This window comes from Ammoniphilus sp. YIM 78166, assembly GCF_004522215.1.
Lineage (GTDB): Bacteria > Bacillota > Bacilli > Aneurinibacillales > RAOX-1 > YIM-78166.
Map to the genome: position 1 here is coordinate 1 of NZ_SDLR01000006.1, position 56402 is coordinate 56402.

Below are 56402 nucleotides of genomic sequence, written 5' to 3' on the forward strand. Positions count from 1 at the left end.
CCTAGAGGGCATCAAACAGACGCTTTGGTTCCCTGATCCCAGCCCCAGCAGGCCTAGCGGGCATCAAACGCAGGCTTTGGTGCCCTGATCCGAGCCTCAGCAGGCCTAGAGGGCATCAAACGGACGCTTTGATGCCCAGATCCGAGCCCCAGCACGCTTAGCGGGCATCAAACAGCCCCTTTAATTCCCTGATCCCGGTCTCCGCAGACCTCACCCGTCATACCCCTGACACTATCCAATCCCCAGATCGCATGTTTCTCACCAGAACAGCGCACCCTATGTTCGGATAAAATCTTTTCCAATTTGTGAAGAACCTCACAGCCCTTTGCATTCTCATCTGGTATTTTATATAATGTAAAGAGATAATATAACGCATTTAGTACGAAATCGTTTACAATCGTCATATAAAATCAATTCATAGAAAGGTGGACTTACCATGAAGACCATGACAACAGCCTTCGAGGCAAGCCAATTTGCGGTACAGGTTGAGGAGAGTTATCCGTTTGCAGAACATATCGTCCATGTGGAGCACAGTACGACAGCCCCGTGCAGCTTAGTTACGTGGCAGTTCCCCAATCACCAATTTGTGCAGCTTCTCTTCTATACTCCCAATTATGCCGAAATCTTTACGGCTTCTCCGGCCCTTGTCTTGCCCGACGAAGGCGATGATGGGTGCTTCTATACCCAAGGAGAGATCCAACTGTATCTATCTCGAATTAAAAGCCACGAAAGCTAGACCTTCGTGGCTTTCTTCATGAGATCGGCTAGGCGTTGCGCCATTTCTTTTTTCTGAAAAATCGCTTGCGTAAAGGTTCCTTTGCCCACGACATTCCACTCGGTTTCCGCTGTGACTTCGCAGACCACTCGTTTCTCTGTCACTTCGGTGCAAATCGCTTGAAAACGTACCTCCTGCCCCACAACCGCTGGGCCTACATGTTTAATATCCAAGCCATAGCCAGCCCCTTCTTCACTCTCATCCAGATAGGGAAGAATGACCTCACGCCCGGCCTTTTCCATGTAATACACCATCGTTACGGTAGACAGCACGTCATGAACCACTTGGCCGTCAAACGACGGCCGCATGGATTCATCCACTACGATCTTAAACTCGACTTGAACGCCCGGTTTTAACCCGTCCTTCATCGGCTAAACCCTCTCGATAATCGTAGCAATTCCTTGCCCCACACCAATACACATGGTCGCTAAGCCATAGCGAACCTGTCTTCGCTCCATTTCATGAAGAAGCGTCGTGAGAATGCGCGCTCCGCTGCAGCCCAGAGGATGCCCTAAGGCAATAGCTCCGCCATTAACATTGACGCGCTCCTGGTCAATCTTCAATTCTTTCATACTCGCAAGGGCCTGAGCGGCAAACGCCTCATTGACCTCGAATAAATCGATATCGTCCACGGTGAGCCCCGCCATTTGCAATGCCTTACGCGTCGCTGGAACCGGACCAATCCCCATAATCGAAGGGTCTACCCCGGCTACAGCCGATGCTACCACTCTAGCTTTGGGCTTGTAGCCGAACTGGCGAGCGGTCTCTTCTTCCATCAGAAGTAAGGCTGCTGCCCCATCATTCAATCCGGACGCGTTTCCGGCCGTGACCGAGCCTCCCTGACGAAACGCTGGCTTTAGTTTCACCAATTGCTCTAGGGTGGTTTCCGGGCGCGGGTGCTCATCTTGAGCAAAGACCGTCACATCCCCTTTGCGTCCTGGAATCTCCACGGGAACGATCTCCGCCCCGAATTTTCCTTCCGCTAAGGCTTTTCCGTACTTTTGCTGGCTCGAGAGGGCAAACGCATCCTGCTCTTCCCGGCTGATGCCAAATTGCTCCGCCACGTTTTCCGCCGTTTCCCCTAAAGAAATAGTCGGATACATCTCATCCATCTTCGGGTTTACCAAGCGCCAGCCCAAAGTCGTATCATGCATCTGGACATTGCCTCGCTGATAAGCCGTTCCTGGCTTCATCATCACTAAAGGTGAACGAGTCATGCTCTCGGTTCCCCCTGCAATATACACGTTGCCACGTCCGGCCAAAATCGCGTTGGCCGATTGATTCACCGCCTCCAAGCCCGAGCCGCACAAGCGGTTTACCGTGACACCAGGTACCGTAACCGGCAACCCAGCCAATAGCAAGCTCATTCGCGCCACGTCTCGATTATCTTCTCCCGCTTGATTGGCGCAGCCAAAAATGACGTCTTCCACTACCGCGGGATCGAGCGAGTTGCGTTCTACTAATTTACGGATGACCAAGGCGCCTAGATCATCGGGTCGAACGTCTTTTAAAGCTCCCCCGAGCCGCCCGATCGGTGTCCGCACAGCATCAATAATGACCGGTGTTTTCACTGGCTCTCTCCTCCTATCTTTTCCTATAGTGATTCCACTAACGTAGCCAATCCCTGCCCTCCGCCAATGCATAAGGAAGCCACACCATAACGCTTCCCGCGTCGACGCAATTCGTACAGAACCGCACTCACTAAACGCGCTCCACTCATGCCCAGCGGATGACCAAAGGCTATCGCGCCTCCGTTCACATTCGTCCGATCCATCGGCAATCCCAATTCACGAATACAAGCGAGTGATTGAGAGGCAAAAGCTTCATTCACTTCAAACAAATCAATATCATCCACCGTCATCCCGACCTCTGCCAATAGCTTACGGATCGCAACGACCGGACCGATTCCCATAATCTTCGGATCCACTCCTCCGCAGGCAAAGTGCACGATGCGTCCGAGCGGTTGGGCACCAGACTCCTTGAGCTTCTCTTCGCTCATTAGAATCATAGCCGCTGCTCCATCATTAATTCCGGAGGAGTTTCCAGCCGTCACCGTTCCTCCCTTGCGGAATGCCGGTCTTAGCTTCGCCAACGCCTCGAGCGTTGCGTCTCGACGTGGAAATTCATCGGTATCAAAAAAGAGGGTCTCCCCTTTTTTCGCCGGAATCTCAACCGGAACAATCTCTTCTTTCAACAGTCCTTGATCAATCGCGGCAATCGCGCGACGTTGACTTTCTAGTGCGAAGGCATCCTGGTCTTCGCGACTGATTTCAAATTTTTCCGCTACATTCTCGGCCGTATCTCCCATCGTCAAATCTCCATACATGGAAACGGGAGCGGAACGAGGTCCGCCAAACGATTCGATGAGCGTTTGAGATCCACGCTGGTAGGGCTGAGAGAATTTCTCCATAATATAGGGAGAACGCGTGAGGTTCTCGACGCCTCCCGCCAGCATCACATGAGCATGACCGGCTTGGATGGATTGAGCTGCTAAATTCACCGCTTCAAGTCCAGACGCGCACACCCGATTCACCGTCACCCCTGGGAGCGACTCCGGAAGACCAGCTTTCAGCAAGCCGACTCGCGCAATATTAATGAAGGGACTCGCGGAAATCACGTTCCCCATGATCACGCCATCGATCTCCTCGGGTGCAACCGAAGCACGCTTGACCGCTTCCTTCATGACGATGGCGCTTAAGTCATCCATCGGCACATCCTTTAAGCTGCCTCCCAGCTTCCCGATGGGCGTTCTCGCACTGGCCACAATATAAACAGGGTTTTGATTTGGTTTCATCATAATCCGACCTCTTCACCTTTATAAATGTAGAAGCCTTGACCGGCTCGTTGTCCTACTCTTCCCGCCAGCACCATCTTGCGCAACAGCGAGGCAGGTCGATAGCGTTCTTCTCCTAAATCACGGTGCAAGCCGCGAACAATCGCAAATACCTCGTCTAAGCCGATGCGATCGGCCCATTCTAAAGGACCGTAAGGATAATTCGTCCCTTTCTTCATGGCGATATCAATATCTCCAGGTGTCGCAGTTCCTTCCATCACCGTAAACACCGCTTCATTAATAATGAGAGAAAGGATCCGCGGGAAAACCAACCCGACTTCATCCTCTACCACTTCGGTTTCTTTTCCACAAGCTTCGATCCATCCTTGCACCTTTTGGAGCGTCACGTCTGACGTCTGTAAAGCCGGAGCCAACTCTATCAGCTCGCGCTCCGCCAACGGCACCAACGTTCCGAATCCGCACACGCGCTCTGGCAGCGAAGTCCAAGACGCCACTTCCGTTGCGGTTACCGCCAACGAAGTCGTCAGAATCGGAACCTGTGGAGCGAGCCCTGCATCCAATTGACGGATCGTATCTTTTTTCAGCTCTAAATCCAGGTTCGTCACTTCGATCGCAAGGTCGATGTTTGCTTGACCCCCGAGCTCTTCCAACCCAACCACCTTGACCCCTTGACTCTCCATCCAGGCCTTCAGCTCAGCATAGAGAGGGCTGTTACCGGCTAGCAATACGGTTTTATTCGTTGTAGTCATAAAAACCCTCCCCTGTCTTTCTCCCCAACTGACCCGCCTGGACCATCCGCTGCTGGATGCGGCTGGGCTTGAATCGGCCTTCATGGAAGAAGTTCGAGTACACCGATTCCGTCGTCGCAAAGTTGATATCAATGCCGATCATATCTTGTAATTCAAAAGGCCCCATCTTAAAGCCGCCGGCTTTTTTCATGATCCGATCCATTTGCTCTACGGTCGCCACATGGTCGCCTAAAATACGCAAACCTTCATTATAATAGGGACGAGCCACGCGATTCACGATAAAGCCAGGGGTATCGGCAGCCAGTACCGGTACCTTGCCCAGATCCTTGGCAAACTGATACGTCTTCTCTACGTTTTCCTTACTCGACTTCTTCCCGTGGATCACTTCGATTAGCGGCATCACCGGAGCAGGGTTGAAGAAATGAAAGCCCAAAATACGTTCGGGATGCTTCAGTCCACCAGCAATCTCGGTAATCGAAATGGAAGACGTATTGGATAAAAGAAGAGCGTCCGGCGAACAGATGTCTACCAGCGATGAAAAGATCGACTTCTTTAACTCCAATCGTTCCGGCACCGCCTCGATCACGACGTCACAAGCAGCCAACTCCTTCATGTCGGAAACCGGAATCACCAATTGATAGGTTTCTTCTTTTTGCTGCTCCGTGATCTTTCCCTTCGCTACATCTTTAGCTAGGGTGGACTGCAGGTATGCTTGCGCTTTTTCTAATACAGCCGCATTCGCATCCAACAGCCACGTGCGATACCCTTTTCGAGCACAAACCAGCGCGATTCCTGCTCCCATCGTTCCGGCTCCAATCACTCCTACTTGATAAGCCTTCATGGTTTCCTCCTATTTCCCTTTGAAAACGGGTGGTCTCTTTTCAAAGAAAGCCTGCACGCCTTCTTTATGATCTTCTGTTGCCCCCGCAATTTCTTGGGCGTAAGCCTCATATTCTAGCGTCTCTTCTAAATTCATCGTGAGTCCCTTGATCATGGTGCGCTTGATCAGACCAATCCCTTTGGTCGGAAGCTGCGCTAAGCGATCCGCATACGCCATCACTTGCTCCTCGAAACCTTCCAACGGCAGCACCTTGTTTGCCAGTCCGATGCGGTACGCTTCCTCGGCTGTGACTTTATCTCCCGTCATGGCCAACTCCAACGCTTTGCCCAAACCTACCAGACGAGGCAGGAAATAACAGCCACCCGAATCCGGAACCAACCCGATATTGACGAACACATCGGTAAACGAGGCTTTTTCCGAAACCAATCGGATATCACATGCCAGCGCTAAGCTCATGCCAGCTCCAGCCGCAATGCCATTCACCGCCGCAATGATCGGCTTTTCCGTTTTCTGCATTTGCATAATCAAAGGGTTGTAGCGCTTGCGCAAGAACTCTCCGAAGTCGATATCGACGCCCTGCACTTCGCCTAAATCCTGTCCGGCATTAAACGCCTTCCCAGCCCCTGTCAGAACAATGGCGCGTACTTCTGAATTTTTATCCGATTTCTTGAGGGCATCCATCAATTCCTTATGCATAAGCTCTGTAAACGAGTTGAATTTATCTGGGCGGTTCATCGTAATCTTGGCGACACGGCCTGCCAATTCATAAAGAATCGTTTCGTACATCGATTTAGCCCTACTTTCCTGTGAATTTGGGACGGCGCTTCTCTACGAAAGCCTTCATCCCTTCTTCTCGATCTTCACTAGCAAATAATAAATAGAAGCAATTGCGTTCATATTCCATTCCATCGAGCAGAGAGCTGTCCATCGCCTTTAAAACGGATTTCTTGATCATCCGAGCAGCCACGGGAGGCTGAGCGGCAATCTGCTGGGCCAGCTTCATCGCTTCCTGGAAATACACTTCCACCGGAACAACTCGATTGACAAGTCCGTATCTCAACGCTTCTTCCGCCGAAATTGGCTCCCCGGTCAACAACATTTCCATCGCCTTGACCTTCCCGACCGCTTTCGTTAAGCGTTGGGTTCCGCCTGCACCCGGCATGACACCGAGCTTGATTTCCGGTTGGCCAATTTTCGTCGTTTCCGAGGCAATGACCATGTCGCAGCTCATCATCAACTCACACCCGCCGCCAAGCACAAATCCGCTCACCGCTGCAATCAAAGGCGTGTTGACCTTACTCAAGCGGTCCCAGGCCTTAAACTGATCTTTCAAGAGAATGGAAACGACCGCTTCATCGGCCATTTCATCAATATCCGCCCCAGCAGCGAACGCCTTGTCATTCCCCGTGAGAATCACGACGCGGATGGAGGGATCGTGATCGATCCGCTCCAACTCCTTGACGATCTCATCCACAATCTTGAGATTGAGCGCATTCAAGACCTGCGGGCGGTTCAAGGTGATGATCCCTACGGAACCCTCCGTCGACACTTTAATAAACTCATAGGACATCGAGCGTTCCTCCTAAGCTAGCACCTTATTGCGATTATCGACAATTCGCACCGCTTTTCCTTCGCTGCGCGGAAGGGCATTCGGCTTGTGGAGACGAAGGACGACCGACACCCCGAGGGCATTCTTCATATCATGGCCAATCGCTTTTAACAGCTTGCCGACTTCCGGACTTGCACTTAAATCTTCAGCTTGGTTCATGAACTCTTCGGTCACTTCGCAGTGAACTTCAAAGCGATCTAGCGCACCATCGCGTTCAATCACCACTTGATAGTTAGGAGCCAGCTGCTTAAAGCTTAATAAAACGGATTCAATTTCCGTTGGGAACACGTTCACACCACGGATGATCAACATGTCATCGACGCGTCCTTTAATTCGAGACATCCGCAAGGACGTACGTCCGCACTTACATGGTTCTGGATTCAAGGATGCGATGTCACCTGTACGGTAACGAACCACAGGGAAGGCTTCCTTCGTTAAAGAGGTAAAGACCAACTCTCCTTCTTGGCCATAAGGCAGGACTTCTCCGGTATTCGGATCAATGATTTCCGCTAAAAAATGATCCTCGGCAATGTGCAAGCCATCTTGCGCGTCATAGCACTCAATGGATACCCCTGGCCCCATCACTTCACTTAAACCATAGATATCGATGGCTTTAATATCCAACTCTTCTTCTAACTGCGCTCTCATTTCTTCGGACCATGGCTCCGCTCCAAAGATTCCGTATTTCAAGCTGGTTTCACGCGGATTCTTGCCCAAGCGCTTCATTTCCTCCACGATGTTGAGCGTATAGGACGGCGTCGCCGCAATCCCGCGGGGCTCGAAATCTTCGATTAGCGTAATTTGACGCGGGGTATTGCCACCGGAAATCGGAACCGCAACCGCTCCCATACGCTCGATTCCGTAATGCAATCCGAGTCCGCCCGTAAACAAGCCATAACCGTAAGCATTGTGAAAAATATCTCCTGGCACTCCGCCCGCACAACACAGCGCACGCGCTACGATTTCCGACCAGTTTTCAATATCCTTCTTCGTATAGCCTACAACCGTTGGCTTTCCTTTCGTTCCGGATGACCCATGAATCCGTACCACTTCCGACATTTCTACTGCAAATAACTTAAATGGATAGTTTTCGCGGAGATCCGTTTTCTTCATGAAAGGAACCTTTTGCAGGTCCTCTAGGGATTGGATATCCTCTAGCTTGACACCCGCTTTGTCAAAGTTTTCTTTATGGAAAGGAACGTTTTCATAGACGCGCTGAAGCGTTTCCTTTAACCTTTCGAATTGAAGCTTTTGCATATCCTCTCGGGCCATCGTTTCCATCTCAAGATTGAATATCATTTTGTCTCCTCCTCAGCTCTCAACTTTTTTATCTGAATTTATAGTCAATTAAATTTATTCCCCTTGGAAAACCGGTTTTCTCTTTTCCCGGAATGCCTCTAGCGCTTCTACTCGATCTTTCGTCGGAATAATGACTTCATAAGCCTTGGATTCCAAATCCAAGCCTGTCTGCATATCCACACTGCTGCCTTTGTCAATTGCATACTTCGCCTGATACACCGCTAAAGGTGCATTGGCCAGAATCTCGTTAGCGAGGCAATGCGTCAGTTCGGTGAGCTGTTCCTGGTTTTCGGCTACTCCATTCAAGAAACCGAACTCCATGGCTGCGCTTGCCGAGATTTTGCGTGCGGTCAAGATCAGCTCCTTCGCTTTCGATGGCCCGATGAGTCGAGATAAACGCTGCGTTCCACCCGCGCCTGGAATGATTCCCAAGCTCACTTCGGTCAGTCCCATCATCGCTTCCTGTACAGCATATCGAAAATCGCAAGCCAGCGCCAACTCAAATCCTCCGCCAAAAGCGTATCCATTGATGGCCGCAATCGTGGGCTGGGGAAGTCGTTCAATGGCTGTGAACACATCTCGAATCTTTCGGACATTGCGCCGAACCTGCTGCTCGTTCAATGTACGCCTTTCCTTTAAATCCGCACCTGCACAAAAGGCTCGACCTTCTGCCGCCACAATGACCACACGGCTTTGTTTGGATTCGAACTGAAGCTGATCCACGATCTCGCCTAACCGGACAAGGGTCTCATAGTTCAGGGCATTTAATTCTTCCGGCCGATTTAGCCTGATGGTGGCGATATGGCCGTTTTGTTCTAACACTACAGGTTCTTGATTCATCGCTTTTTTCCCCTTTATTTCACTCGAGCGTAAGTACCTAAGGCAATGGCCACCAGCGTACCGTCATCCGTCGTTACCTGCGCTTCCATAATAATCAGCTTGCCGCCGCTTTTGATGATTCTCGACCGAGCCTTCAAGTATTCTCCTCGCGCGGGCGCCAAGTAGTTGATCTTGCTTTCAACCGTCACACATTTCTGAACGCCATCCACATGTGGAGCTGCCCCATGTCCCATCGCGACATCCGCCAGGGTGCTGGTCACACCGCCATGAACGACGCCTTCGATGCTATTGTAAAGCTCAGGCCTAATCTTCAATAGAGCCGTGCAGCCTTCGTCATCAATGCTCTCGATCTGAATTCCCAGATAGTGATTAAACTTATTTTTCGTTTCGTAGCTCACCCACTCACCCCTCTCTTGAAGGGGGCCGCCTCTTCGGCAGCCCCTCTTTCCTGTTTAAGCTTCCTCGACCGGTATGAAGTAATCGCTTTTCCGATAAACCAACGCATCCAAAATCGCGACGGTTTCTTTCTCGCTCTCGACTCGAATCCGGTACCAAGCCGTTCGAGACGTCCGATTCTCTTCCACTGCCGTCGCTCTCAAGCGCGTGCCTTCCCAGCTAGCTGCCAAAAAACCAATATTCATCGACAAGGCCACCGAGGTTTTTCCATAGGAATTACTCGCTACCGCAAACACCACGTCCGCTAAGGAAAAAATCACGCCCCCATGGGTGCTACCATGAACGTTGAGTAGGTTGGGCTTTACGACGACCTCCGCCGTAGCTGTCCCTTCTCCCACTTCGATCAATTCCACCCCCAGGAACCTGGCGAACGGATCGTTTTTCAGCTTCTCACAAATTTGTTCGTAGTATTTCTGATGAACGTCGCGGTCATTCAATTTCGGTTTCAATGGAACCGCCTACTGCACTTCCGCAAAGTGCATGGAAACCAATTTTCCTGCGAAGCCCATTAAGTCTTTTCCAGCTGCTTTTCCTTCTGGTGAAGACAACGCTTGCAACAAGGCTTCTTTCGTTTCAAAATACATCTCGGCGATCAGATGCAAGTCACTTTCCCCCATCGGAGTGCCATAAATTCGGTTCACTTCTAGCTTGAGCAATCCAGGCATTTTTGCTGCCAAGGGAGCATGAACTTCATTATAATGTTGGTCAAAAGCTTCTACATTTTCCGGTTTACGATAAATCGCGATCAATTTTACCATCTTACATCTCCTCCATTTTTATAACGTTATTTTTATATAACGTTATTTTTACGTATCCTATGTTTTTAGTATATTAATAATGTTAATGGGGGTCAAGGCTTAATTTTTTCAAGCCTGTATGACCGTCGATTCGCGCTTGCTCCGCAGATGTAACCCCATACAACCGATCCCGCCTAAGAAGCAAACGAACGCGGATAAAAGGAACGCACTCAGGTAAGATCCTGTTAGATCAACCAACGCCCCCGTAACCACCGGCGACACAAATTGCCCAACTCCAAATAATAGGGTAATAAAGCCGATCGCTACCGGCACCTTCACGGGATGAATCAGATCCCCTACCGCCGCTACCATTACCGTAGGCACTCCCCAAAGGGTAACAGCATACAGAATGGTCTCCACAAGCAGGATAGCCGGTTGATGGGTCATCGTGAAGGCGATGAGTAAAATGGACTGTGAAGAATAGATGAGAAACAAGGCGGCCATCCTGCCCATCCGATCCGAAATGCTCCCCCAAATAAACCCACTCAAAATGCTCGCAAACCCAGCCACGGCAAACAATTGCCCGGCCGATCGCTCACTTAACCCGTTATCCTGAATGAGATAATCTACAAAAAACGTCGAGAACGCCAGATAGCTAAAGCCCCATGTTAAGTATATGAAGCCTACCATCCATAAGAGCTTGTTGCGGTAAATGGTTTGAGTTTTTTCAGAGGTGGTTGCCCCTTGGGTGGACGCCGCAGGTTTTGCCGGCTGTTTCTCTTGTCCATAGGGTTCAATTCCGATCTCGCCTGGCTCATTCTTCATATAAATAAGATTCAGCAGCCAGAAGATCATCACGGCTCCAGCCAGCAAAAACCAGCTCGTCCTCCATCCCTCCGAGGGATCGTTCATCATTAAATAAGGAACAAATATCCCACTTATTACCATACCAATACCCGAACCGGCATTCACTACGCCCAAAGCCATCCCTCGATACCGCTGACTAAACCACTTACCCACCAATCCCAGACTGGTTACATTTCCTCCCCCTGCCCCAATTCCAATGATCAAACAGGAGAAATAAGCACTCCAGAAGCCTTCAGCTAATCCACTCCCCACCATCCCTAGGATGGTCACGAACAGTGAAGCTAAAATCACTTTCTTGGCGGTAAATCGCATCACGGCATATCCTACCGTCAGGGCACTTGCCAAATACCCCAAAAAAACAGATGACGCAATGAGACCTGTCTGGCTATAGTTCAATTGAAGACCTTCCTTCATAAAGGGAATAATCGCCCCCAAGGAAAACCTCCCAAACCCCAAACAAGCGAGCAGATTCAGCGTCGCAAGAAACAAAATGAACCAGCTCTTATGCCATTTTTTACTCATTTCTCCCCCTTACCTATCACGCAATATTTATATGACGTTTTTAAAACGAATAACCTATTTACAGTATAATAATAGTTCGAAGGGTGGTCAAGTTTGATTTTGTCATTTCAAAATAGTTACAAAATTTTTAGTAGGAGGGAAAGTGGGGAGGGGGCGAGGGGCGGGTAGGTGGGGCTTGGGAAGGCCAAGATGGGGCAATAGCCGGAGAATTCCGGTTATTTTTTGATGACGAGGGTCGAGGAGTGGGAATAGTCGTAGATTTCCGGCTATTCCGGGGGTTAAGGTAGTTAGGAGGGGGAGAATGAGCTCAATAAGCGGAAATGTACGGCTATTGGGGTTGGTTTCTCCTCGAGCGTGAAGAATAGTCGTTAAACTACGGTTAATCTTTTAGTTGCGCATCCGAGGGCAGACTGGGTTCAAACCCTGTCCGAATGGCGCCTCGATTCGGACTCACTCTCGCTTTTAGCCACCCGCCTCCCCCTACCTCCTAAACCCCTCTCCCAACACCTCATTCGCATTCGTAAAGATGACAAACGCGTCTGGATCCGTTTCCTGAACGAGCTTCTTTAACGCATTGATCTCACTCTGGGCGACCACGCACAACAACACCGGCCTCTCCTTCTCCGTGAACCCACCGTACGCCGGCAAACGTGTCACCCCACGATCCAGATCATAGAGGATGGCCTCTTGGATCTTCCCCAGATTCTCCGAAATAATAAACGCCATTTTCGACACCCCAAGCCCTACCTGAATTACGTCAATGGTTTTACCTGTCACATAAAGAGCAATAAGGGCATACAACGCGAGTTCCGGTCCGTACACCATCGCCGCGCCAATCACGACCAGCCCATCAATCAATAACACGGCAATTCCCAACGAAATCCCTGTATACTTATGAAGGATCTGTGCCACGAGATCGGTTCCGCCTGTTGACGCATTCCCTCGAAACACGATCCCGAGTCCTAATCCGACCCCCACTCCCCCATATAAAGCGGCAAGCAATGGCTCTGTGGTAATCGTCGGCCACCCTTCCGTGAGGAAAACGAACAAGGGCAAAATGATGGTTCCCGTAATTGTCTTTACCCCAAACTGCCTCCCCAGCAGGACGAACCCTAATCCGATCAGCAACGCATTCAGCCCCCACTGTGTAAAGGCCGGTCGCCATCCGAACAAGTCCTTCGTAATAATACTAATCCCGCTTACCCCGCCCGAAGCAATATTAAAAGCATTCAAAAACATATTAAAGGCGATCGCGACCATAAAAGAGCCCACAATCAAAAAGATGTACTCCCTCACCACGATCATCCATGGATCTTCTTTTCGCTCTCGCCGCTTATTCACTACTTGCGCCATCTTCATCGACAACCCATCTTAAAAATTAATTGATTTATCATAGTTTATCCTCTACCCCCATAAACAACCAAACGGCTTCGTAATTATAGTTAACAACATTTTTTTACATAAGAGAGGAGATTTCGACATGAACAAACATTTCAAAATCACAACAATGGGAATCTTAGCTGCCAGCTTGCTTTTCTCCCACGGGGCTTTAGCAAGTAACGAAAAAGCCGGCAAGGAAAACAAAACCGTAGTTACTGCAGAAGCAGAAGCAGAAACAACCGTTACTGCAACAACTGACGTTAATGCAGACAAATATTTAGATAAAGTTCAACGCATCCAGGCCAAACTGGATCAGTTCACGGCTCAAGATGTCCCAGCGACTGCCCTAGAAGGTAAAGTGGGATCCATTCAAAACCGTACGGATGCCTTAAAAGCTCAACTAGAAGAGCTTGCTGAAATCGAGAAAGAAGTCGCCACTCTTGAAGGGGAAGAAGCTAAAACGGCTACGCACTCTCTAGCCGCGGTTTACGTGGAACTTGGCAAATTAGAAGCAGCCCTCAAAGTGCAAACCGATCTAGCCAAGAAACTTCATGAAGAAACAGACGAAGAAATCTTAAAGCAATACAAAGAAGTAGGAAAGCTCCTCAAGCAAATGGGTAAAGTAGGCGTAAAAGCCCTCGTTAACGGAGCTGAGCCAACTATGGACGTACAGCCTGCAATCGAAAACGGACGCACCCTTGTTCCTTTCCGCGCTATGGCTGAAGCTTTAGGAGCTGAAGTAGCTTGGGACGCCGATAAGCGCACCGTCACCGTTACGAAGGAAGGCACAACCGTTGTTCTCACCATCGACAGCATGATCGCTACCGTGGACGGAAAAGAGTACAAGCTCGATGTCCCTGCAAAAATCAAGAACGGCCGTACCGTGATTCCTCTTCGCTTCTTGAGCGAATCTTTAAAAGCAAAAGTATTATGGGAGCAAGAAACGCAAACGGTAGTCGTGATTGAACCGACGTCAACCGAGGAAACCGCAACTACTGAAGAGAATCAAGATCAATAAAGAAAACCTAAAAAAGGCTATCACCCCGGTGATAGCCTTTTTTCATCGAATAATGTCAGGGTTACGTGAGATACTTGTATTAAAAACTAAAGGGGATTCCCGTGGCTCTTTCTTTTTCCATCACCATCACGATTCTCTTGTTGCATGTATTCATTCTTTCTAAAAAGAAGCTATCCTTCTTGCATCAATCCATCACGTTTATGCTCATCGGATTGTTGGTGAGAAATTACTTTACCACGATGAATATGGTTTTGAAATGGCTCAAAACCACGGAAAATCCATTCTTATTCATCGTCTTTCTTATCAACCGAGAACTTCTCATCCCTTTAACGGTTCTGATTTTCGTTAATCTGTATTTATCCCATCCCCATAGTTGGGCGAAAAAACTGATCTTTTTCTTGACAGCTTGGGTCTTCCTGCAAGGACTGGAATGGGTTGCTCTCCATTATAAGGTGATTCAACACCTGAAGTGGAACTTGGGGTTCGCTGGGATCTTGAACGGTGCTTATCTCCTCATCGGGCTAGGGATTGCCAAGCTCCTCTTATTTCTGGCAAAATCGGAGGATTACCAAGATGACCGTAATTTATGAGCAATCTTTTGACGCCAATGAATGGTTTGTCATCCTTAATCTAGTCGTCATGCATGTTCTCATCCTCATTAGCCCCAAGATCCTCCCCTTATTGGAGGGCTTGGCCCATTATCTTTATGGACCTTTTATCGGCATGTTTTGGGACCATACCATCAGCGTCAGGCCGTGGGATTTCTACGATGTCAATGATAATTCTTCCTATCAAGTCATGGATGTTTTCAGTTACATCATGTTTGGTCCTTATTCTTATTTCGTGATCTATCTCTATGTAAAGCTAGGTATTAAAGGTTATACGCATATCCTGTATGTCATCGTGTGGGCCGGTCTCGCCCTGATCATGGAGTGGATCGGTGTCCAACTGGGACTCTATCATTATGATAAAGGCTATCAGATGTACTGGTCTTTCCCGATTTACTTGTTAACGCTAGGAATGCAGATCGTCTATCATCATCTCATACAAAAGGAAAAAAAGGCTAACACTCCTTAACTTCACGAGTGCTAGCCTTTTTCATTTAGTCATTCATCTGCTTTCGCAGAAACGCATTAATAAAATGATCAATCTCGCCATCCATCACGGCCTGCACATTTCCGGTTTCTTCTCCGGTGCGGTGATCCTTCACCATGCTGTAAGGATGGAACACATAAGAACGAATCTGGCTTCCCCAGCCAATTTCCTTTTGCTCCCCGCGGATCTTGGCTAGCTCGGCTTCCTGCTCTTCGATCTTCTTTTCGTAGAGACGGCCTTTTAAAATCTTCATCGCTTTTTCCCGGTTCTTGATCTGAGAACGCTCCGATTGACAGGTCACGACAACACCGGTTGGAATGTGGGTAATCCGAACGGCCGAGTCTGTCGTGTTGATGTGCTGCCCACCTGCTCCACTGGAACGATAGGTATCGATCTTCAAGTCCTCGGTACGGATTTCCACATCGACATCATCTTCGATTTCCGGAACGACGGAGCAAGAAACGAACGACGTATGACGACGACCGGAGGTGTCAAAAGGCGAGATGCGCACCAGACGGTGCACGCCTTTCTCCGATTTCAGGTAGCCATAGGCATTATACCCTTTGATCAAGAGCGTGACGCTTTTGACCCCCGCTTCATCCCCAGGAAGATAATCCAGGGTCTCGACCTTGAATCCTTGTTGGCCCGCCCAGCGCGTGTACATGCGCAAAAGCATTTCCGCCCAGTCCTGCGATTCGGTTCCCCCTGCACCCGGGTGGAGCTCCAGGATGGCGTTGTTTTTATCATGAGGACCGCTGAGCAAGAGCTGCAGCTCAAAGTCACTCATGTCCTTGATCAATCCCTTCACGCCCTCTACGAGGTCAGGCAATAAGGATTCATCCTTTTCCTCCACCATCAGCTCCAGCATCATGGACAGATCTTCCTGGCTGCCGTTCAGCTCGTTGACCTTCGTAACCGAATCTTTCAGCACATTCACTTCGTTGATGACCTTCTGAGCCGCTTCATTGTCATCCCAGAAGGTCGGCTCAGCCATTTGGTTTTCTAACTCGGCAATGCGCTTTTCTTTATAATCGAGGTCAAAGAGACCCCCTGATCTCAGATAATTTTTTAGCTATGATGGATAGCTCGTTGCGCAGTTCAGATACTTCCACCTGCATCACTCCCCATGGCAATTCTTATATTTCTTCCCGCTCCCGCAAGGGCATGGATCGTTTCGTCCGATTCTGTCTTCCTCACGGCGAACGACGGTTTTTGGCGTTTCATCCTTAGGATTCACAGCCTGCCCCCGAGCAATTTCCTGGCGCTCTAAATTATTTACAGACACGGCCGCTTTCATGATATAAGTCGCCACTTCTTCTTCAATGCGCGCAATCATATCATTGAACATTTCAAAGCCTTCAAACTGGTATTCGCGTAAAGGATCGGTCTGTGCATAGGCACGAAGGTGGATACCTTGGCGCAGGTGATCCATCGCATCAATATGATCCAGCCACTTGCTGTCCACGGAGCGAAGAAGGACCACTTTTTCAAACTCGCGCATATTCTCAGCACCGATATACTCTTCACGCTGAGCGTAAAGATCGTTGATCACCTGATGGAACTTCTCGGTGATCTCTTCCGCTTCTCTACCCTTGATGTCTTTTACCGTCAGCACGCCTTCTTCCAAGAAGGTTGCATTCGCCTGTTCGATTAAACCTTCCAGGTTCCATTCCTCTGGCACTTCGCTTTCCGGGCAGAACTGCTGGATGAGGCGATCTACATGAGAGTAGATCATCTTAATCACGATCTCGCGAAGATCCGTGGATTCTAACACTTCACGACGTTGCTTGTAAATCACGGAACGCTGCTGGTTCATTACATCATCATACTGAAGAACGACACGGCGCACGTCAAAGTTATTTCCTTCTACGCGCTTCTGAGCGGCTTCGATGGCACGAGAAACCATGCGGCTCTCAATTGGCACATCTTCTTCCATCCCCAAGCGTTCCATCATATTCATGATATTCTCCGAACCGAATCGGCGCATCAATTCATCTTCCAAAGAAAGATAGAACTGAGAAGAACCTGGATCCCCTTGACGACCCGCACGGCCGCGAAGCTGGTTGTCAATACGGCGGCTCTCGTGACGCTCGGTACCCAGGATATGAAGACCTCCAAGCTCATGAACCCCTTCACCTAGCTTGATGTCCGTTCCACGACCGGCCATATTGGTGGCGATCGTCACCGCACCCTTTTGCCCAGCGAGTGCCACAATATCGGCTTCCTTCGCATGATGCTTCGCATTCAATACGGTGTGCGGAACGCCCTTTTTCTTGAGCATCGCAGAAAGTAACTCGGATTTATCAATCGTCGTGGTCCCGACCAAAATCGGCTGACCAGTCTTATGACGCTGTACGATTTCTTCCACGGCGTTACGGTACTTTGCTGCTTCGGACTTATAAATCATATCTGGCATATCAATACGAGCCACTGGGCGGTTCGTTGGAATGATCACAACATCCATGCCATAGATCTTCTTAAATTCCTCTTCTTCCGTCTTCGCCGTACCGGTCATCCCGGACAGCTTCTCGTACATACGGAAATAGTTTTGCAGCGTGATCGTAGCCAAAGTCATGCTCTCATTCTGAACCTTCAAGCCTTCCTTCGCTTCAATCGCCTGGTGCAACCCGTCGCTGTAGCGACGTCCCTGCATCATCCGTCCGGTGAACTCATCGACGATGATGATCTCCCCGTCTTGAACGACGTAATCCGCGTCACGCTTCATAATATATTCCGCACGCAGGGCATTTTGGATATGGTGGTTCAAAATCATATGATTCGCATCGTATAAGTTATCGATGTTGAACGCTTTTTCGATGCGAGACACCCCATCATCCGTCAACGTGATCCCGCGTGTTTTTTCATCAATGGCAAAATGCTCTTCCTCTTTCAGCATCTTCACAAAACGAGCCGCTACATGATAAAGATCCGTAGACTTCTGCGCTTGTCCCGAAATGATCAACGGCGTACGCGCTTCATCGATTAAGTTGGAGTCCACCTCATCGACAATCGCATGGTACAGGTCACGCTGAACCATGTTTTCTTTGTAAAGAACCATATTGTCACGCAAATAGTCGAAGCCAAACTCGTTGTTCGTCCCGTAGGTGATATCGCAAGCATAAGCTTCACGCTTTTCCTCTGGGCTCATTCCTGAACGGTTCAATCCAACCGTCAAGCCCAAGAAGTTATGAAGTTGCCCCATCTCCGCCGCATCACGTGCAGCCAAGTACTCGTTCACCGTCACCACGTGAACGCCACGTCCCGTAAGAGCATTTAAATAAGTAGGAAGCGTCGATACGAGCGTCTTCCCTTCCCCGGTCTTCATCTCGGCAATCCGGCCATCGTGGAGAACCATTCCCCCGATCAGCTGCACATCGTAATGACGCATGCCCAAAACCCGCTTAGAAGCTTCACGAACCACCGCAAAAGCCTCAGGAAGAAGATCGTCCAGCGACTCTCCCTTTTCCAAGCGCGATTTAAACTCCGCCGTCTTCGCTTTTAATTGTTCATCCGTTAGTTGTTGTATTTGAGGCTCAAGGCCATTAATCGTTTCTACCCGCTTGTAGAGCTTCTTCAATTCTCTTTCGTCAGAAGAGCCAAACAGCTTCTTCATTAGTCCTAACATAGGGAGATAGCTCCTTCCAAATTTAAAACTGATCCTAACAATTTATTTTACTGTAAACAGGAATGCAAAACAAGGAATGGATAGTTATATTCTTCTTTAATATACGTGGGGAATTGGAGGAAAGTTGCGGGTAGTGTTTCCAGGTGGGGTGGGGGTCCCCGCCCAGGGCTGTGGTTCGGCGAAAAAACTACTTTATCCGGCGATTTCCCGGCTTTGTCCGGCGAAATTCACACCTAGTCCGGCGAACCGGCCCCCGGTGGGGTAACGACACCTTGTGGTCCGGCAAAAAAACCACTTCGTCCGGCGATATCCAGGCTCTGTCCGGCGAAATTCACACCTAGTCCGGCGAACCGGCCCCCGACGGGGTGCCGACACCTTGTGGTCCGGCAAAAAATCCACCTCGTCCGGCGATATCCAGGCTCTGTCCGGCGAACCGGCCCCCGACGGGGTGCCGACACCTTGTGGTCCGGCAAAAAATCCACCTCGTCCGGCGATATCCAGGCTCTGTCCGGCGAGATTCACACCTAGTCCGGCGGAACCGCCTCCAGGGGGCCCCTTTACACCGCAGTCCGGCGAAAAAACCACCTCGTTCGGCGATTCTCAGTCTTTGTCCGGCGAAATCTACTCCCCGTCCGGCAAATCCGCCCCCGCGGGGTAACGACACCTTGTGGTCCGGCAAAAAAGCCACCTCGTCCGGCGATATCCAGGCTCTGTCCGGCGAACCGGCCCCCGACGGGGTGCCGACACCTTGTGGTCCGACGAATCCACTCGTATATACCAAAAAAGACCCCCTTCGTTCGAAGGAGATCTCTTCCACTTGCTATTCTATTCTACTTCCGGTTCGATTAAACCGTAACGTCCATCTCTACGCTTATATACGACGCTTACCGCATCGTTCTCAGCGTTAGCGAAGACGAAGAAATTATGTCCTAACATATCCATTTGAAGAATCGCTTCTTCAGCGTCCATCGGCTTCAATGCGAAGCGCTTGTTGCGGACAACTTCAATCTTATCTTCTTCATCCTCGTGTACTGCACCATTCACTGGCTCAGCAAACAAGGTCTTTAAGCTTCCTTCTTGGCGGAACTTACGATTCACCTTCGTCTTGTGCTTGCGGATTTGTCTCTCCAACTTCTCCACAACCAAGTCTGTAGCAGCATACATATCCGCATGCGTATCTTCAGCTCGAAGGATCACTCCAGGCATTGGAATGGTTACCTCAATCGTATGTTCATCGCGTAAAACCCTTAGAGTTACATGAGCCTCAGTGGATGGGGAAATATTGTCAAAATACTTCTCCAAGCGACCTACCTTTTTCTCTACATACTCTCTCAAGGCTGGTGTTACTTCAATATTCTCTCCACGGATGTTGTATCTCATAAATGCAACTCCTCCTTTCGGTGTACTTACTAACTTCTCCATCTTACATCAAAATCCTTCCACATTACGACAGAAATTAATCAAGTTTGATGAAATATTTGTGAACAACAGGAGGCATTTTTTATGTATGGTAAAAGCGGGAACAAAGCACTTTTAAAATGCAAAAAAGACCCCGGATCGAAATCCAGGGCCTTGGGGATGCCTATGTTATAGCTTTACAACGTTAGCAGCTTGTGGTCCACGAGCGCCTTCAACGATGTCAAACTCAACGGATTGGCCTTCTTCAAGAGTCTTGAAGCCATCTCCTGTGATTGCGGAGAAATGTACGAATACGTCATCTCCACCGTCTCTCTCGATGAATCCAAAACCTTTTTCTGCGTTAAACCATTTAACTTTTCCTTGCATGTGCTTTTACTTCCTTTCAAGTGTAAACTTAATGGGCACTACAAACTGACCCTTCATTAGTATGTACAATTTGCGTGGATTCCATTAGAAAAACTATACCATGGGTGGGCGGGGGTTGTCAATTATTAGAATAGGGTATTGGTATGACTTTGAAACTTCCTTGTGTATAGTTCTTTTGCTTCTTAATATCTTCTCTAATTTATAGGAAAGAAGTTCTATAAACTTGTTAAAATTTGGTCCATATATACCGATATATACAATGATCAACAAAATTTACTAACTACTAGTCGATTTTTAGGAAGAGGAGAGAATTTATGAAAAAAGTATGGACTAAACGTTTACTCGCTTTAAGTTTAAGTACCAGTTTGATTTTACCTGTTTTTTCAGTTGTAGGTGCTGAAACCTTAAGCTTGTCAACTAAAAGTGGTGTATCGCTAAATATCAAGTCTTCTGGTGCTGAAATTAAAAACAGAACGCTACAAACAACTACAAATCGCTTCGATTTAGAACTGGATCTCGACCCTCCTTCTGGAGTAACCATTGCCAGGGTATACTACGTGAACGCCAATGGGGAGGAACAAGACCTAACTGACAAACAAGTAATTCAAAATTATCAAATGAACAAAAACGGCAAAGAAACCCTAGTGATCAATATTGAGGGGACGGATGCCAACGGAAAAGAAATAAAAGACAAATTTAATATCCAAGTCGAGTACTTAAATCGGGCCATCCCTGGAGGGTTCTATTACACGAATTATGTCGGTGGTTCAAAAATCGATGCCTTTAACGGTTCTGTGTCCGTTCAATTCCCTAGTAGCAGTTTCCTGACCCGAATTGACAATAATAATATCCTAGCGCCTAATCAAACGTTAGGCTTCAACGTCCTCGATGGAATGAAAGAATTGAATCGAAACACTGACAATACGGGTGTTACATTCTTGAGTCCATCTTTCTACATCTCATCCAACGGCGATCCTGATGACCAAATTGATGCTGATTTTTCGCAACCAGGGTACATTACTTTAGCTTATGGCTTTGACGATGTGCTTAGAAAAGACGGAAATATGAACACTGATGTATCACTATACAACGTTACAGTAGTTCGCGAAGATGATAACGGAAATTGGATTCCAATTGGAGGTATTGTTGACTCGAAAAAACGTACAATAACGGCTCCAATGTCTCAGTTTGGTAAATATGCTGTAGTTTCCAACAATATTATCTATAGAGATTTGACAGATTGGGCAGCTCCTGCGTTAATGGCACTCGCACATAAAGGGATCATCTTACCCGACAACCCTTCTGAAGGTAAACTGAAGACCAGCCTAGAGGCTAATATTAATCGCTTAGACTTTATAGTCATGCTAGCCAAAGCCATGAACTGGGCTCCACAAGAGTATAATGGGGCGTTTGTCGATCTTAGCAAGCACGGAGGAACAGTTAGTTCCCCTACATTTCTAGTAAATGAGTTACCGTTACGAGGCATTGCTGCATATGCCCATACATTGAACGTTACAGTTGACTCCGGTACTCCTTTAGCCATCCCAGTACAAAAAGGAGATACCGCCGCACAAATTGCAAATAGAATTATGCAGACTGCAATAAATGATGCAACTATCTCGAGCAATTACGATATCAGTTTATCGAGTTCAAGTGTTTTCTTTACAGGGGTAGATAGTAGCGTCACTTCATCTAACATTGTAATTGAAACTGCTGTTGCAGGGTCACTCTCTTTTACAAGTAATACAAATAACGTAGAATTTACTGGGAGTGCTCCAGACTATCATGCTTATATATTAACAGCTAAAGATAGCAATTCCGATGACTTATTCAGCTTTGATTTCGCCGTAGCGAAAGATGATGACCCAACAGCTATTGCACGCAAAATTGAACTAGCTGCACCTTCTACCGTTACCAGCAAATATACGGTATCAAGAAACACTATCGGGGACCGTATTAGCTTCACAGCTACTGGTACAAATACGGCTGTTGACAGCATCACTATCACCGCCAAAGCAACTTCTACCGGTATTTCTGGCTCACAGGTTATCACACCAGCAGGTATAAACACCGACTCACAAAGACAGGACAAATATGATGGGCGTGGCTATATTATGGCTGCACTGCTTAACGGCTTAGTTCAGGGCAAGGCAGACGCAAACGGTAAAATCCGATTGGATCCAAATGGCTCCTTGACCCGCGAAGAAGCTGCTGTATTTGCGGCACGTGCCTTAAAGTTAAAAATAAGCAATTACTCGACACAGGAAATACAAAAAAACGATAAACAATTAGAAAAGTACTACTCGGACCATACCGAAATTTCCAACTGGGCTAAGCCTTATGTCAGTGCTGTGACTAACGCCAAGATCATGTCCGGGAATGGGAAGAGCTTTAAGCCTCATGACAAATTGACGATTAAGGAAGCTGGGGCTTTAGTCTATAAGATTATGATTGATCAAAATTTATTCGGAAAATAATATGTATTCATCCAATGAGACTGAACCCAAAAGTGGAAAATACCACTTTTAGGCTTCAGTCTCTTACTATGTCATTAATTTATTGTCTTTAAACCCAAAAAGAAGATGTCCCTATGTAGCCATGCTCTAGGACACCCTCTTTGTAAATTTCATGTTAAGTGAAAACTTAGGGTCTTAACTTTCTATCAATAAAATAACCCTCGCTACTAAATTGTTTTCCTGAGTACAAGGTACTTACTCTTTTTGAAGAATGCAACTTGTTCATTTCAGCTTCGATTTGGCACTTCTTCTCTTCCAGTAGCTGCATCAATTTTTTCTCTCTAATGACAATAGTTTTAAGAAGCCCATTGAACTCCTCTGCTGATTTCTCTCTCTCACCAACTGTAACACCCTCATCAAGTCGATCAATCTGTGAGATGATTACGTAACGTTGTCTTAAACAGCTCTCGAGCTCTTCAAACTCTTCTCTTCTCAATAGATCTTCAATTACAGTAATGCTATCCATAAAGTCGTATAATAGCTTTTCTTTTTCAAGCATATACATTTGGGTATCCCTACTTCTTAGCCAATTTCATTGCTTCAGCCCAAGTAAGGGCAAAGTCTTCGCAGTACCCCTTCACTTCATCAAGTATCTCTGTGTCTTTCTTGATATTGGCCTGGATCAATCTACTCAATATATACTCATAAAGGGTCATAAAATTTTGAGACATCGGTACATCCATATTCAGGGTAACCATGAGCTCACGAATAATATCTTGCGCCTTTAAATTGTTCGTATTGGCATCATCTAACCTACCATCAAGAATAGCTTGCTTAGATGCATTAATAAACCGAACAGCTCCGCGATATAGCATTAAGGTAAGCTCGGCTGGTGAAGACATGGTCACTTGATTTTGTTGATATTTTTGGTAAGCTAACATACTCATAAGTTTTTCCCCCTCTAATTAACCATCCTACTATCTTCTTTCATCAACTAAAATCCCTGCTCGCTCCCACATTTTCGCTACCATATCCAGCACCTTCTCTGGAGGGATCTCTCGAATAACCTCCTGGGTCTGCGAGTTAACCACCTTTACCATAATTTGTTTGGTCTTTTCGTGGATAGAGAATTTCAGGTTCGTGTAAGTACCTTCTAAAGCCTTATTGGCCTTCTCAATGGCCTTAATTACAGACTCCTCGGTAACAGAGGAATCCTTCTTTTTATCTATCGGTTCCATCTGTTGATTTACAACCTCTTTCGTTCGCACATCCTCAACAAATCCCTCTGCATCATTCACGGGATTGGCAGATGTAGCCAATGGTGACGTTGGGTACATTGAGCTAGATCCTGAAATTTTCATTTACTCGCCTCCCTGCCTTCTACTTATTATCTTCCCTGCCCCATCTGACTCATTAACCAGTTGCTTTGTGCGCTCATTTGCCCTATTGCCTTTTCTAACGCAGCAAATTGTTTAAAATAATTGTTTTCCTTTCTTTTCAGCCGATCCTCTAAACCAAATAGGCGATTATTCAACCTTGAAACTTCTTGGCCGATAGTTGAATTGTCAACGTTAATCTTGGCATTGGCAAAACCTGCTTTCTTACCAATCTGATCAATAGCGAGATTGAGATTATCATATAAACGCTGAGCTAAACCGGACTGAGAACTGTCAATTTTTCCGTCCGATCCTTCGACCTTAATGGTAAACAGATCGATGACTTGATCTGGATTATTCGCGATCGCTTCTCTAAGCTTGGATTCATCAATCTCCAGCTTTCCATGCTCACGGAAGTTTTTTGAAGTGTTTATTCCGATCTCACTGAGCATCTTCATTCCGGATAACGCATGTACCGGCTCTGAGAGAGAACGTCTCATAGAACTGGTGATACTACCAAGGATGGAGGACTCGCTTCTGAGTAATCCACTCTTCGCTTTTTCTTCCCATTTCTTCACTTCGTCTTCCTTCATTTCCTTCTTCTGCTCATCCGTAAGAGGCTGAAACTCTCTAAAAGTTTTCTCTTCCAATCGAGAATGGATATCGGCTATCACTTCGTTGTATCGATTAACAAAGGCTTTAATTTTATCGAATATGGAGCTTGTATCCTGCTGACTCGTAATCGTAATTGGATCCGTGGTCTCTTTTAACAGCGTGTAGGATATCCCATCGATGGTAAAGTCATTGCTGCTTCGCTGAGTTTCTAACCCATTAAGTTTAAAAATAGCATTACTCCCAGAGACGTTCACATCACTATGGAAACCTAGCGCCTGCATAAGACCACTGTCATTCTGTGATTGCTGGAGAGAAATGGAGGAATTGCTTCCTGTTGTCTTGGTAACCATACTGAAGATTCCGCTTTGTACGTCAAAGTTCATCTTCACTCCAGCTTCTGAGCTGTTCACCTTTTGCATAAAGGATTGGATGGTATCCGACTTACTAGCTGAAATATTGACACCATTCATAGTGAACGTAAGATTGCCCTGATCATTAAAGGTGATAGACCCAGCTCCTAGCTTCTGATCTAATTGCTCTAAAGTCATACTCGAATCTACCTTATAGCTTTGGTTATTTTGAAATCCCAGCCGATCTAGCAACGTACTGGAATCGGAGTTCTTCACGATAAGCTGAGGAGGCAGCTGCTCAGGTTCACTGCCTGAGGCAGGTTTATATCCAGAAGGGGTAAAGGAAATTTCATTGGAGGCATTGATAGAGACCTCTACTTTTCCTGCTCCATAGGCTTGATTAATCTTGGTTTGTAAAGCCGCAATCAGATCATCGTCTCCACCTATAGAGTACGTTTTAGCATCTAACGTAATGGTCTTGGAGACACCATCTAACTCCATAGCAAAACTATTATTGGTGGCATCTAGGGTAAAAACGTTAGGGTCAGCTGCATCCATCTTCAAAGGAGTACCCGTCAAGCCTAGAGAGGATGTTGAATTCACGGAGGAGCCCACCGTGGTTCCTACCGATGCTAGCTTAGACACTTCCAACCGATGGGTAGCAGCCTGTGTCGACCCTCCGTTGGCAACCTTCACAAACTGCTCATGGGATGAGGTAATTTTGGTCGTGTTATAGTTACTAGAAAAACGCATATCCTGCATCATGGTGCGCAGGTCCAACAATTTACTATTTACAGCTCGAAAAGCCTCTTGCTTCCACGATAGAACTTGTTTTTTAGCGTGAATTCGATCCACCGGTATACGCTGGACTTGCATCATGCTTTTTACCATGCTCTCTGTATCCATTCCTGTCGCTAATCCGGTGATACGTAGATTACTAGACAATGCGGCCACCTCCGAACGATTCCTTATCTCTTATATCGGTAGAATAGCACTGAATCTTTAATTGTTCAGAAAAGAAAAAGACCCTAGTTTCCCTAGGATCCTCAATTTTTTATCAGGGTAACAATATAAGGAAGTTTCGCGTAACCATTGCGGTGAAGGAGCTCGAACACTTTTTTCAGGTAAGGCTGGCTGTGCTCTACCGTTTTAGCAAAGGATTGAATAAGCTTTATCGTCTGATCTACAGTTAAACCTTTATGGTAAGCTCCTATGCCAATCAGATGCATTTTAATTAAAGAGTAATGAACGACCATCATCATATATTCGTCAAAGACCGTAGGATAGTTGCCAAAAGGCATAAGATAATGGAACACATAATTTACTAAATAGTTCTCCAAAATATATTCATGCTCATTTATGAATGGCTCATAGTAGGTTTGGTATGCCTCCCTATACCGAGTTGCCACCTCTTGAATAGCCGCTTCCTCCGAATAGGATAGACCCTTAATAAACTCCTCGTAACACTCTAGGTAGCGCTGGCTCGTAACACCTAGCTGAATTCGGACTTCCGCCAATTCCTGTAAAAGTTGCATCTGAAGAACAAAGTTAGAATTAAGTTCTTCTACCTGATCTGTGGTCATGCCTTCTTTATATCTCCGAATAAGCTGAGGAATCAAAGATACACGTTCATTGCTGATTAGCTCTTGAAGCTCTTGGTAAAAGAGTCCTAAAAAAATGAGACGTTCTTGTAAAGAGAAACTTCGATTTTGTAAGACCTCAATCGTATAAATTCGGATTTCCCAAAAGAAGCGTTGAGCATTCTGTTGCTTAACCCCAAGGGTTTGAAGCTGCTTGCTCGCACTCCATCCTGTATAACTAGTCTCTTCAACGTGATCAAATTCAATGCCTGCTGGATTCAATAGAGCTAATCTAGTAGCCTCAGGACAGGATAAAGTCAAAGATCGTTCAAAACCTTCATCGATCTTGTTGATTACTCTCGGATAGGTGAAACAAACACTGGAAAGGTAATCCTCCCCTAGTTTTGCTTGGATCTTACAAAGCTTTTCTTCATTTAAGAAGGGACAGCAACTATTTTCTTTTAGAGTGATAAAGGCATAATCCCTTTTCCCTCTATTAGATTTGTTTCGTGTGATGTCTCCCCTTAGGGAAGGTTTCAATTCCTCATCGTTCACTCTCTGATACTTACTATAGGTCGTCTCATCGACAGGGACCGACCACCCCACACAACAGCTATCCTCACAATCGGCACCGATACAAGAAAAATCCCGCACATAGCGGGGAAGAAGAACAGTCCTATTATCTAAGTTCATATGTTAGTCTCCTCTCAGGACAGTTCAATTTAAAACATAAGAATGAAAACATTTATCTAATTCGATTTTCCATTTGCGATAATGCGGTAGGAGCTTAAATTCAATCGTATCTAAAGCGTCTTCTGCAATACCTTTCTCATAGGCTTCTATTACATGATGTAGGTCCTTAAATACTTGTTTTGAAAACCGCTTTAGCGGATCCGCTGCTTTACTTGGAAGCTCTTCTCCAAAAAGAGAAAAGGACTTATCCATATAGTGTAGGGCTTCCACTACATCCCCAAGAATGACATACGTCTCGTTAAAATATCCGCCTCTCAAACGATAATGGATATGCTCCATACCTTCTAGGCACGTATCAGCCAAATCAATGGTTTGCCTCATGACTAAAGCATACTTTTCCATATTACGATCCCCCTCTCCTTTTGAGGTACTTAGAAAGAAGAGACCCTAAGGAACTTAGAGTCTCTTATCTTAAGGAGATTAACGAAGCAACTGTAGAACCCCTTGAGGCTGTTGGTTCGCTTGGGACATCATGGCTTGAGCAGCCTGAGACAAGATGTTATTCTTTTGGAACTCCATCATTTCCTTCGCCATATCTACGTCACGAATACGAGATTCAGCAGCAGATAGGTTTTGGGAAGAGGTGCTCATGTTGTTGATAGAGTGCTCTAGACGGTTTTGCGCAGCACCAAGTTTGGAACGTTCGGAAGATACAGATTGGATTGCTTTAGCTACGGTGTCAAGAGCTTGCTTAGAGCCAGCAGCCGTACCGATGTCTGCACTAGCTACGCCAAGGGCTGCAGATCTCATATCACCGATGCTCAGCTTCAATTCTTGACCTTTGTTTGCTCCAATTTGGAAAGTCATGCCGCCGGCTCCAGCACCTTCAGTTTGGGCTTGGGTAAGGCCGAGGTCTTTTACAAGAGTAAAGCCTTCTTGTTCCTTCAGATTAATCGCTCCGCTTTCACTCTTAATGCTAAAACGACCATCTTTAGCTTCTACATATACCTTGTCCTTGTCAATGAAGCCTTCATCGCCTACTTTTAGTCCTGCATTAGTATTGTAGGTGTCAATAGCTGTTCTCATTTTCGTTTGGATGTCAGTGGCAACCGTATCAGCATCCGTCGTCCCTGCTGTTGCTGCTCCAAGAGCGGCTGTCTTTAAGGTAACCCCATTCACTTCAAATTGCAAAGTCTCTGTACCTGCAATATTGCTTGCCATTAAATTTTGCCCATTTGTCACCGTAGCCGCACCCATGTAAGTGTTTAAAACCCCACCGGCTGCACTCGTGATAGATAACTTAGAATCTTGACCAGCAGATCCGCTCTGAATATTTAGGGCACCAGTGGAATCTTCAAACACTTTAACGTGCTGAACATTGGTTCCATTGGCAGCATTATGTTCATCAATACTTTCGTTGATTACGCGCTGCATCGTTGCTTTAATTTCATTCTGTTCCGTTTGAGTCATTGGAGTTGTATAGTCACGATCTAGGAGTAGCTTTTCAGAATCGCTTAATTTCTTTTCCCAATCAATCTTGACAGACACACTATCGATACTCAAAGTATCTGTAGGTTGGGTTGCTAAGTTGACCGCTGTATAATCGGCAGCATTGAATGTCGCAGTAGCAGAAACAGCCTTTGCCGATGTCTGCGTCAACACCTGCGCCCCACTCGTCGTATTCGTTCCAACCGTCGCTCCATCACTCTTCAAACTTCCATCTATCAACTTCTTACCATTAAACTCCGTACGGTTCGCAATACCATCAATCTCTTCTTTCAATTGCTTAAACTCATCGTTCAATGCTTTACGGTCTTCGTCTTTGTTAACACCGTTCGAAGATTGGTTCGCTAGTTCACGCATACGTTGCAGAATATCGTGGGTTTCGTTCATACCACCTTCAGCAGTTTGAAGTAAAGAAATACCATCCTGAGCATTACGCTGAGCTTGATCTAGTCCACGAATTTGGGATCTCATCTTCTCAGAGATCGAAAGACCCGCTGCGTCATCCGCTGCTTTACCGATACGAAGACCGGAAGATAGCTTTTCCATGGATTTTGCAGAGTTGGTATTGTTGGCATTCATCAAACGATAAGTGTTCATCGAGCTAATATTGTGGTTAATTCTCATGTGAATCTTCCTCCTTGAATTTGGACCGCCCACATCCTTGTGGTTGGTTTGGTGTGTATAGGAATCTTCTAAGTTACCGCGCGCTGTAACCTTGAATATCCTTATACTATTATTATCGTACGACTGACGGTTATTTTTAATAGTTTTGGTAAAATTTTTTGTTACTTTTTTATGAACGCAAAAAGACACCTCATGGGAGATGCCTAGGTGTCTATCCTTCTTGTTTCCACTGTTTGAGAATCTGACTCAAATCAATGGTTCTAGTAGCCTGTTGCGCGGCCTCTTGATTCGCTTTCTGTATTTCTACATATACTTCTTTTCGATGAATCTCTACGTGTCGCGGAGCATTAATCCCTAGTTTAACTTGTTCGCCTTCAACCGCCAAGATGGTAATCTCAATCTCGTCACCGATCATAATGGATTCTTTTTTCTTCCGTGTTAACACCAGCATCGAAACCAATCCCCCTAATCCGTTCCCGTTGCGACGGCCAGAGGGGCGAAGAGGGGCTGTCTCAGCGAGTATGATGGTTGATTTAAGACCAGTTGTTTCCCTTTTCTTGCTTGTACATTCACTACAAGGGGCGCCTGCAGATTGGTTGTAGAATCAGCTACCTGATCTTTGAGAGAGACGATATTATATAGCGCTACCTCTTCAGGCTTCTTAATCTCTAAATACTCAATCGTTGGATCAGGTAGAACCACTTCATATTCTTTATAGAATTCAAAGGGATTGATAACAAAGAAGTAAAGTTCATTAGTGACAGATTGCATAATTTGAAATGGGGTATCAGGCAAATCAATGAAAGTGAACCGCTTCAGCTCATTGAATCCAGGTATCCCTTTATCAAATTGAATGATCTTTTCTTCACTGATCTCCACTTCCCCAAATATGGGGGTTTGTATCACCATGGGTCTTTTCCCCTTTCTAAAAATAAAAGCCCCTTAAAGGGACTGAAATTAGCGCAAATAGTCCATCAATGTTGGCTGAATGATCCGAGCACCCGCCCCTAGCGCTGCTTTATGTACGGCTTCTTGAGCATTAAGTTCACTGATAGCCTTGGCAAAGTCTGTATCTTCGTTTTGCGATAACAATCGAGTAAAGGCTACTTCTTGAAAATCTAGACGATCGGATGCCAATTCCACACGATTGATTCTGCCACCAAGGGCAGATTGAATGGTAAGCATATGTTGATGTTGCAGGTCGAACTTTTCCATATATGTTGTAAAATCCTTACCACTCTTTGTTGAATCGGCTAAGTCCGAAAGAACCTTGTCGATCGTATTAAATACGCCCTCTCCGGACTCAAAAAGACTTTTGGCCGAAACATTCATGGCCATATAGACGCCATTAGAAACCTCCACCTTCATCTCGCCGTCATTGATCAAATTCGAATTCATCATGCCGGTTTCTATCGAATAAGGAGGTTGATCTGTCTTTGTGCCGGAGAAAATATAGCGTCCACCGATAGCTGTATTGGCAATCATCCCTAAGTGTTCTTTGATTTGTCCTAGTTCACTGGCGATCGCTTTCCGATCAGAGGTCTCTAAAGTACCATTCGAAGCTAATACCATCAGTTCTCTTACCCGATGCATGGCTTCACCAGCATTGCTAATCAGGTTATCTGTCGTTTCCATCCAGCTCTTTGCTTCATTTGCGTTTCGTTTATAGGTCTCATTCTCAAGAAGTTGGGTTCGGTACTGCATTCCCCTCATAGCTCCTACCGGATCATCGGACGGTTTGGAGATTCTGCGACCCGAGGCAATCTGTTCATGAAGGATCTCCATTTTCCGAAAACCCTGATTAACATTACGAATCATATTATTATGAAGCATGGATTGCGTTACGCGCAGATTCATCTAAAAGCACCTCCCTTTACAGCCCAACGCGCCCGGTTCCATTGATGAGCTTGTCCAGCATCTCATCCATGGCAGAAATACTTCGTGCAGCGGCATTATAAGCATGCTGGTATTTCACCATATTAGCCATTTCTTCATCTAGAGAAACCCCTGACACAGATTGACGTCTTGCTTCCACTGTGTTTCTGGCCATATTAGAATTCTCCATAAATCGCTGGGCTTCCTGGCTTTCCATCCCAAGCTTAGCAATGGTGTAACGGTAGAATTGATCTAATGTTGCCTTGTCCTCAAAGCCTTGCAAAGGTTTAAATTTTATTTTACTTATTGCTGTGGCTGTAGATCCGTCACCGAATGCCTGAGAGTCTTTACTTGCCGCTGCAATTTTGTTGGAATCACGGAGAATGAGGGGGTTAATGATCATGTCTCCAGCCCGCTTCGGATCCATTTCGGCGCCAGCTGCGCTAATTGCAGCATAGTCAGGAGGGTTAAAAAGGTCCAGATTGGCTTCGTACCAATCTCGATCAATGAAAAAAGGCAACCTGTGGCCGTTCTCATACGATACATTCCCTTTTAGATCCTCCAAATTAACCCCTTGGCGGTGTAAAGCATTGATTTCTTTGGCCATTTCCGTTGCGTACTGGTCAATCTGACCTAAGTATCGATCAATATCTCCTTGCTCGTTTTCTGTACCTAGAGCAGCTCTCAGCGCAGCGATCTCTCCTTTTTTCACAGGAAAGGATTCATCAAATGTACCGATTTCCTGCCTTCCATTAACCAATAAGAACGACTCTCCTCCGGTTCCTTCGATCGAGATATTAACCATTCCGTTAGGGCTAGGGGTCTCCTTAACACTCACCAGCTTAGATAACTGATCCACTAATAGATCGCGTTGATCATATAGATCATTAGGAGAATAGCCATGGGGGACTAACATTGAAATCTGATCGTTCAAGTCACGAATTTGTGAAGCGATAGAATTTACATCCTTCACTTTGATATTCATAATTTCGCCGACATCAGCCTGCAGTGACTGTAAAGATTCTGACATTTGTTGCATGGTGTTCGTTACAGCAAGGGCACGTTGAAGGACCACTTCCCGCGCAGATAATACGTCCGGTTCCTTCGTTAGGTCCTGCCAGGATTGCCAAAAACGATCAAGAGTAACCTGAAGTCCATTATCGGATGGCTCATTCATGACATCTTCGATCATGCCTAGAACATTAGCTTTTCCTTCCCAGAACCCATATTCACTGTTATTTGTACGATATTGACCATCTAGGTATTTTTCACGCAGGCGGGTAATACTCGTGACTTCCACCCCTGTTCCAACCTGCCCCGGCTGGCGGTCGTTTTGAGTAGCAGGGTATGGAAGAGCGGTAGTAGCCTTCATTACTGCTACCTGGCGGGAATATCCCTCGGTATTCGCATTTGCAATATTATGCCCCGTCGTAGTCATCGCAGAACGTTGGGCAAATAATGCTCGTTTTCCAATTTCTAATCCCCCGAACGTAGAACCCATAGTCGCTCTCCCTTCCCCTACTTAAATCTTGCTATCAAAAAATGCCTTGGTACTAGTTTTATTCGACTGAACGAATGGATTGGCGTACGTTAACTTCTTTCCATAATCCTCCGTAAACAGATCTAACGTTTCCTTCACAAAGGACATGGAGTGTTCCAGAAGTTGTTGATTTAGTTCGTTCATTCTATTGAGTTGAACTAACACCGCTTTTATATGATCCCTTAATTGAGACAGAACCTGACGTTCACTGTCATCCTGAATATATGCAATACATTCCTTCAGGGATAGTTCACGCCCTCTTATTCCTTGCAAGATTTGAAATTCCTTCATCAATTGCTGTCTCTCAGCTTCGTATATGGCAATTTTTTTCAAATGGTGCGCTTCTTGAGCCACCTCTTGCTGTAATTCTTTCATGGCTCCTGTAATCAATGCCTGCTTCTTCCTCTCGGCCAGATCCAGCAACCCTTTATGCTCCTCCAGTAACCTCTCTAAACACGCTCTCAACAAAGGAAGGGTAGACATTTTTATCTCCCCTTCAATTCATCATATAGTTTTTCAGCAAGTTTCTGACTATCCACTCGGTACGTCCCTTCTTGGACTTGAGCTTTCAACTCCTGGATTCGCGCTTTTCTTGCGGCATCATCTGTCTTGCTTTGGTTTAGCATCTCAAGCGCCTCCGTGGAAATTTGGATTTCATCCTTAGCTCCCCCGGTTGCTTTCTTGTTTTTTTCGACAGCGGGTGGATTCAGCTTCTGATAGGGGTTGATTCCGTTCAACCTGTTATACCCATGGATTTTCATGACGGCACCTCTCTTTCACCTAAAGTGGAGACCCTACTCTCCAACGTTAATCTTACTTATTACATCGGCACGAACAGCCGAAAGCTTTAGCATTTACTGATAGTATTTGTTCTTATTTTTTCACTTCTAGCCATTCTATCCCTACCTATGATAACATGAATGCAAGTACCCTGGTTGAGTAAGGATGTGGAATCGTGAGAATTGATCCTCAGCAAATCGCCGGCCCTCTAGATATGAAAAAGGGATTGGATATCAATAAAGAACCTACCAGAATGATTTCCTTTCGCAAGGTACTTAAGGAACATCAGGAATCCTCACCTGCCGATCGCCTGTCTAAACTTCTTTCGGATATTGACTCCGCCGGAGAACGATTAGCGAAATCCAAGACGATTAGAGACTTAGCCGAGTACAAGAAACTCGTGAAATCCTTTATAGAAGAAGCCGTGAAGAACGGCTTGAGCATGGATGATCGCGAGGGACTTGGCAGAAGAGGAAGAACAAAAGTTTATAAGATGATTAGCGAAATTGATGAAAAACTTGTCGAAGTAACCAACGAGGTCCTCCAAAGGGAACAAAAAGGGATAGACCTTCTTGGCAGCATTGGTGAAGTAAAAGGATTGCTAGTCAATATGTTATATTAATAAAAGCGGCTCCCACTTAAGGAGCCGCTTTTACTTAGCCTCAACCCTTATCCCCAAAAACCTCTTCCTCAACGACCTGCACCCTAGCCTTTAAGTGACGTATATCCGATTCTACGTTAAAGCTAACATGGTCAATGACATACCGATGTTCCTTCAAAGAACGGTCCAAATGCTTAAAATGTGAACGGAACTCATGGACATGATTATCCAGTTTATCCTCGATGCGACTAACCGAATTTTGAAGCCCTTTTAACTGGCCATTCACAACCTCAAATTGCTTGTCCATTTCCTCAAAACGCTTGTCCATCTTATCAAACTTCTGGTCTATCCCCACAAACTTTTCATTTATGTTCTCTAATGCTTTTAATATTTGTATATTCACTTCGTTTTGTTCCATAAATCACTACCTCCCTTCCGGCAGCTTCTTATGTTTATTTTACCACAGCACAGGTGTTAAGGTCTCTTAATATGACTACTCCAGTTTTAAGAAAATAGAGCCTACCCGTGGGAACTGGGCGGCCCTTTGTCTACCCCGGTCGGGGCTTGGAAGAGAATTGAAGTCTCTTTCGCTGGGGGATATAAGGATAGGATTAGTGCTTCGGCGGGAGATTTTCTGGTTGTTCAGTTCCGGGGGATTCGAAGGCGTATTGGCTGGTATCTTGGACTTGTCCGAGGATTAAGACCCCGAAAAGAAAAATGCCTAATATCCATTTTGTCATGATCTGGCTCCTCCTTTCTCTATCTGATGACCTAAGGATACCAGACTATTTTCATATCACAAAAGCTGATTTAGGACTATTTTCTTAGGTTACATGTATCCTCACTTGCCAATTCTTGACTGTTTTTGTCGTCCTCTATATTTTTATGCGATTTTTGCATATTTTCGTCACTAATTCAAACCCCTATGAAATTTTAGCTTGGTAGTAAAAAGCGCATCATTTTTAAGCTGAAGCTTAACTGATGAAGATTTCACAAAATTGTAATAAAAAGATTGTTGAAATATAGCTACAAATGTCATATTTTCAAGTAAGCGCTGTGAATATCCGTTATTTATGGAGGGGTATGGAATGAACAATTGCTTGTTAGGACAGTATTTACGAAAGCTGCGGAAGGAAGCTGAGTACACTCAAATTCAAATTGAGAAGGATGGAATGATCAGCCAATCGAGGATTAGCCGGATTGAGAAAGGGGAATCTGCTCCTACTGTGGAGGAACTCCATTATTTATCCCGAAAGTATGGCTTCACCATGCTGTCGATTGAGGAATTACTAGATGAACCTGATCAGCAACTCGATTATCAGCAATATGAGAACAGAGGGTATCTGATGGAGAAGATGGAAAATGCGCTCCTGAAGGACCAATTCAAAATGCTGCAGAAGTACCGCAATCAAGCCGCTTCTGGTCCTCTTTTCAAGCATCCAAGGGAAAAGCTTTTTTTGGAGAGAATAGAAGGCATTTTACAGCTGGAGCTTTATCAAGACTACGAGAAAGCCTATCACCATTTTCAATCCGCTAAGGCGATCGGTGAGCAAACGAAGCAGAAGGAAAAGATGGCGGAAACCCTGAATAGTATTGGCATTCTTTACATTCATCAAGGTCAGTTGGAAAAAGCGAAACATGCGTTACTAGAAGCCCAAAAGCTCATTACACCTCATCCTCGGAGCAACCCAAGCACCAAATCCCAAGAGATTCATACTCGCATTCTGTATAACCTCTCCATTGTTACCTACCAGCTAGAAAACTTCCAAGACTCCATTCAGTATTGTTATCAGACCAAAAAACGTTCCCAAGATGGCATGAGTGCTCTACTCATTGGTGAAGCAACCTACCAGTTAGGGCTAAGTCAGTACTATACCGGAAATGAAGAAGAAGCCCGCTCCCACATCCAACGGTCGATTGTCTTGTTTGAAACCTATGAGAAGTATGAGTACAAGATCTACGCGGAAAAAAAGGTCAAGGAATTAAAATTATAAAAGCCCAACCCCCTAGTTCAAGGAGATTGAGCTTATACTCTACATTACTCGCTTCACGCCGACTACTCGATAATTTTTCACATACCAATCAATGTCGTCGATACGTGTATTCTTGCCTGTGCTTGTGGCGTGGGCAATTTTATCATTGCCTAAGTAGATGCTAACATGGGAGATTACCCCACTTCCGGTATCAAAGAAGATGAGATCCCCCTTTTCCATCTCGGACATGGATACGCTGGTGCCCACCCCAAATTGACTGCGTGAGTCGCGAGGCAGATCGACGCCCAGCTGACCATAAACATAGCTGGTAAAGCCGCTGCAATCGAAGCCTTTAGGGGTCGTGCCACCAAATTTATAAGGGACTCCAAGCACGGATTGGACGGTTCGGTTTAAGCGTTGATCTAATAACTCGGAGGAACGGGAGGTTAATTTCGGCTTCACGTAAGGTTCTGGTGCCCCATACAAGATCTGATGAAGGATGACGGCCACTTCGGCTCTTGTAATGGCCTTTTTCGGTTCGAGGCGATCTTTAAAAAGATCCAAATGACCGCGTGCTACGAGGCCCTTTACGCTATTCTGAGCCCAGGAGCTAATGGAGCTTTGATCGCGAAAAGAAAGCTTGTACTGGCCCTCAAACGTTGAATCAAACGTTTGTGCTAGGATCACGATGGCCTCTTCCCTCGTTACGTTGCGATCCGGCGAGTACTGGTTGGCACTTGTGCCCTTGACTAAACCTTGGCTGTACATTTTTTTTACTGGTTCATAGAACCATTGATTCTTAGGTACGTCTTCAAACGGGAATTCGTTATGTAAATTCGGTTTTTTTGAGAGTTGGGCGAGCATGGCCGCAAATTGACCTCTGGTTAGGGGAGCATTCGGGGCGAATTGTGTATCGCTCATGCCTTTGATAATGCCTTCCTTATAAAGTCTCTCAATGCTCGTGGCAGCCCACGGCAGTTGTGCTGCATCTTGAAATTTGTATTCCTTCGCTACTGCGATATTACCCCACAGAGAACAAGCGAGAATGGTTGAAAGACATGTGGCTAGAATGCGTTTCATCGATGTGGTTCTCCTCTTAGTTTCTTGGTAGTCTATGAATATACTATATTACAAGAGAGTGATATGGACAATCGACCTATTTTCCTATATTTCGACCTTAGCTCTTGGATCCTCTTGGATTTGGATTTTTCATCAAGTATCTGTACAATATGAGTGGAGGTGAAAGAGATGCCAGTTTTTACATATGAAGGATTTGAGATTCACTACACCCGAGAAGGAGAAGGTGCTCCCCTCCTCTTCATTCACGGCCTAGGCGGGAACTCCATCAATTGGCTTTATCAGCGGAATTATTTTAAGCAGAATTATCAGGTCTTTGCGATTGATTTACCCGGACATGGGAAATCCGCTGGGGGAGATGTCTTAACCTTTCATGACTACCATGTTTTACTGCATGAACTTCTGGTAAAAGAGCTACAGTTAGATGAAATTTATTTATGTGGGATCTCCATGGGTGGGAGAGTGGCCCTTGATTTTGCTGCTCGCTATCCGGATCACGTGAAGAAGCTGGTGGTGGCGGACACATTTGTGGGATTGGATGAGGACGAAAAGCGCCGGCGAAAGGCGATTTTCGACTTGATTTATGAACCCAACGGACCTGAGCGCTGGGTAAACACCGTCATTGATGAAATGGGATTGGATCCTCAAGGAGCCATTGCCAAAGGTTTTCATAGAGGGATTCTGGATAACCAATTGGACTTTATGTATAAACTTTTCACTTCACTCCTGGAGTACGATCAACGCCATCTTTTATCGAACGTGTCTGCCCCTGCCTTAATCCTGCACGGCGAGCGCGACCGATTCATCCCATTGGCTTGCTCTCAGGATATCCATCGCCGATTAATGGATGCTGAGTTGACCGTGATCCCCGATTGCGGTCATTTACCCAATGTGGAAAAACCAAAGCTATTTAATGAATTAGTGGAGGGCTTTATCTCCAGATAGAAAAGAACAGCCTGGAAGACTCAGGCTGTTCTTTTACACTTGCCTTCCAACTCTCATAAAAAGAACGAGGAAGATAACAAACGATATGCAGCTGGCTAAAGCTAATAGGGTAACTAAGGAATCCGAACCAAACTCGCGAACATGGTACACGTAAAAGCCAATGACAAAGAATATAGTTGCAAGAAAAGAATAACCTTTAAATCTTCCCATTGTTCTCCCCTAACTCTCTCTACTTCTCTATGTATAAGATACTAGAAAATCCTTGTAAAGGAAATACACTTTACTCTTTTTTTCGGCAGAATAGGACAATTTTTTTAGAGTGGATTTAGGAGTTTGCAAGATTACTGTTCAAACTTGTAAGATTACCAGTGCAACTTGCAAGATTATTGCTCAAACTTGCAAGAAAAACTCCCCAACTTGCAAGAATTCTACCTGGCCACCGTAAGGGTGTACACCTTCATCCCTTCCTGGGCCAGTACTCTGGCGCACTCATTTACCGTGCTTCCCGTCGTCACAACATATTCAATTTCAATAATTAAGAGCCTAGAAAATAACCTAGGCTCTTTTCTTATCAGGAATTGAACTTTAGTTCCAGTAATCTACTTCGGGAAATACTTCAACTATAGTTACATTGAAATCAATTTGATTAAAAATTAAAGATCATCCCGTTAGCTTCAACAAAATGAGTATTGTCGATTGGTATACAAGAACCAGTGGTTTCCAATCATTATTGGCGGTATTACCTCTGTATATCAATTATTGGAGGTAATTTAGATTGCAGCAAGAAGTTATACAAGGAATCATTCGAAGAGGATCTTTAACTTCTTTTTATTACCGTGCTTTTTCTTTCCCGTTTAATTTAAGACTAAATTTACGATCCGAATTTCCATCATCATTATATGCACCTCTTATAAATTTCAAATGCCAAGGCAGATAAAATCCGAACATGAACAGATATACTGGAATCGACCACCAAGTGTTCCAGCCATGCAATTTCATGAAACCTACTTGTACACTACCCCATTCAAAGGCCACTGATATGACTGAAAATAAAATCACATGAAACCACTTTTTCTCCGATTTATAATAATTCAAGAAGATGACAGCTAGTGACGAAGGGATTATGCCAACAGAAATTATATCTCCAATCCCTATCGCTTGTGGTTCGCCTAAATCAAAAGAGTCTATTATCGCTCCTATAAAAACATCCAACATCCAAGCTAAACCCGTAATCAAACCAAAAGTGACATAAATATCTCTCCAACTTATTCTTTTGGGCATAAATAAAGCAAATAGAAAAACAATTATCCCAAACAAAATTGGAAGCCATACACCTTTTGCAAAGTCCAGATTCTCAATTAATTTTTCTAGTTCCAATGTAAAAGCCCCCTTCCTTATTTTCATTTTGATATTAAAGGAGGAGTTTAATACTTAGTTTTTTAGCATAACTGGTTTCGGCTAGCTCAAACAAGAAGATCATCCTTGGTGAATCCCCGAATGATCTAATCTAAAAAGCAACCAAGAGGATTTTCAACAATGGACCCACCCTCCCCACTATAAGCTACAACCGTACTGGATATCCATGAGATTTTCAATACATATTCGTTTATTGAAAAAGAAAAGAGGAGTATCAATGCGATACTCCGTGAGGCCTCTACTATGACCCATTTTTAAGATTTCTTAAAACCATTGGCATTTCCTTTTCTTCTTTCTTTAATTGCTCTTCTCTTTGTTTGTTATTAGGGTCGTTCTCTGATCTAAACCTTGCGGAATCCATCCCATCTATAATATTCATCCAACACACCTCCTTCGTAATGTTATTGTTTCCTCAATATGAAATTTCCCTCTGTCGAAATTAAAGAAACCAATTCCACTCCTTCTCAATCAACCTTCAGAAATGAGGTTATTTTTTATTGGAAAATTAATGGTTCGATATAACCGTTCTTTCTTGTTCAGCATCCTGAATTCGCTCTTGATTATAGTTTTTATTATCTTTAGAGCTAAATTTCTTTTCAACAAAATATTGAAACCCATAAAGTAAAAAGGCTTTTGAAAAAATGTAAATAAAAAACTGAAATTCGTTAAACTTAACTAAAGTTGCAACCCTCATTTTTCTTAGTAATCTTAATACAGGAAAAGCAAACACGGCATCAATGACCGCATTTAACATAATAAATCGTTTAAAATTTCCGTAGGTCCACTTAAGTATCCACAGCGATCCCACTAAGTGTGGACCAATATTAAAAGGAAATTCTCCCGATAGATAGGAGTGTGGCTTATTGTAAAAAAACCACCATTTTCTTTTTTTTCCCATTTGCACATGGAGTCCTTCTATTAGGACAATGAGTATCGATGCCGGAAGAAACCTCTTGATGTTTCGTTTCCCCAGTAAAGGGAGTGTAAGCCATGAAAGTAATACCATTGAAATACTGATTATCCATTGGTTCTTCTGCGACATTTCATGCCCACCCTTCCATATTATAACTATAGGGTGCAATTTCTTTTGAGGGTTTATCCATTGAGACAAAAAGTATATTGTTTTCTTAATTTAAAAATCATCGGGATTGGTCAAAATAAAAACGACCATGTCAGTTACGATAATCCGTTCAACCCCTGCTACCTAACTTACAAGATTCCTACCTCGCCACCGTTAGGGAGTACACCTTCATCCCCGCCTTGGCAAGTGCTCTCGCACACTCATTTACAGTACTTCCCGTCGTGTAAACATCATCCACAAGAAGAACATTCCCTAAAGAAGGAGGATTTGGCCGCAAGCTAAACGCATGCTCAAGCCTATGTAATCGCTCTGAACGATGCTGCTTACTTTGCTTTTCGGTCATGCGGTTGCGCTCTAGGAGATTAATCACCGGTACCTTGGTTTTGAGGCTAAGCAAAAAAGCAAGCTGTTGAGCTTGATTGAAACCTCTTTCCTTTAACCGTTGCTCATGAATGGGGACAAACGTAATTGCTTGAACAGCAAGAGAAGAATAATATCTCGTAAAAGCCGGGATGAGCAAATCCGCTAACAAAGGAGCAAGGGTCTCTTGTCCACGAAACTTATAGAGACTCATGACCTCCTTCATTTTCTCGTTATAACGGACCGCACTTCGATTCATAACAAAAAACGTTTCCGGGCGCCCGACACAATCATCACAGAGGCCCTCATGAGGCCTGCCACATCGTTCACAATGCTGTCCATCTATCATCTCAATATCTTGTTGACATAACCGGCATAAGAGCCCTTGTGCGGCTTTACGCTCACATAAGGCACAGGATGACGGTTGGGGAAACAAAAGATTCGTAATCAGTCTCATGTATCTAACAATCCCTTTCTCTTGGCAATACGATTCATTTCTTGGATATGTTTTACGGCCTTCTTCATTTCTTTTGTTTTCTCTTGGGCTAAAAAGAGAACATGTCCAATCGGATCCTGAACGGAGCGTCCCGCTCTCCCTGAAATCTGCACGAGAGAAGCCTCATCGAAAATGGGAGCATCAGCTTGAACGACGATGACGTCGGTTTTAGGGACGGTAACTCCCCTCTCCATAATGGTGGTCGTTACGAGAATTCGGGTGTCTCCCTGTCTAAACCGCTTTACTTTCTCTTCCCTCGCATGATCTCGGGAATGGGTTCCCTCTATTGTAATAGATGGACATAATTTAATTAGTTGATTAACTAAGTTGTCTACTCCCTCAATATACGGGACAAAAAAGAAGGCTTGTCTCCGGTGATGCTCTATGAAATGTAAGATTTGCCTAAATAAACTATAGTCCTTTCCTTCTCTAAGGACTTTAGACAAGGCGGAATCAATCAAGAGTTTCGGAACGGCGAGAGGCTTTCGGTGATAGCGAGCAGGGATGCGCACATGGGGCTTCGTTCGAAGGTAATCGGGTGGAGTTGCGCTTAAGTAAATCAGATTGGCATGGGGCTTTTTCGCACGCTGTACAGCGTAATAAAGCATCGGATTGTTATGATAAGGAAACGCGTCCACCTCATCTATAATGATTAAGTTAAATTTCTGATAGAAACGGATCGCTTGATGAGTGGTCGATAAGGTAATGTGGGCCTCTTCCCATTTCTCTTTGCTTTTGCCGTGAAGGGCAATGATGCGGGCTGCCGGGAAGGCATGTTGGAAACGAGGGGCTAATTCGAGGACGACGTCCTTACGAGGGGTCACGAGGAGGACTCGCTGCTGACGAAGAAGAGCTTCAGCAATCGGATGGAAGGTCACCTCTGTTTTTCCTGCTCCACATACGGCCCAGAGCAGGATTTCTTGGGCTTGAGAATCGAGTAGGGCGGCGGCTCGGTCAGAGGCTTCTTGTTGTGCCGGGGTGAGTTTCCCGGTCCACTCCAGGGCAGGGATGGGGAGCTTCTCGGTAAGATTTTCATCCTGTATATAATAAAGGCTAGTACATGCCTTGCTTCTTCCCATCTGTAGACAGGATGGACAGTAGGCGCAGGGTTGCTGGCAGGAGTGGCAATCCGAAAAGATCAACTGCTCCTGACCGCACCGATTGCATCTCTTCTCCTGTAGGTTGACCCCCGGAAGGATTTGCACCTTCCCTTGCTGATGCAGGTCCTGAATGGCATCTTCCCACCCTTCCTTACAAAAGGTTTGCAGCTCTTCGGCGAGCAAGGCTCTACCACGAGGGATAATAGATTCCATAGCTTCCCCTCCTTTCTCCTTTAGCATAGCACAGGTGCAGAACTACACAAAATGAGCTTTCAGATTGAACACATTGATCAGCCGTGAAAGTTGAGCTAATAATTCGTCCTTATTACATCAAACTAACTTTAGACGATAGAAAGGAGGAAATAATGATGGACGGCCAAAAGCAAACGCATAATGATCCTGCACAACCCACTTGTACAGAGGGTGATAAAAGATGTGGCCCTAATGGAACCTGGGAAATTTGTGAAGACGGTCGATGGGAAGATGCCGGAATAGGAAATTGTGCTATGGGAGAAACATCTCCCATAATATAACAGTACTATCATTGATCATTTCACTAGTTCAATTGAATTAAGCGCAGCATTTATTTGGTGCGCTTTGTTTTGTTTTTTTGGAAAAAAATAAGCCTGCCGTAGCAAGCTTTAAAGGGGGTTTCACTGAGATTGAGAGAAAAATCGGATGCTCTTGCTAAAAAATTATAATCGTTATTTATGAGCGAATTATTACCAATTTTTGTCCAAATAAATAAAATCTCCGCTTCTACATTAAAGGTACTTTATTAACTTTTTCTTCATGAGCCACGTAACCTACGCGAAAGCAATCAAATGCCAATTGGGTCAATAGATGGTCGGCGTTTTTTTCCGAGATGGGCCCTAATGCTTGCAGTTTCATCATTTCATCTAGGGCTTTGCCTACGTAAAAACGCAACACCTCATCACTGTGCGTAGTTTCAATGCTTGCTGTAGCCTACGATAGCTGGGATAATTTTTCTTCAAGATTAGTGTTCATTGTTCAGTTCCTCCCCACGGCAAATTTATCATAAATAATTTACCCAGGGTTATCCTTATTATCCAGAAAGGCACTATTATTCATAAAAAACCACCTCCAATCCAAAGGGGGAAGATCCTCTCTGATATCATTTCAGTGCAGGTCGATCGCTTTCGTAATTGCCTTTGCAATACTTCCCTCAGTTGTTTTTGTAGTAACATTGACGAATTAAGTACAAAGCACCTAGCATAATCTTAAGTTGAGGTGACATTTTATGGATAAAAGTAGGATGGTCGTTATAGAACATCGTAAAACGGGTGAACGTTATTTGTTTGATTTGACTCGAGTTAATATTAAGCCGTACATTGAAGAGTATAAGTTGATAACCATGACCCTGCCTTTAAAAGAAAAAGCGTATTTAAAACTACCTTTCTTTAACTCCTATAAATAGGTCTTTTGTGCAATAGGATTAGCGATGTTATTGTTAGCCCCATAATCGAACTATGGAAAAAGGTCCAGCCTAATTGTTGGGCTTTTTTGTATTTTCCCTAGTTTCCCCCAATAATCCCCTCTGGGTCAAAACTTAAACTTTTGATTTGCGTTGTATGAGCATTTGCCCGTTTCAAATCACCTTTTTATTGCATCTCTTATATAGGGAAACTAAAAGGAGGTGTTATCATGCCCCAATTACCCACTATTCCAAGACCTGCCGACGTTGTCTTTATAGCTTGGCAGCGGAATCCTCTACAACCTAGATCCCCACTTACCATAGTGCAATTTAGCGTTGTGGGAAGTTCAAGCCCTTGTGGTAACCTCTTAGGGATTGGAAGAAGAGCTATTCCTGCTGTGAGATGTCTTTTGAGAAATGGATTCTCGATCGCTTGTAATCGAAGAACGACAAGTGTTTCTGGATTCGTTGTGCTTGTACGTCAATAATTTCCTGACCTTGCCGCTGATCATGCGGCTCTTATTTTTTGTCCAAAACGCACCCTTTATTTTTTCGATACGACCTCTTTAGTGTTCTTGCTGTTATCATCAAGGAACTGCCCAGGCCTAGCATACTTGCAATCCTTCACATAAAACTCCCTAACTTCACGACTAAAAGCGAGGCCAAAGGGCTTTATTTACTTGTTGAGTTTTTTCTAGGCGCCAATGGCCTTTTCGCGATCTGCTGATGAGTGAGGCCCAGTCCTTGGGAATTCCCAATCGTACAAGGTTTCTTCTTTTCGTTACGGGCTTCTTCCATTGTTTGAGGAGGCACGCGCGAAGTCTTCTGCGAATCCATTCATCAAGGGCTTTAAACACACTTCTAGTGTCGGCCAAACGAAAATACCCTGACCATCCCATTAGGTATTGATTCAGTTTCTCCAATATTCATAACCCTAATGGCCCTTGGTTTCGCTGGATCTCTGCAGATAAAGCCTCTCTTCTCCAGCCGAGCTAAATGACCATGGACTGTGGAACTAGAGGCTAAACCGCTTCCCCGATTTCTCGAACTGATGGTGGATAGCCCTTCTGTTTCACTACCTGCTTGATGAAATCAAATATAGATAATGTCAAAACGAACGTTCCTATATTTCAAGAGGTAATTACAATGAACGATGATTCAAAATCCCCACAGCTACATAGCTGTGGGGATAACTTTAACGGACGTATCAATGCCAATTGGGTCAATAGATGGTCCGCGTTTTTTCTCCGAGATGGGCCTTAAAGCTTGCACCCTACGTAAAAACGCAATACCTCATCACTGTGCGTAGTCTAACTAATTTACCCAGGGCTATCCAAGATATACACTACTTCGAGGTCCGAAGAAAATACAGATGCCAGCGAATGAACGAGAAGGTAATGACATAGATAACGGTCGAATACCAAAGCTTCCACCCTTGGTAGATTAAAAAATCAATCTGTACGGTAACCCATTCATATAACGTTGAAAAAGCAGTCCAGTAAACCGTATATTTAATAAACGCCCCGAGTTGTTCTGGCATATAGTTTGAAAAGATGATTCCGAATGATGGAGCAAGCATGATTTCAAATAGCAAATCACTAATTTGTAGACCCTCTTCTTGAAAATGCAGAAGCGTAATTTCCCCTGAATGTCCAAACAAGGTATCTACAGTGAGGGACAGCATAGAAAGTAAGGCCCAGGTCGTGTAGATTTCCTTGCGCGTCATTCTTTTGGGCATGAACCAAATAAATACGAGATTTACCGCGATCGTCAGAATCGGAAACCAGATCATCCGTCAATGCCTCCTTCCACCACCTCCAATATTTTGTACGATTGTTACATAAATATCCAAATCATTTGAGCTCGTCAACCATCAAAAAAAGCAAAATAGATCGAATGTTTTATTGAGTCTGATGAAAAAACTTAAAAGAGGAGAGGATTTCATGAAAACCAAATGGTTCTCGTTTTTCCTTATGGCGCTTACCCTTTTGTTTGGCTTTTCAGGTGTGGTCATGGCCAACGATGATAAAGTGAAGGTAATCGTGAATTCCAATCAGATTCACTTCGATGTCGATCCCATTATTCAAGATGGGCGTACCTTAGCAGCTGTCAGACACATTTCCCAAGGGCTTGGAGCAAGTGTTGAATGGCAAGGAAATGAAAATAAAGTCATCTTACACCGAGCGGGGGTCACGATTACCATGCGAATTGGTCATGATGTTGCACATGTAAACAACCGACCTGTCAAGCTGGATGTTCCCCCACTGATTGTGAACGGGAGGACCTTCCTGCCCGTCCGGTTCTTGGCTGAGTCCTTTCAGGAGCCTTTATTCTGGGATCAACCTACCAAGACGGTGTATATTGGTATTAAAAATTAATCACAACCCAGGTTCCTTCTAGCCAACTTTCTACAAATTCAGAATGAACACGACAACTTCCACCCGTTTCCATGTTCCTTCTATTATGGTAAAATTTTTTTAGAACCTCGAAAAATAGGCAAATTCACCGAAAGCTGAAGACGCAAAGCCACGGGCCTAAAGTTAAAGTATGATCAACCATGGCAGCCGGGTTGCCGAAAGGAGTCCTTTATGAAGCGAGAATTGGAACGGTTGGAACTCATTACAAGCCTTTATGAACTCATTGAACTAAAAGAGAAGCTGAAAACCTCGGTTATGGATCCCATGTTGAACTGGCGTGAAAGAATGGAGTTATATCAATCCATCCAAGGGATTAACGAACGAATCGAGCACCTGAATAAAAGATTGAAAAGGCCGTCCGCTTAGCGGAGGCCTTTTTGTTGTCAAAAAGCAAAAATGCACCCCTCCGGGATGCACACCAAGCCACCTTTTCTTATGTTGTCTGAATCGTTCCTCTTCTTAACCCTTGGCGCAGGTCGATCGTCTTAAGTCTCTGGCTCTCTGCCTCATCCATAGTGACCAATGATACGGGCCCACGGTTGGAAATTTGAACTTGATCAAAAAGAAAAGGATTTTCTTTTTGCAGGGCGTTCAACATTTTCACCGTGTTATCTGTGGATCCGAAATCATAGGCAATGAGGTGCAGCGGTTGACCCTTCAAACGCGAAAGATGAACAAGAGAACGGATGGCTCCTTCCAAACATTTTTCTGAGTTGTGGAGCAGTAGATGGACTCGCAGTTCTTCCTGATCTTCCTCAAAAAAATTATTCCATTTCATAAACAGGTGCACGAGGATGGTGGTTAAACCGTAAATAGCTAGTAACCAGATAACCCACATGGCAATCACGGATACCCCTCCTTTTTGGTATAGGATATTCCGTGATGCTACAAAAAGTGAGCAAAAGATTAACTAATTTTTACCCAGCCATTTTTGATGGAGATGACGACCGCTTGTGTACGGTCCTGAACATCTAATTTTTGCAGGATGCTCGATACATGGTTTTTGACTGTCTTTTCACTGATATATAAATAATCCCCGATCGCCTTGTTGCTTCTTCCTTCCGCCATCAACTGCAAAACTTCCTTCTCGCGCGGCGTTAAGGACAGGAAGCGCTCTGCACTAACGTTGTCTGAAAGCTCCACATGGGCAATGTCAGACTCCTGCTTCGAACTTAAGCGGCGGAATTCCGTGATCAACTTTCCCGTCACACGCGGGTGAATATACGCTTCTCCACTAGCTACGACCTGGATGGCTTCAATCAAGGCGTCCGATTCCATCTCCTTCAGCAAGTAACCCGATGCACCAGAGGAAAAAGCTTGGTGAACATAATTCTCATCATCATGGATGGAAAGAATAATGACCTTCGTAGTAGGAGAGAGGGACTTAATTCTTTCTGTTGCTTCTACCCCATTCATCTTTGGCATATTAATGTCCATGAGAATGATTTGTGGTTGCAACGTTTTTGCTAGCTCGCAAGCCTCTTCCCCATTGGATCCAATTCCAACCACTTGGAACCGTGACTCCATTTCCAATATACGCTTAATTCCTTCGCGAAACAGCTGATGATCGTCAATGATGGCAATTTGAATGGTTTCAACCATAAGTCTCTCCTTCTTTCCCTTATCCATTATTTATCTTCGAGTTCAATAGGAATGCTGAATAAGACACGTGTGCCTTGACCGTTTGCAGATTCGATCTTCAAGTCGCCATCAAGGAGCTTAATTCTTTCCTTCATCCCCATAATACCAAATTGAGGCTGAGCTGTCTTTTCTAAATCATCAAAGCCAACCCCGTTGTCCTTAACCTGCCCTGTAATTCGGTTAGGGCCAAATTCCAGCTTGACTTCGATCTGCTTCGCTCTGGAATGCTTCCCTGCATTATTAAGGGCTTCTTGCACTAAACGGAAAATGACCACCTCGATGGAAGCAGGTAATCGCCCTTCCTTTCCGAGAGTCTTCAGCTCCGTTAACATCCCATTTCGTTGGCCAAAGTCATCAAGATATTTTCGTAGTGTAGGCACAATACCCAAATCATCTAAGGCCATCGGCCTCAGATCGAAAATAATTTTTCGAACCTCAGACAATGTGTTTCGAACAGTCCCTCTGAGCTCTGCTAGTTCAGATCTCGCCTCTTGAATTCTCCCTTGAGACAGCATCCGGTCAGTAATCTCACTGCGAACCACGATATTGGCCATCGCTTGGGCAGGACCATCATGGATATCGCGAGCCACTCGCTTCCGTTCATCTTCTTGAGCCTGAATAATTTGCAGCGCGAGCATCTGCCGCTGACTCGCCGATTCCACCGCCGAGGAAAAATCCCCGAGATCTCCCGTCAAGTAGCCCAAGACCACGCTCACTTGGGTCATTAAGTTATCTGCTTTATCTATCGTTTCAGTCAGGTTCTTTAAACGACGTTCCAGCTCATCCCGACGAATACGCAAGTTCGCTTCCTTCTCTCGAGCTAGGGAAAGCGTCAATTGGATCTGACTGGCCAATTCATACGATTTCTTAATATCATCCTCACCAAATTGCTGAAAGTTACGGCTGACCTCCACCAATCGCTGGCGGCTTGCTCTAAACTTCTGCTCCAGCTCATCGGTTTGATCGATAATATCGGCTACTTCCTTCTTGATGGCGGTCAGCTCTTTCAAGATATCTTCACTTTCTCGTCTCGCATTCTCGGAGATGCCAAAGATCTGCTCCTTGCTGCCTTCGACCGCATGGATCGTTTTTTTCAACACCGAGTCCAGCTTCGTAAAATCTACCGTGTCCGTCGAGTTCACGCCATCACTTCCCTTTACTTTCATGGATTATAGCTTTAATCTCTTGTTCAAATTGAAAAATATCCATCCCTCGTTCTCCCATATTGTTTTTAGGAATCTTAAAGGGGTTCGTCTTCGCATTCACCAGACCTCTGCCACCAGCAAACCCTAATTGATACCCGGCTTGCTTCGATACCTTTATCATTCGATCGTTGTAATAACCATAAGGATAGGAAATGGCTAAGACCGGCTCCCTCACTAAGTCCTCGAGCGCCTTTCGCCCCATCATAAAATCAACAAAGACTTTGGAGCGATAAGCCTGATCTCCTTGTTTTACTTCCGGGGATGTCGCTGGCCGATCATCCTCTACAAAATGCAGTCCATAGGTATGCGATTGAAACGAAATAAGTCCAGATCTCTTCATCTGTTCTAGTTGGACGAATGAAAGTGGCGAAATCTTACCTTCTCTTTTTCGCTCCACCGTATCCCGCAGATTCTCGTATATGACAAAAACGGTTGCGGGAAACTGATACTCCTCAAGGACGGGAAAAGCCTTCGAATAAGCGCTCTCATATCCATCGTCAAAGGTGAGAAGTACTGCATTTTCCTGGTTCAATAGTCCTGTATCTAAAAATTCGTGGAACTCTTCCAGTTTAAGGGGGTGAAAATGGTGGTTTTTTAGAAATTCGATATGCTCTCGAAACTCATTTGGTTTGATCGTATGGGGAGAATCAAAGTCTTCCGCTATATGATGATAATTCAGGATCAGTACCTGATCTCTATACCAGACCCGATAAGGGATCTCTTCTTTCTTGGGTTCCGGTGATTGGACCACAGGAAGTGCTTCAGGTTTTGATGGTTCTCTGACGGTTTCCGTAGCTTCCTGTTGTCCACATCCCATAAGGAGCAAAATAAAGGTTAACAAGATGCCGAATCGCATAGGAATCACCTCATTCTACACATTTCGACAGGAATTCCAGAATCCCTACCGGAAAGTATTGGACTGCTAAAATTATTTTACTAAATATTGGACAACGAATCCATCTAATAAAAGCCCTTATCCTTTAGTATCGGATAAGGGCTTCTTTTCTTTACGCTTGCGCTAATGCCGCAGCATCTTGCTTTAATTGTTCTGCTTTGTCTGTACGCTCCCATGGTAGATCCAAGTCGGTGCGGCCAAAGTGACCATATGCAGCTGTACCTTTGTAAATCGGACGACGAAGGTCAAGCGCCTTGATAATACCCGCTGGACGAAGGTCAAAGTGCTTGCGGATCAATCCTACGATTTGATCTTCATCGATTTTTCCTGTTCCATACGTATCCACGTTGATGGAAACCGGTTGAGCAACCCCAATCGCGTAAGCCACTTGAACTTCGCACTTATCAGCTAATCCAGCTGCTACGATGTTCTTCGCTACATAACGTGCTGCATAAGCTGCGGAACGGTCCACCTTTGTAGGATCCTTACCGGAGAATGCACCACCGCCATGACGAGCATAGCCGCCATAGGTATCCACGATGATCTTACGGCCTGTTAATCCCGCATCCCCTTGAGGTCCTCCAATAACGAAACGGCCTGTTGGGTTGATGAAGAACTTCGTTTGATCATCCAGGTATTCTGCAGGAACAACCGGCTTAATCACATGCTCATGAACATCTTTCTTAATTTGCTCAAGAGTAGCCTCCGGATCATGCTGAGTGGAAATAACAATGGTATCAATGCGCACTGGCTTAGCTCCATCATACTCCACCGTTACCTGAGTCTTTGCATCGGGACGAAGGTACTCAATCGTTCCATTCTTGCGCACTTCCGCTATGCGACGAGCGAGCTTGTGAGCCATAGAAATTGGCAGAGGCATCAATTCAGGCGTTTCGTTGGTCGCAAAACCGAACATTAAGCCTTGATCTCCTGCTCCAATGGACTCAATTTGCTCATCGGTCATTTGACCATCGCGATCTTCTAACGCTACATCAACACCCATCGCGATATCAGGAGACTGCTCATCGATAGAGGTTAGTACCGCGCAAGTATCCGCGTCAAAACCAAATTTCGCACGAGTATAGCCAATTTCACGAATCGTTTCACGAACAATTTTAGGAATATCCACATACGAAGTTGTAGTGATCTCTCCTGCTACGAGTACAAGACCTGTCGTTACAGAAGTTTCGCAAGCGACACGAGCACTCGGGTCTTGCGTAAGGATCGCATCCAAGATGGAGTCAGAGATCTGATCGCAGATCTTATCCGGATGTCCTTCAGTTACAGATTCAGATGTGAAGAGATGACGACCTTTTTTCAACGCCATGTTCACGTACCTCCTTTTAAACGATAAATATCCATAAGATACGGCACTCATTATTTCTTACTTTCCGAACAACTCAAGAGGTGGTGAAATACAAAAGACCTTCTCCTATAGAGGAAAAGGCCATAATTCCGTCCTTTACCTCTTATCTTCCAGGACATGTATGTGTCCTGCTGGTTAGCACCTTGCACGGGATAATTCTATTCTCTCCAACAAAGGAAAAAATATGAATCCCTACCGTGGGTTGCCGGGCGTCATCGGGCCAGTCCCTCGCGCCTTCTCGGAATAAGAGTAATCCGTTCTGCATAAGAATAGCTAAAGTTTGGTAAGTTGTCAATCAGTTTATGTGGATTTTTTATCTTTCACTTTTTTTGAGTAGAAGCTGGCCATCCTTCTCATGGACTTTTTGAATGGCGTCGTATCGCTGCAGCACCTCATCCAGCTGCAAGTAGGCAGTCCCCTTGCGGACCAGTACTTGAGGAGACTTCCCAAGCGGATAGACTCGATTCTTGGTTCCCAATTGCAAAGCCACTTTCCTTTCTTCTACATCGTAGCCTACTTTTCCATTCCATAAGTAGGCCATCTTACGCATAGCCAGATACCATTTCCCCTCATGACGGATGGCAAACGGGATGTCGCTTTGGTCGAGGTTCTGATTGATTCGGACTTCTCCATTTACGGGGTTAAGAACAACCTTGTTTTGGTTCTGAAGTACGAAAGCCGCCGCTTCCAACTGCTCTTGAGGGTCCCCGACAAAAATATTCGGATAAACCCCAACGTTATGGATGACACGATGATTAGGGCTAAAATATTCCTGAATGGTCAGCTTCAGCGTTCCTCCGAATTCCAGCGGGAAACCTTCCTGCACAGTACCTTTCCCATAGGTAGGGGTGCCAATGACGATTGCCTTCTCATGATCCATTAAAGCCGCAGCCACAAGCTCCGCTGCACTAGCAGTGTTCTCATTAACCAGAACGACCAGCGGCAGCTTCCAATCTCTTCCCTTTTCCACCTTAAGTAACTCTTCGTTATGATTAATATCCCGAAGAATGGCAATCTTCCCTTCGGCAATAAAAGCGGAAGAAAAATCGAGTGCGGAGGATAAGGTCCCCCCAGAGTTATTGCGTAGATCAACCACGAGCCCTTTAATCTGGCTGGCCTCGAGCTTGTTCAGCTCTCTTTTGAAGGTAGACACCGCTTCATCAGAAAACATGGTTAAAGAAAGGTACCCGACTTGCCCCTGTAGTACCTTTGTCCGTACGACAGGTACCTGCACTTTTTTCCGAGTCAGATCGACGGTACGTGTGTCTGATTTCCCTTTAACCGTAAGCGAGATCCGTGTCCCTTCCGGGCCTTGCAGGTTAGCAATAGCCAGCAGTACACCCTCGTTCACCGCTTCGATGCCATCCACTTCGAGGATCACATCTCCAGGCAGAATCCCCGCCCGCTGTGCAGGAGATTGCTCATACACATCGTCGACCACAATTTGTCCGTGCTTAATAGCGACGGCCACCCCAATCCCGGAGTAGATGCCTTCTATATAATTGAGAAAACTATCAAATTCCTCATCCGTAAAATACGTGGTATACGGATCCATCAACGATTGAAGCATCCCTTTGATCGCCGAATCGCTCAGCTTTTGCCCGATGGGCTTGTCCACATGGTATTGCGTGATCAGATCATATACCTCGAGAATACGCTCCCGTTCTGGATTGATAACAGGCGTCTGCGCGTGTAGGGTGGTCGAGGAAATCGATAGAATGAAAATCATAGATGATAGAAACCTTGGTAATTTCACAGGATAATGCTCCTTTTTTTGGTGGATCAAAAATAACAGCAAGAAAAAACAGAAAGAATACTCTCATTATAACTGACAAGTCGTCGTGAAAATATAAATTTTATGTAAAAAACGGTGGTTCTTCCAGCATTGTTATTTTTTGCTTCTATTTATCTATGACGAGCAAAGTCGGGAAAAGGTTACAGTCAGAGAGAAAAAAATCGCGTGAGACCGATGAATCTAAAAAACTTATGGGAACAGGTTCCGAGAAGTGAGCATATGGGGGCACGGAAGCGACCAACTCAGGGGGAGAGAGCAAATCTTCGTGAAGGATCTGCTATAGCTGGTCACTGGTTAGTAATAGCTTTCTTTATTACCTTAATATCTATCTCTAGACCTTCAACTTTTTTAGATAGGTTATTCATATGGATTTGGTACACCGTATTTTGACTTACTTGCTCAGAAATATGATCCAATTTCTTATTTAAGGTTGAGATTGCTTCTGCCATTTCTTTTCTAAATTCATTTTGTCCTACTTGTAATGATTGAACCGCTTCTCTCGTTTCATGCTGCCCTACTTCTAACGATTGAAACGCTTTTCTTGTTTCATGTTGTCCTTCTTCCAAAGATTGAAGTTTTTCAAGTATCTTATCCAATACATTTTCCATTTGCTTCACCTCCATTCATCATTACCTCTATTATACCATTTAATTACCAAACTGTTGAACCAACTATCATCGTATTATCAGCGATATGATATATATACAGTCGTTTTGGTTGCCTTTTCATTCAAGGGTATACGCTCCTGTTCTCTTGATAGTTATATGGAGGGAATTGTCCCTCGTATGTCTATTACGACAAAAGATATTAAATCAGGTTAACGCAAAACCATTCAGGACCAGTTTAATAATCTTTATGGCCAAACAGATCTTCTACCAACTTTTACATCTCCATTTCTTTTTCCACGTGTAAACAAGAGTGCGTCCATAGCTCGATGTCTTCTTTTAGCCTAGTAACCGCCTCTTCTTCTGTTTTGCCTTTTCCCTTACACCTACTAAGTGCGGGGCAACTGGCAATATAACCATATTTATCATCTCTTTTTATGACAATATGGACAAAAACAGGGATTTCCTGAGTCTTCATATCAATCAAGCTGGAAATCGAGTCTTCCATTAGAGTGTAGATTTCTTCAGCACCAATTGGGTTACCTCCACTCATCCGTTCAGCTATTTTCTCTGACATCAATTTTAACAGATCGTTGGTTTTCAATTTTCAACCTCCAATTTATCAAATTTTCTTACACATAGCATTCTCCCTTTACGCATAGGCTTTCCCTTATGGCCATCTTTCATTTTAGATCCACTCAGATCAGGGCAGTATAGTTCTTTCGAAAAATAACCTATCTTTTTCTCATTAAACTCTTCAATCCTAACTGCTAGTCAGAGTATTAAATCAGCCTCACTGAATAAAATGATTCCGTTCTGCATAAAGATATCTAAGTTTTTAGTAGTCTTTTTATACAAACATCAAATATGACTTCGTTCTTGTTGGGAAAAAACGTGAGTAGATACCATGCGCAATTTGCTTTAATATATGAAGTATAGAAGAAGGAGGCAGGGACATGGGCTTAAAAGAATCATTAAAAGATGGCTTGAAAGATCTTCTCCGTAAAAAGAGTGATGTTATTGAGAACAATAAAGAAGTTTACCGTAAATTTTTACAAAACTTAGCTGAGCAACCGAATCATGAGTACCTACGTAAATTGACCATTGAAGCGGGAGAGCAATATTATGGGTCTCTACGCAAGGATGGTCAGGCTACAGAAAATGATCGTTTCGCCATCAATCGCGATATTAATGCTGCGGTGGATCATAAATCAATACTATAAATAATGGAGTTGAGTCATTCTGTGATGATTCAACTCCATTTTTAGTTTGTTTATTCTCTTTCCACTACAATGAAGTCCTCATAAAAACATCTCTCCGGAGAGGTTTCGGTAACTTTCGGCTAGTACCAGACCCCTTTAGCTAGGTAAGCGTAAGCTTCACCGTTGATGATCAAACATTTTTTCATCTAGCTTGAAGTCTATACTTTGTTTAAACTCGATTCCGGCTTGCTTAGCTCTCTATTTCGTCAGCTATTATGGTCACATCACCAGGAGTATAATCAAGCTGGAAGTTTGGTGCCACCTCATTAGGATTTGAAAGTCCTATTTCCCCTGGACTCCCGTTAAGCTCTTCAGAATATAAGGACCAATTTCCAACTGTATCCTTCGCTTTCAACCTAAGCTGGTAAGGAGTTCCGTTTATTAAACTAAGTACTTTGTAAGAATTAGTTGTTTTGCCCACACTGACAATAGTCCATGTGCTTGCTACCGAAAGTTTTGTATTCCAGCTGGTAGCCCCCCAAATCCGTTTCTTGGTTCGCTTCCCATGTGACAGATATGCTCCGGTCGCTTGGCTGAAGGGTTAAACCGGTTGGTTGAGCCGGGGCCATCAGATCCTTCGCTGTTGCACTTACCGTTGGGGTATAGTTGGACCAATTGCCTTTTTCATCCTTTGCACGTAATTTCAACGTGTATGCTACATTATGGACTAAACCATCTATAGTCACGGTCGTTTCTCCCGCTTCAACTGGCTTACTGCTCCACGTCGTCGTTCCGGATCGTTGGTAAGCTAGTTCATAGCCTCCTAAATCTACTTCTTTGTTTGCATTCCAGATCAGGGTTATTTCTTTATCCCTACCGATTGCCCCCACTTTAAAACCTGTAGGTACAGCAGGGGGCACTTTATCTACGGGTACCCCACTCACCTCGTTCGACGCCGCTGACATGTTATTTGAGGTATCTCTAGCCTTGAGGCGGAAAAGGTAG

65 protein-coding genes, 1 pseudogene and 2 riboswitches (1 of these 68 running past the window's edge) are annotated in these 56402 nt (G+C 45.0%); of the genes and pseudogenes, 11 read left to right on the forward strand and 55 right to left on the reverse strand.

Going from position 1 to position 56402, the window contains the following annotated elements; all coding sequences use genetic code 11:
- Positions 1-167: 167 nt before the first annotated feature.
- Positions 168-404 carry a hypothetical protein gene (locus EIZ58_RS33825; protein WP_167577941.1) on the reverse strand — a complete coding sequence of 79 codons (237 nt, stop codon included), beginning with the start codon at positions 402-404 and terminating at the stop codon, positions 168-170.
- Between the two features lie 32 nt (positions 405-436).
- Between EIZ58_RS33825 and EIZ58_RS24750 the strand changes: the two genes are divergently transcribed.
- Positions 437-736 (forward strand): hypothetical protein, encoded by a 300-nt coding sequence (locus EIZ58_RS24750; protein WP_134703655.1) that lies wholly within the window; start codon positions 437-439, stop codon positions 734-736.
- Here EIZ58_RS24750 and EIZ58_RS24755 read toward each other — a convergent pair.
- The 14 genes from EIZ58_RS24755 to EIZ58_RS24825 all read right to left on the reverse strand — a co-directional run bounded on the left by EIZ58_RS24755 (position 733) and on the right by EIZ58_RS24825 (position 12848).
- Positions 733-1143 (reverse strand): thioesterase family protein, encoded by a 411-nt coding sequence (locus tag EIZ58_RS24755; RefSeq protein WP_134703656.1) that lies wholly within the window; start codon positions 1141-1143, stop codon positions 733-735. The genes EIZ58_RS24750 and EIZ58_RS24755 overlap by 4 nt on opposite strands.
- Before the next feature lie 3 nt (positions 1144-1146).
- Positions 1147-2346, reverse strand: a complete 1200-nt coding sequence (locus EIZ58_RS24760; RefSeq protein WP_134703657.1) for a thiolase family protein — start codon at positions 2344-2346, stop codon at positions 1147-1149.
- Positions 2347-2369: 23 nt separating this feature from the next.
- Positions 2370-3569 (reverse strand): thiolase family protein, encoded by a 1200-nt coding sequence (locus EIZ58_RS24765; RefSeq protein WP_134703876.1) that lies wholly within the window; start codon positions 3567-3569, stop codon positions 2370-2372.
- Positions 3569-4318 (reverse strand): 3-hydroxyacyl-CoA dehydrogenase family protein, encoded by a 750-nt coding sequence (locus tag EIZ58_RS24770; RefSeq protein ID WP_134703658.1) that lies wholly within the window; start codon positions 4316-4318, stop codon positions 3569-3571. Before EIZ58_RS24770 ends, EIZ58_RS24765 begins: the two co-directional genes overlap by 1 nt.
- A complete protein-coding gene (locus EIZ58_RS24775; RefSeq protein WP_134703659.1) occupies positions 4302-5159 on the reverse strand; it encodes a 3-hydroxyacyl-CoA dehydrogenase NAD-binding domain-containing protein in 858 nt (285 codons plus the stop codon). Before EIZ58_RS24775 ends, EIZ58_RS24770 begins: the two co-directional genes overlap by 17 nt.
- Before the next feature lie 9 nt (positions 5160-5168).
- On the reverse strand, positions 5169-5945 hold the full coding sequence (locus EIZ58_RS24780; protein WP_134703660.1) for an enoyl-CoA hydratase-related protein: 777 nt from the start codon (positions 5943-5945) through the stop codon (positions 5169-5171).
- 10 nt (positions 5946-5955) lie between these two features.
- Positions 5956-6729: an enoyl-CoA hydratase-related protein gene (locus EIZ58_RS24785; protein ID WP_134703661.1), complete on the reverse strand. Its 774-nt coding sequence runs from the start codon at positions 6727-6729 to the stop codon at positions 5956-5958.
- Between the two features lie 12 nt (positions 6730-6741).
- Positions 6742-8067, reverse strand: coding sequence for a phenylacetate--CoA ligase family protein (locus EIZ58_RS24790; protein WP_134703662.1), 1326 nt, complete (start codon positions 8065-8067; stop codon positions 6742-6744).
- 54 nt (positions 8068-8121) lie between these two features.
- Complete coding sequence (locus tag EIZ58_RS24795; RefSeq protein ID WP_134703663.1) at positions 8122-8907, reverse strand: enoyl-CoA hydratase-related protein; 786 nt, start codon at positions 8905-8907, stop codon at positions 8122-8124.
- A gap of 14 nt (positions 8908-8921) precedes the next feature.
- Positions 8922-9305, reverse strand: a complete 384-nt coding sequence (locus EIZ58_RS24800) for a PaaI family thioesterase (RefSeq protein ID WP_134703664.1) — start codon at positions 9303-9305, stop codon at positions 8922-8924.
- A gap of 54 nt (positions 9306-9359) precedes the next feature.
- On the reverse strand, positions 9360-9812 hold the full coding sequence (locus EIZ58_RS24805) for a PaaI family thioesterase (protein ID WP_134703665.1): 453 nt from the start codon (positions 9810-9812) through the stop codon (positions 9360-9362).
- Between the two features lie 9 nt (positions 9813-9821).
- Positions 9822-10121 (reverse strand): EthD family reductase, encoded by a 300-nt coding sequence (locus EIZ58_RS24810; RefSeq protein ID WP_134703666.1) that lies wholly within the window; start codon positions 10119-10121, stop codon positions 9822-9824.
- Positions 10122-10229: 108 nt separating this feature from the next.
- A complete protein-coding gene (locus EIZ58_RS24815; protein ID WP_134703667.1) occupies positions 10230-11489 on the reverse strand; it encodes an MFS transporter in 1260 nt (419 codons plus the stop codon).
- A gap of 480 nt (positions 11490-11969) precedes the next feature.
- Positions 11970-12848, reverse strand: a complete 879-nt coding sequence (locus EIZ58_RS24825; RefSeq protein WP_370297807.1) for a YitT family protein — start codon at positions 12846-12848, stop codon at positions 11970-11972.
- A 121-nt stretch (positions 12849-12969) separates the two neighbouring features.
- On the opposite strand from EIZ58_RS24825, the gene EIZ58_RS24830 reads away from it, so the two are divergent.
- The 3 genes from EIZ58_RS24830 (at position 12970) to EIZ58_RS24840 (ending at position 14964) form a co-directional block, all read left to right on the forward strand.
- The gene (locus EIZ58_RS24830; RefSeq protein ID WP_134703669.1) at positions 12970-13887 is read left to right on the forward strand and encodes a copper amine oxidase N-terminal domain-containing protein; all 918 of its coding nucleotides are present in this window, start codon (positions 12970-12972) and stop codon (positions 13885-13887) included.
- Between the two features lie 101 nt (positions 13888-13988).
- On the forward strand, positions 13989-14477 hold the full coding sequence (locus tag EIZ58_RS24835; protein ID WP_134703670.1) for a hypothetical protein: 489 nt from the start codon (positions 13989-13991) through the stop codon (positions 14475-14477).
- The gene (locus tag EIZ58_RS24840) at positions 14461-14964 is read left to right on the forward strand and encodes a hypothetical protein (RefSeq protein WP_134703671.1); all 504 of its coding nucleotides are present in this window, start codon (positions 14461-14463) and stop codon (positions 14962-14964) included. Before EIZ58_RS24835 ends, EIZ58_RS24840 begins: the two co-directional genes overlap by 17 nt.
- A gap of 25 nt (positions 14965-14989) precedes the next feature.
- Here EIZ58_RS24840 and prfB read toward each other — a convergent pair.
- The 4 genes from prfB to cspD form a co-directional block, all read right to left on the reverse strand.
- Positions 14990-16100 (reverse strand): peptide chain release factor 2 gene (prfB, locus tag EIZ58_RS24845; RefSeq protein WP_370297802.1). Its coding sequence is split into 2 segments (ribosomal slippage): positions 14990-16021 and positions 16023-16100, totalling 1110 coding nucleotides; the frame shifts between segments, so codons are not numbered across the junction.
- On the reverse strand, positions 16100-18607 hold the full coding sequence (gene secA / locus EIZ58_RS24850) for a preprotein translocase subunit SecA (protein ID WP_134703673.1): 2508 nt from the start codon (positions 18605-18607) through the stop codon (positions 16100-16102). The genes prfB and secA overlap by 1 nt, the downstream gene beginning before the upstream one ends.
- 825 nt (positions 18608-19432) lie before the next feature.
- A complete protein-coding gene (gene hpf, locus EIZ58_RS24855; RefSeq protein ID WP_134703674.1) occupies positions 19433-19987 on the reverse strand; it encodes a ribosome hibernation-promoting factor, HPF/YfiA family in 555 nt (184 codons plus the stop codon).
- Between the two features lie 207 nt (positions 19988-20194).
- A complete protein-coding gene (gene cspD / locus EIZ58_RS24860) occupies positions 20195-20392 on the reverse strand; it encodes a cold-shock protein CspD (RefSeq protein WP_134703675.1) in 198 nt (65 codons plus the stop codon).
- A 314-nt stretch (positions 20393-20706) separates the two neighbouring features.
- On the opposite strand from cspD, the gene EIZ58_RS24865 reads away from it, so the two are divergent.
- Positions 20707-22869 (forward strand): S-layer homology domain-containing protein, encoded by a 2163-nt coding sequence (locus EIZ58_RS24865; RefSeq protein WP_134703676.1) that lies wholly within the window; start codon positions 20707-20709, stop codon positions 22867-22869.
- 166 nt (positions 22870-23035) lie between these two features.
- Here EIZ58_RS24865 and fliT read toward each other — a convergent pair whose 3' ends face one another.
- The 13 genes from fliT to flgM all read right to left on the reverse strand — a co-directional run bounded on the left by fliT (position 23036) and on the right by flgM (position 33768).
- Positions 23036-23413 carry a flagellar protein FliT gene (gene fliT, locus EIZ58_RS24870; protein WP_134703677.1) on the reverse strand — a complete coding sequence of 126 codons (378 nt, stop codon included), beginning with the start codon at positions 23411-23413 and terminating at the stop codon, positions 23036-23038.
- Positions 23414-23423: 10 nt separating this feature from the next.
- Positions 23424-23795 (reverse strand): flagellar export chaperone FliS, encoded by a 372-nt coding sequence (gene fliS / locus EIZ58_RS24875; RefSeq protein ID WP_134703678.1) that lies wholly within the window; start codon positions 23793-23795, stop codon positions 23424-23426.
- Positions 23796-23825: 30 nt separating this feature from the next.
- On the reverse strand, positions 23826-24209 hold the full coding sequence (locus EIZ58_RS24880) for a flagellar protein FlaG (RefSeq protein WP_134703679.1): 384 nt from the start codon (positions 24207-24209) through the stop codon (positions 23826-23828).
- Positions 24210-24235: 26 nt separating this feature from the next.
- Positions 24236-26134 carry a flagellar filament capping protein FliD gene (fliD, locus tag EIZ58_RS24885; protein WP_134703680.1) on the reverse strand — a complete coding sequence of 633 codons (1899 nt, stop codon included), beginning with the start codon at positions 26132-26134 and terminating at the stop codon, positions 24236-24238.
- A 101-nt stretch (positions 26135-26235) separates the two neighbouring features.
- A complete protein-coding gene (gene fliB / locus EIZ58_RS24890; RefSeq protein WP_134703681.1) occupies positions 26236-27462 on the reverse strand; it encodes a flagellin lysine-N-methylase in 1227 nt (408 codons plus the stop codon).
- A 24-nt stretch (positions 27463-27486) separates the two neighbouring features.
- Positions 27487-27864, reverse strand: coding sequence for a DUF8042 domain-containing protein (locus EIZ58_RS24895; protein WP_134703682.1), 378 nt, complete (start codon positions 27862-27864; stop codon positions 27487-27489).
- Positions 27865-27942: 78 nt separating this feature from the next.
- Positions 27943-29592, reverse strand: a complete 1650-nt coding sequence (locus EIZ58_RS35070; protein WP_134703683.1) for a flagellin N-terminal helical domain-containing protein — start codon at positions 29590-29592, stop codon at positions 27943-27945.
- Positions 29593-29803: 211 nt separating this feature from the next.
- The gene (gene csrA, locus EIZ58_RS24905; RefSeq protein WP_134703684.1) at positions 29804-30043 is read right to left on the reverse strand and encodes a carbon storage regulator CsrA; all 240 of its coding nucleotides are present in this window, start codon (positions 30041-30043) and stop codon (positions 29804-29806) included.
- Positions 30044-30057: 14 nt separating this feature from the next.
- Complete coding sequence (gene fliW, locus EIZ58_RS24910) at positions 30058-30501, reverse strand: flagellar assembly protein FliW (RefSeq protein ID WP_134703685.1); 444 nt, start codon at positions 30499-30501, stop codon at positions 30058-30060.
- Between the two features lie 48 nt (positions 30502-30549).
- On the reverse strand, positions 30550-31449 hold the full coding sequence (gene flgL / locus EIZ58_RS24915; RefSeq protein WP_134703686.1) for a flagellar hook-associated protein FlgL: 900 nt from the start codon (positions 31447-31449) through the stop codon (positions 30550-30552).
- Positions 31450-31465: 16 nt separating this feature from the next.
- A complete protein-coding gene (gene flgK / locus EIZ58_RS24920; RefSeq protein ID WP_134703687.1) occupies positions 31466-32968 on the reverse strand; it encodes a flagellar hook-associated protein FlgK in 1503 nt (500 codons plus the stop codon).
- 21 nt (positions 32969-32989) lie between these two features.
- Positions 32990-33490 (reverse strand): flagellar protein FlgN, encoded by a 501-nt coding sequence (locus EIZ58_RS24925; RefSeq protein WP_134703688.1) that lies wholly within the window; start codon positions 33488-33490, stop codon positions 32990-32992.
- Positions 33491-33492: 2 nt separating this feature from the next.
- Entirely contained in the window at positions 33493-33768 is a 276-nt protein-coding gene (gene flgM / locus EIZ58_RS24930; RefSeq protein ID WP_134703689.1) for a flagellar biosynthesis anti-sigma factor FlgM, read from the reverse strand.
- A gap of 194 nt (positions 33769-33962) precedes the next feature.
- On the opposite strand from flgM, the gene EIZ58_RS24935 reads away from it, so the two are divergent.
- A complete protein-coding gene (locus EIZ58_RS24935) occupies positions 33963-34409 on the forward strand; it encodes a YaaR family protein (RefSeq protein ID WP_134703690.1) in 447 nt (148 codons plus the stop codon).
- Positions 34410-34449: 40 nt separating this feature from the next.
- Here EIZ58_RS24935 and EIZ58_RS24940 read toward each other — a convergent pair whose 3' ends face one another.
- Both EIZ58_RS24940 and EIZ58_RS34935 read right to left on the reverse strand, forming a co-directional pair.
- Positions 34450-34806 (reverse strand): hypothetical protein, encoded by a 357-nt coding sequence (locus EIZ58_RS24940; protein ID WP_134703691.1) that lies wholly within the window; start codon positions 34804-34806, stop codon positions 34450-34452.
- Positions 34807-34999: 193 nt separating this feature from the next.
- Positions 35000-35128 (reverse strand): hypothetical protein, encoded by a 129-nt coding sequence (locus tag EIZ58_RS34935; protein ID WP_255438407.1) that lies wholly within the window; start codon positions 35126-35128, stop codon positions 35000-35002.
- 348 nt (positions 35129-35476) lie between these two features.
- Between EIZ58_RS34935 and EIZ58_RS24945 the strand changes: the two genes are divergently transcribed.
- On the forward strand, positions 35477-36382 hold the full coding sequence (locus tag EIZ58_RS24945; protein WP_167577942.1) for a helix-turn-helix domain-containing protein: 906 nt from the start codon (positions 35477-35479) through the stop codon (positions 36380-36382).
- Between the two features lie 39 nt (positions 36383-36421).
- Here the strand turns inward: EIZ58_RS24945 and EIZ58_RS24950 are convergent, their stop codons facing one another.
- Complete coding sequence (locus tag EIZ58_RS24950; protein ID WP_134703693.1) at positions 36422-37441, reverse strand: S-layer homology domain-containing protein; 1020 nt, start codon at positions 37439-37441, stop codon at positions 36422-36424.
- A gap of 168 nt (positions 37442-37609) precedes the next feature.
- Between EIZ58_RS24950 and EIZ58_RS24955 the strand changes: the two genes are divergently transcribed.
- Positions 37610-38383: an alpha/beta fold hydrolase gene (locus tag EIZ58_RS24955; RefSeq protein ID WP_134703694.1), complete on the forward strand. Its 774-nt coding sequence runs from the start codon at positions 37610-37612 to the stop codon at positions 38381-38383.
- A gap of 33 nt (positions 38384-38416) precedes the next feature.
- Here EIZ58_RS24955 and EIZ58_RS33830 read toward each other — a convergent pair whose 3' ends face one another.
- The 10 genes and pseudogenes from EIZ58_RS33830 to EIZ58_RS24990 form a co-directional block, all read right to left on the reverse strand.
- On the reverse strand, positions 38417-38593 hold the full coding sequence (locus EIZ58_RS33830) for a hypothetical protein (RefSeq protein WP_167577943.1): 177 nt from the start codon (positions 38591-38593) through the stop codon (positions 38417-38419).
- Positions 38594-39214: 621 nt separating this feature from the next.
- Positions 39215-39760, reverse strand: coding sequence for a hypothetical protein (locus EIZ58_RS24960; protein ID WP_134703695.1), 546 nt, complete (start codon positions 39758-39760; stop codon positions 39215-39217).
- Between the two features lie 280 nt (positions 39761-40040).
- Positions 40041-40178 (reverse strand): hypothetical protein, encoded by a 138-nt coding sequence (locus tag EIZ58_RS33835; protein WP_167577944.1) that lies wholly within the window; start codon positions 40176-40178, stop codon positions 40041-40043.
- Positions 40179-40304: 126 nt separating this feature from the next.
- Entirely contained in the window at positions 40305-40703 is a 399-nt protein-coding gene (locus EIZ58_RS24965; RefSeq protein WP_240689411.1) for a hypothetical protein, read from the reverse strand.
- A gap of 316 nt (positions 40704-41019) precedes the next feature.
- Positions 41020-41697 carry a ComF family protein gene (locus EIZ58_RS24970; RefSeq protein ID WP_134703697.1) on the reverse strand — a complete coding sequence of 226 codons (678 nt, stop codon included), beginning with the start codon at positions 41695-41697 and terminating at the stop codon, positions 41020-41022.
- A complete protein-coding gene (locus EIZ58_RS24975) occupies positions 41694-43049 on the reverse strand; it encodes an ATP-dependent helicase ComFA (protein WP_167577945.1) in 1356 nt (451 codons plus the stop codon). Before EIZ58_RS24975 ends, EIZ58_RS24970 begins: the two co-directional genes overlap by 4 nt.
- Before the next feature lie 546 nt (positions 43050-43595).
- Positions 43596-43730 carry a hypothetical protein gene (locus EIZ58_RS34940; protein ID WP_255438408.1) on the reverse strand — a complete coding sequence of 45 codons (135 nt, stop codon included), beginning with the start codon at positions 43728-43730 and terminating at the stop codon, positions 43596-43598.
- Between the two features lie 1191 nt (positions 43731-44921).
- Positions 44922-45170 (reverse strand): group II intron maturase-specific domain-containing protein, encoded by a 249-nt coding sequence (locus EIZ58_RS35245; RefSeq protein WP_370297808.1) that lies wholly within the window; start codon positions 45168-45170, stop codon positions 44922-44924.
- A 4-nt stretch (positions 45171-45174) separates the two neighbouring features.
- Positions 45175-45398: pseudogene (locus tag EIZ58_RS24985) on the reverse strand (LexA family protein); the annotation flags it as partial.
- 218 nt (positions 45399-45616) lie between these two features.
- The gene (locus tag EIZ58_RS24990; RefSeq protein ID WP_134703699.1) at positions 45617-46063 is read right to left on the reverse strand and encodes a CBO0543 family protein; all 447 of its coding nucleotides are present in this window, start codon (positions 46061-46063) and stop codon (positions 45617-45619) included.
- A 151-nt stretch (positions 46064-46214) separates the two neighbouring features.
- Between EIZ58_RS24990 and EIZ58_RS24995 the strand changes: the two genes are divergently transcribed.
- On the forward strand, positions 46215-46649 hold the full coding sequence (locus EIZ58_RS24995) for a copper amine oxidase N-terminal domain-containing protein (RefSeq protein WP_167577946.1): 435 nt from the start codon (positions 46215-46217) through the stop codon (positions 46647-46649).
- A gap of 107 nt (positions 46650-46756) precedes the next feature.
- Positions 46757-46848: riboswitch (cyclic di-GMP riboswitch) on the forward strand.
- Positions 46849-46859: 11 nt separating this feature from the next.
- The gene (locus EIZ58_RS25000) at positions 46860-47054 is read left to right on the forward strand and encodes a hypothetical protein (RefSeq protein ID WP_134703701.1); all 195 of its coding nucleotides are present in this window, start codon (positions 46860-46862) and stop codon (positions 47052-47054) included.
- Positions 47055-47121: 67 nt separating this feature from the next.
- Here the strand turns inward: EIZ58_RS25000 and EIZ58_RS25005 are convergent, their stop codons facing one another.
- From EIZ58_RS25005 to EIZ58_RS25040, 8 genes are all read right to left on the reverse strand, one after another.
- Complete coding sequence (locus EIZ58_RS25005) at positions 47122-47535, reverse strand: glycosyltransferase family 2 protein (RefSeq protein ID WP_134703702.1); 414 nt, start codon at positions 47533-47535, stop codon at positions 47122-47124.
- A 59-nt stretch (positions 47536-47594) separates the two neighbouring features.
- Positions 47595-48317, reverse strand: coding sequence for a response regulator (locus EIZ58_RS25010; protein ID WP_134703703.1), 723 nt, complete (start codon positions 48315-48317; stop codon positions 47595-47597).
- Complete coding sequence (locus EIZ58_RS25015) at positions 48317-49495, reverse strand: sensor histidine kinase (RefSeq protein ID WP_134703704.1); 1179 nt, start codon at positions 49493-49495, stop codon at positions 48317-48319. Before EIZ58_RS25015 ends, EIZ58_RS25010 begins: the two co-directional genes overlap by 1 nt.
- The gene (locus tag EIZ58_RS25020; RefSeq protein ID WP_134703705.1) at positions 49476-50390 is read right to left on the reverse strand and encodes a polysaccharide deacetylase family protein; all 915 of its coding nucleotides are present in this window, start codon (positions 50388-50390) and stop codon (positions 49476-49478) included. The genes EIZ58_RS25015 and EIZ58_RS25020 overlap by 20 nt, the downstream gene beginning before the upstream one ends.
- A 151-nt stretch (positions 50391-50541) precedes the next feature.
- The gene (gene metK, locus EIZ58_RS25025) at positions 50542-51750 is read right to left on the reverse strand and encodes a methionine adenosyltransferase (RefSeq protein ID WP_205672351.1); all 1209 of its coding nucleotides are present in this window, start codon (positions 51748-51750) and stop codon (positions 50542-50544) included.
- A gap of 145 nt (positions 51751-51895) precedes the next feature.
- Positions 51896-52045: riboswitch (SAM riboswitch) on the reverse strand.
- Between the two features lie 63 nt (positions 52046-52108).
- Positions 52109-53551, reverse strand: coding sequence for a S41 family peptidase (locus tag EIZ58_RS25030; protein WP_134703707.1), 1443 nt, complete (start codon positions 53549-53551; stop codon positions 52109-52111).
- A 326-nt stretch (positions 53552-53877) separates the two neighbouring features.
- Positions 53878-54198 (reverse strand): hypothetical protein, encoded by a 321-nt coding sequence (locus tag EIZ58_RS25035; RefSeq protein ID WP_134703708.1) that lies wholly within the window; start codon positions 54196-54198, stop codon positions 53878-53880.
- Between the two features lie 274 nt (positions 54199-54472).
- A complete protein-coding gene (locus tag EIZ58_RS25040; RefSeq protein WP_134703709.1) occupies positions 54473-54799 on the reverse strand; it encodes a type II toxin-antitoxin system HicB family antitoxin in 327 nt (108 codons plus the stop codon).
- A gap of 352 nt (positions 54800-55151) precedes the next feature.
- Here EIZ58_RS25040 and EIZ58_RS25045 point away from each other — a divergent pair, with 352 nt between their 5' ends.
- Positions 55152-55418: a hypothetical protein gene (locus tag EIZ58_RS25045; protein ID WP_134703710.1), complete on the forward strand. Its 267-nt coding sequence runs from the start codon at positions 55152-55154 to the stop codon at positions 55416-55418.
- Positions 55419-55647: 229 nt separating this feature from the next.
- On the opposite strand, the gene EIZ58_RS33840 is transcribed toward EIZ58_RS25045, so the two are convergent.
- Positions 55648-55878: a hypothetical protein gene (locus EIZ58_RS33840; protein WP_167577947.1), complete on the reverse strand. Its 231-nt coding sequence runs from the start codon at positions 55876-55878 to the stop codon at positions 55648-55650.
- Positions 55862-56402, reverse strand: partial view of a S8 family serine peptidase gene (locus EIZ58_RS25050; protein WP_134703711.1) — the 3' portion only. It continues 1817 nt past the right edge of the window; 541 of the gene's 2358 nt are visible here — the last part of the coding sequence; its start codon lies off the right edge, out of view; its stop codon occupies positions 55862-55864. Before EIZ58_RS25050 ends, EIZ58_RS33840 begins: the two co-directional genes overlap by 17 nt.

Bases quoted from the DNA above. Each gene is read 5' to 3' on its own strand.
- EIZ58_RS33825 (WP_167577941.1), bottom strand. From the start codon at position 404: ATGACGATTGTAAACGATTTCGTACTAAATGCGTTATATTATCTCTTT.
- EIZ58_RS24750 (WP_134703655.1), top strand. From the start codon at position 437: ATGAAGACCATGACAACAGCCTTCGAGGCAAGCCAATTTGCGGTACAG.
- EIZ58_RS24755 (WP_134703656.1), bottom strand. From the start codon at position 1,143: ATGAAGGACGGGTTAAAACCGGGCGTTCAAGTCGAGTTTAAGATCGTA.
- EIZ58_RS24765 (WP_134703876.1), bottom strand. From the start codon at position 3,569: ATGAAACCAAATCAAAACCCTGTTTATATTGTGGCCAGTGCGAGAACG.
- EIZ58_RS24770 (WP_134703658.1), bottom strand. From the start codon at position 4,318: ATGACTACAACGAATAAAACCGTATTGCTAGCCGGTAACAGCCCTCTC.
- EIZ58_RS24775 (WP_134703659.1), bottom strand. From the start codon at position 5,159: ATGAAGGCTTATCAAGTAGGAGTGATTGGAGCCGGAACGATGGGAGCA.
- EIZ58_RS24780 (WP_134703660.1), bottom strand. From the start codon at position 5,945: ATGTACGAAACGATTCTTTATGAATTGGCAGGCCGTGTCGCCAAGATT.
- EIZ58_RS24785 (WP_134703661.1), bottom strand. From the start codon at position 6,729: ATGTCCTATGAGTTTATTAAAGTGTCGACGGAGGGTTCCGTAGGGATC.
- EIZ58_RS24790 (WP_134703662.1), bottom strand. From the start codon at position 8,067: ATGATATTCAATCTTGAGATGGAAACGATGGCCCGAGAGGATATGCAA.
- EIZ58_RS24795 (WP_134703663.1), bottom strand. From the start codon at position 8,907: ATGAATCAAGAACCTGTAGTGTTAGAACAAAACGGCCATATCGCCACC.
- EIZ58_RS24810 (WP_134703666.1), bottom strand. From the start codon at position 10,121: ATGGTAAAATTGATCGCGATTTATCGTAAACCGGAAAATGTAGAAGCT.
- EIZ58_RS24815 (WP_134703667.1), bottom strand. From the start codon at position 11,489: ATGAGTAAAAAATGGCATAAGAGCTGGTTCATTTTGTTTCTTGCGACG.
- EIZ58_RS24825 (WP_370297807.1), bottom strand. From the start codon at position 12,848: ATGAAGATGGCGCAAGTAGTGAATAAGCGGCGAGAGCGAAAAGAAGAT.
- EIZ58_RS24830 (WP_134703669.1), top strand. From the start codon at position 12,970: ATGAACAAACATTTCAAAATCACAACAATGGGAATCTTAGCTGCCAGC.
- EIZ58_RS24840 (WP_134703671.1), top strand. From the start codon at position 14,461: ATGACCGTAATTTATGAGCAATCTTTTGACGCCAATGAATGGTTTGTC.
- secA (WP_134703673.1), bottom strand. From the start codon at position 18,607: ATGTTAGGACTAATGAAGAAGCTGTTTGGCTCTTCTGACGAAAGAGAA.
- hpf (WP_134703674.1), bottom strand. From the start codon at position 19,987: ATGAGATACAACATCCGTGGAGAGAATATTGAAGTAACACCAGCCTTG.
- cspD (WP_134703675.1), bottom strand. From the start codon at position 20,392: ATGCAAGGAAAAGTTAAATGGTTTAACGCAGAAAAAGGTTTTGGATTC.
- EIZ58_RS24865 (WP_134703676.1), top strand. From the start codon at position 20,707: ATGAAAAAAGTATGGACTAAACGTTTACTCGCTTTAAGTTTAAGTACC.
- fliT (WP_134703677.1), bottom strand. From the start codon at position 23,413: ATGTATATGCTTGAAAAAGAAAAGCTATTATACGACTTTATGGATAGC.
- fliS (WP_134703678.1), bottom strand. From the start codon at position 23,795: ATGAGTATGTTAGCTTACCAAAAATATCAACAAAATCAAGTGACCATG.
- EIZ58_RS24880 (WP_134703679.1), bottom strand. From the start codon at position 24,209: ATGAAAATTTCAGGATCTAGCTCAATGTACCCAACGTCACCATTGGCT.
- fliB (WP_134703681.1), bottom strand. From the start codon at position 27,462: ATGAACTTAGATAATAGGACTGTTCTTCTTCCCCGCTATGTGCGGGAT.
- EIZ58_RS24895 (WP_134703682.1), bottom strand. From the start codon at position 27,864: ATGGAAAAGTATGCTTTAGTCATGAGGCAAACCATTGATTTGGCTGAT.
- EIZ58_RS35070 (WP_134703683.1), bottom strand. From the start codon at position 29,592: ATGAGAATTAACCACAATATTAGCTCGATGAACACTTATCGTTTGATG.
- csrA (WP_134703684.1), bottom strand. From the start codon at position 30,043: ATGCTGGTGTTAACACGGAAGAAAAAAGAATCCATTATGATCGGTGAC.
- fliW (WP_134703685.1), bottom strand. From the start codon at position 30,501: ATGGTGATACAAACCCCCATATTTGGGGAAGTGGAGATCAGTGAAGAA.
- flgL (WP_134703686.1), bottom strand. From the start codon at position 31,449: ATGAATCTGCGCGTAACGCAATCCATGCTTCATAATAATATGATTCGT.
- flgK (WP_134703687.1), bottom strand. From the start codon at position 32,968: ATGGGTTCTACGTTCGGGGGATTAGAAATTGGAAAACGAGCATTATTT.
- EIZ58_RS24925 (WP_134703688.1), bottom strand. From the start codon at position 33,490: ATGTCTACCCTTCCTTTGTTGAGAGCGTGTTTAGAGAGGTTACTGGAG.
- flgM (WP_134703689.1), bottom strand. From the start codon at position 33,768: ATGAAAATCCATGGGTATAACAGGTTGAACGGAATCAACCCCTATCAG.
- EIZ58_RS24940 (WP_134703691.1), bottom strand. From the start codon at position 34,806: ATGGAACAAAACGAAGTGAATATACAAATATTAAAAGCATTAGAGAAC.
- EIZ58_RS34935 (WP_255438407.1), bottom strand. From the start codon at position 35,128: ATGACAAAATGGATATTAGGCATTTTTCTTTTCGGGGTCTTAATCCTC.
- EIZ58_RS24945 (WP_167577942.1), top strand. From the start codon at position 35,477: ATGAACAATTGCTTGTTAGGACAGTATTTACGAAAGCTGCGGAAGGAA.
- EIZ58_RS24950 (WP_134703693.1), bottom strand. From the start codon at position 37,441: ATGAAACGCATTCTAGCCACATGTCTTTCAACCATTCTCGCTTGTTCT.
- EIZ58_RS24955 (WP_134703694.1), top strand. From the start codon at position 37,610: ATGCCAGTTTTTACATATGAAGGATTTGAGATTCACTACACCCGAGAA.
- EIZ58_RS33830 (WP_167577943.1), bottom strand. From the start codon at position 38,593: ATGGGAAGATTTAAAGGTTATTCTTTTCTTGCAACTATATTCTTTGTC.
- EIZ58_RS33835 (WP_167577944.1), bottom strand. From the start codon at position 40,178: ATGAATATTATAGATGGGATGGATTCCGCAAGGTTTAGATCAGAGAAC.
- EIZ58_RS24970 (WP_134703697.1), bottom strand. From the start codon at position 41,697: ATGAGACTGATTACGAATCTTTTGTTTCCCCAACCGTCATCCTGTGCC.
- EIZ58_RS24975 (WP_167577945.1), bottom strand. From the start codon at position 43,049: ATGGAATCTATTATCCCTCGTGGTAGAGCCTTGCTCGCCGAAGAGCTG.
- EIZ58_RS34940 (WP_255438408.1), bottom strand. From the start codon at position 43,730: ATGATGAAACTGCAAGCATTAGGGCCCATCTCGGAAAAAAACGCCGAC.
- EIZ58_RS35245 (WP_370297808.1), bottom strand. From the start codon at position 45,170: ATGGGATGGTCAGGGTATTTTCGTTTGGCCGACACTAGAAGTGTGTTT.
- EIZ58_RS24990 (WP_134703699.1), bottom strand. From the start codon at position 46,063: ATGATCTGGTTTCCGATTCTGACGATCGCGGTAAATCTCGTATTTATT.
- EIZ58_RS24995 (WP_167577946.1), top strand. From the start codon at position 46,215: ATGAAAACCAAATGGTTCTCGTTTTTCCTTATGGCGCTTACCCTTTTG.
- EIZ58_RS25000 (WP_134703701.1), top strand. From the start codon at position 46,860: ATGAAGCGAGAATTGGAACGGTTGGAACTCATTACAAGCCTTTATGAA.
- EIZ58_RS25010 (WP_134703703.1), bottom strand. From the start codon at position 48,317: ATGGATAAGGGAAAGAAGGAGAGACTTATGGTTGAAACCATTCAAATT.
- EIZ58_RS25015 (WP_134703704.1), bottom strand. From the start codon at position 49,495: ATGAAAGTAAAGGGAAGTGATGGCGTGAACTCGACGGACACGGTAGAT.
- EIZ58_RS25020 (WP_134703705.1), bottom strand. From the start codon at position 50,390: ATGCGATTCGGCATCTTGTTAACCTTTATTTTGCTCCTTATGGGATGT.
- EIZ58_RS25035 (WP_134703708.1), bottom strand. From the start codon at position 54,198: ATGGAAAATGTATTGGATAAGATACTTGAAAAACTTCAATCTTTGGAA.
- EIZ58_RS25045 (WP_134703710.1), top strand. From the start codon at position 55,152: ATGGGCTTAAAAGAATCATTAAAAGATGGCTTGAAAGATCTTCTCCGT.